We start from the raw sequence: 42,025 nt of genomic DNA, 5'->3' as shown, positions 1-42,025 counted from the left end.
CTGGCCCAGCCGAAACAGCCGACGTCAGCACACATAAACGCTAAGCCTCGTGCCCCAGATTCAATGAGAAAGACACGCACTTACCCCAGATTCAATGAGAATGCCCCAGAATCAATGAGAACGGACACGAACCGCGCCGAGGTCCCCAGCCCAACTATTGTCATGGTTCGCGAGCACGATTACGTCACTGTGACGTATCGCCGTAATGGCGCGCGATGTAACCGATTTCGAGGTTACCGTCAGTTCCGACCAATGGCATTCGTGAATGCCTCATCGTGGTCGACATTCAACTCGCCCAACGGGTGTCGCGGATCCGCTTACACGGGCGGGGACGAACTCGCCGACAGCCACTGACTGCAGCACATTTGGCGTGCATTTCCAGCCTGCCAGGTACTCGGCCACAGCATGTCGAAACCATCCGAGATGCCCCTGGTCCGACCGGTTACGTCGACTCACCTCGATGCTCCATTCCCGCAACCCTGCTCGACGGCGACGGCCAATGCTTCGCCGGCCCGATTGAGCCACGTAACCGGGTCGGCAATGGCCATCTGCACGCCGCCGGCGAGGTCCGCCAGACATACAGCGTCACTGAACCCGCCCCGATTGTGCTGCTGCACCCGGTCGAGGGCTGTTTGGTCAGCCGAGCCGGCAACAAGCATGACCCGGCGACGGGTGGGAGCCGCTAGGCCGAGGATGTGGCCTACTGCTTTGCCTTGGAACGATTGATCATCGAATCGACCTTCGCCACAGACAATGATGTCGGCTCTGTCGATGGCATCCGGAAGACCCACGATATCCCCGAGGGCCGGCGCACCGGCTCGCAGCTCTGCCCCCCAGAGCTGCGCTAGTCCGTAGCCCGTGCCACCGGCTGCCCCCGTTCCGGGCTTGTCGGCTCCACCGCCGAGCAGTTGGACCCATCGGGACAGTCCGCGTTCCAGTTGCACCACCTCGTCCGGCGATGCTCCCTTTTGCGGACCGAATTGTCGCGCCGCTCCGTTGTTTCCCAGCAGCGGTGAGGCCACGTCGTACAGGCACGTCACACCTGCCGGCGGCGGGGCGACGATGCCGCCGGCCACTTGGGAGACCTCTGTCAGGGCCGCTCCGCCTCTCGGCACCGCCTCACCGCGGGCATTCAGGAGACGCGCACCGAGGGCTTCCAGCGCCCCAGCTCCACCGTCCGTGGCCGCTGATCCACCCAGTGGCACAAGGATTCGCCGCACACTCGGGTGATCCAGCGCGTGTCGGAGCAACTCACCCACCCCGTACGTCGAGGCCGTCAGCGCGGAGGCCGACCCTCGCTGCGGGAGGCCACACGCCGAGGCCACCTCCACCACCGCTGTCCCGGACGGTGTGAGCAGCCAGGAGCCCTCGACCATGGTGCCGTCCGGACCTTCGACCGGCGTCGAAAACCACTGCGAGCCAGGGTTCGCAGTTTCGATCACTGCGGCAGAACCTTCCCCGCCGTCGGCGGTCGGGAGGACCTCGAGGATGTCGCGTGGCCGGCGGCGCGACCAGCCGTTGGCTATCTCGACCCCCGCCGCCACCGAATCAATGCTTCCTTTGAAACTGTCAAGGGCGATCAACACCCTCATGGCAGAGGGGTTCACCGCGCCGGCGCACGCTCGACGAGCCCGCGGCCGATGACCCGCAGCGCGAGCGTCTCGTCGGCCCCCTCGAACAGCGCCAGCACCCGCGCGTCGAGGAAGTATCGCGACACCGGGTACTCCTCGGCATAGCCGTAGCCGCCGTGCAGTTGCTGCGCCTCCCGAGTCACCCACTCGGCGGAGCGGCAGGCCACCGACTTGACCATCGAGGCCTCGAGCTGGCCACCGCCTGCCGCCAACAAATCGGCCACATCGTAGGCGTAGGCCTGGCAGGCCGCCGCGTGGCAGGCCATCATGCCCAACTTCCATTGCGTCAGTTGGTAATCGAAGAGAAGGTGGCCGAACACCGCACGCTCGTGGCTGTAGCGGAATGCCGCACCCAGAGCTGCCTTCATCAGTCCGACGCCACGAGCCGCCGTCTGGGTCCGGCCGTTGGCGAACGCGTTCATCTGCAGGTAGAAGCCCCGCCCCAGTCCGTCGTCGCCGCCGATCAGGCAGTCCGCCGGCACCCGTAGGTCATCGAAACTGATCTCGAAACTGTGCATACCCCGGTAGCCGATGGTGGGGATTGCCTGCGCCTCGAGACGTCCGCCGTGTGGGCTGTCCCAGGTCCAGGCGTGACCGGTGAATGCGGGCTTCTCCACCACGAACAGCGACAAGCCTTTGTGCCGCTGTTCGGCAGTCCCCGTACGAGCCATCACGAGCAACAATTCGGCGCGGCCGCTGAATGTCGACCAGGTCTTGACCCCTTTGATCACGTAGTGGTCACCGTCGCGGATGGCGCGCACCGTGAGATTTGCTGCATCAGAACCGTATCCGGGCTCGGTGACCGCCACCGCAACCATCTTCTCGCCGGCTGCCACATCAGGCAGCCACCGTTTGGCCTGGGCGGGGTCTCCACCCTTCATCAACGCGGTGGCCAAAATCTCGGGGCGGGTCACAAACGGGCCCGCCAGTCCCATCGAGGCGCGGGTGATCTCCTCGGTGGCCACCAGCATGGCCAGCAGGTCGTCGTGGCTGTGGGCCGAGTCTCCCCCGGTAGCCGAACCGCCGTACTCCTCGGGGATGCCCATCCCGAAGAACCCCATGGCAGCCAGCTCGCCGATGATCGCATCGGGGATGTCCTGGTCGTGTCGGTGCAGCGCTTCCGCGAAGGGTTCGATCCGATCCCGGGCGAAATCGCGGAACACCGCGCGTGCGGTGTCCAGATCCTCCCCGATCGGCAGGTCACGATATCCCTGCGGTGGTAGCCCGGCGGCAATCGCGGTCAGCAGCCCGACGTCGCGGGCCTCCGCCAGCGCGCGGGCCGGGAACTCCACCCCGCCACCCCACAACGTGTGGCGCCCTGCAGACTTCGACAGCACCTCGCCGGCAACATATCCGGCGAAGCCCAGGGCCAACGCGTCACCGTTCGGCCCGGCGGTGCCGGCGGCGGCACGGCGGGCCAGCGATTCCCCGGCCCCCAGCAGGCACGCCACCAGTGCCACGTCGGCCAGGTCCACCTGGTGGGCGTCGAGCGCCTGCTGATCGACGCGGCCATCGGCGTTCCGGGTGCTGTCCGCCAGCGTGTCGACCGCGGTGCCGAGATGTCGCCTCGCGACCTCCAGCAGTACCTGAGCTGAGTCGATGCACTGAGACATAGGTCTGTCCTCCTCCTGTGATGGTTGATGCCGGCGTTCCTGGCTTGTGCCCCGCGTCACAGCGATGGTACCTTATTTCGAACCAGGTTCGTACATAGGAACAAATTGGAGGGGCGTACATGACCAAGAGCCGTGCCGCGGTTTTGCAGAAGTTCGAGACCGACGTCGAAGTCGCCATGTTCGATGTCCCAGAGCCCCAACCGATGTCGGCGATCGTCGACATCGCCTACGCGGGCATCTGCGGCACCGACCTCCATCTGCAGCGAGGAAAGCTGCCGATTCCGGTTCCCGTGGTGCTCGGCCACGAAGCCACGGGCTATATCAACACCCTCGGCGAGGGACTCACCCATGACGTGCTCGGCCAACCGCTGGCCCCGGGCGACGCGGTGTCGTGGCTGAACAACATCTCCTGCGGGCGTTGCAAGTACTGCCTGGTCGAGATGCAGCCCACGCTGTGCGTGGGTTCGCGCCGCATCTACGGCATCAACCAGTCGGCAGATGTTTTCCCCCACCTTTCCGGCGGCTGGGCCGATCAGATCTATCTCCAGCCCGGCACCGTCCTGGTGAAGCTGCCGTCCGGGGTGGAGCCGCGCGATGTCATCCCACTGGGCTGCGCGGGCCCGACCGCGGTGCACGGTGTTCTGGACGAGGTCACCATCGGGGTCGGCGACACAGTGGTGGTGCAGGGCAGCGGACCGGTCGGCGTCGCCGCGGCGATCTATGCCCGCCTCGTCGGCGCCAAGCGGATCATCATGCTCGGCGGGCCCGCCGCCCGGCTGGAACAGGCCGAAGCGCTGGGACTGGCCGACGACTACTTCGATGTCACCGACGGCAGTGATGCCGCCGAACGCGCCGAGGCCGTCCGCGCGCTGACCCCCGGCGGACTCGGTGCCGACGTGGTGCTCGAGTGTGCGGGTGTGCCCGCGGCGGTGGCCCAGGGCATCGACCTGTGCCGCCCGGGAGCCCAGTACAGCGTGATCGGCCAGTACACCGACAACGGCGCCACGCCGATCAATCCGCACTACATCACGCGAAAGCAGCTGCGGGTACATGGTTCCTGGGGGTTCTCGGCCCGGCACTACATCCGTTACGTGCAGCTCCTGCCTGCGGTCCTGGAACGGTTCGACGTCCGCAGCATCGCCACGGAGTACGCCCTGTCCGACGTCAACCGGGCTATGGCCGATGTCCGGGCCGGCTCCGTCATGAAGGCCGTCATCAACCCGGGACTGGACCGATGAGCAGCGCCCTGTTGTATCCCGAGGTGGACCCGCCCGACCCCGCGGTGCTCGCCTTATTCGACGGCCTGCCCACCGGCTGCGTCTCCGACGCGCGCGGACGCAGCGGGTGCGCCGTGGGATTGGTGCCGCTCTCTGGTGTCGATGACGCGACTCATGTCGTGGGTCCGGCCCACACCGTGCGATCCGAGCCCGGCGACAACGTCGTGGTGCACCGGGCCACCGATCTGGTCCGCCCCGGTGACATTCTGGTCGTCGACGCAGGCGGCGCGCTGGACCGCGCCATCGCAGGCGGACTGCTGCTGCGTTACGCCGCGACCAAGGGCGCGAAGGCGGTGGTGATCGACGGCGTGATCCGCGATCTGCCCGAGTTGCGCGACATCGACCTGCCGGTATACGCCAAAGGGGTTTGCCCGCACGGCCCGTGGAAGGACGGTTCGGGTGAGATTCGTGGCCGGATCACGGTGGGCGGCAGTGTGATTCATCAGGGCGATCTGATTGTCGCCGACCGCGACGGCGTGGTGGTGGTGCCGGTCGCCGACGCCGACCACATTGCGGCCGAGGCCCGCGCCATCGCTGCTCGCGAGGAGTCCTTCACCCACGACATCGACAACGGCCACTGGGTACGCCCCTGGGCCGACAAGCTTCACCTCGTTCCCGCCACTGACGCCGAAAGGATCGACGCATGACCACATCCATCGCCGAGCGGATCAAGACGCCGGCCAACTTCATCGACAACCGACCATCACCGGCCACCACCACCCACGAGTGCCGCAATCCCGCCGACCCTGACGACCTGGTAGGCCTGGTACCGGAAGCCACTGCCGCAGAGATTGATTCGGCCCTCAACGCCGCTGTGGCGGCCACGGTGCAGTGGCAGGCCACGCCCGCACCCGTGCGGGGCGACCTGATTCGTGAGTGGATGGCCCTCATCGCCTCGCACGCCGAGGAGTTGGCGTCGTTGATGACCCGCGAGATGGGCAAGCCGCTGGCCGAGTCGCGCGGCGAGCTGGGCCGTGCCCGCATGGAGGCCGAGTTCGCCGCCGCCGAAGGCACCCGGCTGTCCGGCGCCACCATTCCCAGTCGCACCCCCGGTCAGCTGATCTACACCGAGCTCGAACCGCTGGGTGTGGTGGCCGCGATCACGCCGTGGAACTTCCCCGCCGTGGCGCCGTTGCGCAAACTCGCCCCTGCCCTGGTCACCGGTAACACCGTGGTACTCAAGCCGGCTCTGGAGACGTCACTGACGGCACTGGCCCTGGCCGATCTGGCGCGTGAGGCCGGCATCCCCGCGGGCGTGCTCAATGTCGTGTGCGGTAACGGCGCCACGGTGGGCGACGCGCTGGTCAACGACCGCCGCGTCGACGCCGTGTCGTTCACCGGATCCACCGCCGTCGGCCGGTCCGTGAACCTGGCCGTGGCCGCCCGCCTCGGGCAGGTGCAGCTCGAACTCGGCGGCAAGAACGCCGCATTCGTCGAATCCGCCGACGACCTCGACGCCGTGATCGGCCACATCACCTCTGCCGCGGTGCAGGCGGCCGGTCAGCGGTGCACGTCCATCAGCCGGGTCATCGTCGCCGACGCCATCGCCGACCGGTTCGTCGAGGCCGTCAGCACAGTGTGGGACGGCCTGGTGGTCGGCGATCCCACCGACCCCGCCACCCAGGTGGGCCCGCTGGTGAGCCGCAACCAGTACGAGCGGGTCAGCGGCTACGTCGATCTGGGACTATCCGACGGTGCGGTGCGCACCTCGGCGGTCCGCCCCGTCCCCGACGGCCTCTACTATGCGCCGACGGTCCTGGACCAGGTGACTCCGCAGATGCGGGTGGCCCGCGAGGAGATCTTCGGTCCTGTGCTGACCGTGACCAGAGTCAGCGACGTCGACGAGGCCATCCACGTGGTCAACGACACTGATTTCGGTTTGGCCGCAGTCGTTTTCACGCGCGACATGTCGGTGGCGATGCGCTTCGCGCGTGAGGCCCGTGCCGGAATGGTGCACGTCAACCACGGGACGATCTCGCAACCGCACGTGCCGTTCGGAGGGGTGAAACAATCGGGGGTGGGCGCATTCTCGATCGGCTACACCAGTGCGGCCGCGTTCACCCAGACCAAGACCGTCTACCTCGCCCCGGGCCTGTGACGACGCGACCGGGCGGTCCTCCCAACAAAGGACAAGCCATGTCCCACACGGACACCACCTACGCGCCCGAACCACCGTCGAAGTTCCTGCCGCCGATGCCCTACAAGGACATCCCGGAGGCGCCCAAGCTGAAAAAGGTCATCGGACCGTCGATCATCATGACGGCGCTGGCCGTCAGTTCCGGCGAATACATCCTGTGGCCGTACATCACCTCCAAGGTCGGTCTGGTGATGCTGTGGGCAGCCATCGTGGGCGTCACCGTCCAGTACTTCCTCAACATGGAAATCGAGCGGTGGACGCTGGCCACCGGCGAGACGGCAATCGCCGGATTCGTCCGATTGTGGAAACCGTGGGGCGCCATCATGGCGGTCTGCGCGTTCATCTGTATCGTCTGGCCGGGCTGGGCCACCAGCGGTGCGGCCACCCTGGGTTTCGCCCTCGGTTATGAAGGCCGGACCGCCTCCTGGGTGGCGGTGATAGCGCTCATAGCCATGGCCATCACGTTGACCCTCTCCCCTGTCGTCTACAACACGGTGGAAAAGATCGAGACCTTCAAGGTGGTCGCGGTTGTCGCTTTTCTCATCGTCGCACTCACCACAGCCATCGGACCGCAGGCCTGGGGTGACCTGCACACTGCGGTCAGCGGTATCGGCACCGGCCTCGGCGCCATCCCGGAGGGTCTCAGCCCGGCCGTGGTGCTCGGCGCCATCGCCTTCGCCGGTGCGGGTGCGTTGTCGAATCTGGCGCAGAGCAACTGGATTCGAGACAAGGGCTTCGGCATGGGAGCGCACATCCCGCGTGTGGTCTCGCCGGTCACCGGTGAGGACGTGGCCGCGGCGGCCACCGGCAGCATGGTCCGCCAAGACGAGGAAAACCTGCGCCGCTTCCGTAGCTGGTGGCGAGTAGCCAACGTCGAACAGCTGATCTCGTTCTGGCTGTTGACAATCCTGTCCATCTTCGTTCTGTCGATGGTCGCCTACCAGACGGTGTTCAACCGCGAGGTCCCCGGGTCGGGCGATCTGGTCTTCATCCAGGGCATGGGTGAGGCGCTCAAGGAAACCGTCGGCGGCTGGTTCGGCACCCTGTTCTGGGTGGTTGGGGGCGGCGGGCTGCTGCTGACGGCCCTGGCCAACGTTGACTACCCCTGCCGCATCGTCGCCGACGTGCTGAAAACCGTGTACCTGAAAGACAACCCGCGGTGGTCAGAAAGCAAGATCTACGCGCTGTCGGTGTGGATCCTGGTGACCTGCGGATGCACGATCATCCTGGCGGGCTTCAACCAGCCGCTGGTGCTGTTGGTGGTCTCGGCCGCACTGAGCGGTGTGGTCATGTTCGTCTACACCATCCTGGTCATGGTGCTGAACCGGCGCGCGCTGCCGGTACCCATTCGGCTCGGCGGATTCCGGCTCGGCGTGATGATCTTCGCGGCTTGTTTCTACGGATATTTCTCCCTGCGCCTGGTCACGTACTACGGCGGCCAACTGTTCGGACTCTAGGAGGAACCGACATGATCAAACACCTGCTCGCCAACTTCACCGTCTTCGCCGTCATTTTCGCCGGCCTGCTGGGCATCGCCGGACTGGTCGATCTGCTGTGACGGCACCGCACGTCTTCGTCTCACGCCATCTGGGGGACCCCGCGATGGCCCGCCTGGCCGAAGGCCGGTTGCCGGTGCTGATCGGACCAGGCCCCCAGGCCACCCGGCCGCAGGTTCTCGACGCGGTGTCGGGCGCCGCAGCCGCGGTGACACTGCTGACCGACTCGGTGGATTCGGAGTTCTTCGACTCCGCCGGGCCGCAGCTTCAAGTGGTGGCCAACCTGGCCGTCGGTTTTGACAACGTGGATCTGGACGAGGCGGCCGCGCGCTCGGTGATCGTGACCAACACCCCCGACGTGCTCACCGAGTCCACCGCGGACCTGACGATGGGACTGCTGCTGGCCGTCGAACGCAGGATCGTCGAAGCAGATGCGTTTCTGCGTAGCGGACAACCGTGGCGCTGGGAACCGCGGTGGATGCTGGGCCGTGATCTCGCTGGCCTGCAACTCGGCGTCGTGGGTTACGGCCGCATCGGGCAGGCGGTCGCCCGCAGGGCAACGGCGTTCGGTATGAACGTCGTTGCACTGGAGGGCAAGTCAGCGGCTGCCGCGGGTGTCGCGACGATGGAACTGGATCAGCTGCTGGCTACATCGGATGTGGTCAGTCTGCACTGCCCGCTGACGCCCCAGACGCATCACCTGATCGGCGGCAGCGAACTGCGCGCCATGAAACGGGGTGCGGTGCTGATCAACACCTCTCGGGGTCCGTTGGTCGACGAGGCCGCGCTGGTCACAGCGCTGTCGGAGGGGCGCATCGCCGGCGCTGGGCTGGACGTGTACGAGTACGAGCCGGCCGTGACCGACGGACTGACCGCACTGCCCAACACGGTGCTGACGCCGCACCTCGGCAGTGCCGGTGTGCAGACACGCGACGCCATGGCGTTGCTGGCGGCGGACAACGTGCTGGCCGTGCTGGCCGGTGAGGCGCCGTTGACCCAGGTGACGGCGACATGAGCCGCGCGCCGGGTGACCATCGCGTCGGTCGCGGCGCGACGTTAGTCTCAATCCAGCTCACAGTATTGACGAGAGGCGGAATCGGTGGTCGGTCAGGACGGCACAGTCCGCTCGGTGGATCGGGTCATCTCGTTGTTCGAGCTCCTGGGCGAACGCAAGACCCCGCTGCGCCTGATGGAGATCGCACAGGCCCTCGACATCCCCAAGAGCACCGCACACGGCCTGCTCCAGACGCTGGTGGCCAGAGGGTTGGTGGTCAAAGACGAGACCACTCAGCGCTACCGGATGGGCATGCGTCTGTTTGCGCTGGCTGCAACGGCTTTGGAGGTGGGCGAACTCCGCGAACTGGCCCGTCCCATCATGGAGGAGCTGTCCCGACAGACGCAATCGACCTGCAACCTGGCGGTGCTCGACGGACACGACGTGATGTACCTCGAGAAGGTCGAGGACCCGAGCAGCCCGGTGAGGGTGATCACGCACGTCGGAACCAGGCTGCCCGCGCATGCGACATCACTGGGGAAGGCACTGGTGGCCGGGCTTCCGGCGGCGTATCGCAGCCAGTGGCTGGCCGAGCACGATTTCGTGGCCGTCACGACCGACACCATCACCGATGCTGCGGCTTTCGAAGCTGCCATGGACGAGGCCAACCGCACCGGGTGGGCCACCGATCGCCACGAGTTCCATCCGGCGATCTGGGGTGTCGCGGCCCCGATCCTCAACGCCAAGGGCGAACCGGTCGCTGCACTGAGTCTGACCAATCTCGATCCCAACGCCGACCTGGCCGAACTCGGCGCCCAGGTTCGCACTGCGGCACAAGGAATTTCGGCAGCGCTCCATCCGACCGGCTAGTTCGACGGGACGCTGCCTCCGCACATATTCGATGGAAGAGGCAATGACGTCCCCAGAACCAACGCAACCCCTGTCCGGGCTTGTCGTCCTGGATCTCAGCCACCTGGCCGCGGGACCGTGGTGCACGATGGTGCTCGCCGATCTGGGCGCCGACGTCATCAAGGTGGAACGACCACCGAAGGGCGACATGTCCCGCGATGCCGGGGCGGTGTACGCCGGTGAGCGCAGCGCGGTGTTCTTGGCGCTCAACCGCAACAAGCGCAGCATCGCGCTCGACCTGAAATCCGACGAGGGACGGGCGGCACTGCACCGGCTGGCCGCCCGCGCCGACGTCGTGGTCGAGAACCTGCGCCCGGGCAAGGCCGATGAACTCGGTGCCGGATACGACACCCTCTCGGCGATCAACCCGCGACTGGTGTACGCCTCCATCTCCGCGTTCGGCGAGTCCGGTCCCGGCTTGGAGCTGCCCGGCAACGACCCGATCATCCAGGCGATGTCGGGCGCCATGGCCATCACGGGCGCCGAGAACGGGCCGCCCGCACGCCAGGGAGTCAGTGTCCCGGACTTCGGGGCCGGCATGATGGCCGGTTACGCCATCATGGCGGCCCTGCACGGCCGGGAACGCACCGGCCGGGGCTGCCGGGTCTCGCTGAACCTGCTCGATGTCGAGGTCTTCGCGCTGGGGCCCCGCGCTCAGGAGTACCTGATCAACGGCGAGGAACAACCCCGCCTGGGCAGCGCGCACCCGCAGTTCGCGCCGTACCAGGCCTTCGAGTGCGCCGACGGCAAGTGGTTCTACCTCTCGGTCATCAACGACAAGTTCTGGCGCCTGCTGTGCACCGCACTGGAGCGCGACGATCTGGCCGAGGACAGCCGGTTCGTCACCAATCGTGACCGGGTGGCCAACCGCCCGGAGTTGATCGCCGTCCTCAATCCCCTGTTCGCCGCCGCCGACCGCGACCTGTGGCTCGAGCGGCTACAGCGCGCCGGAGTGCCCGTGGGGCCGGTGAACTCACTGGGCGAGGCACTCACCGACCCCCAGGTGGTGCACAACCAACTGATCAGCACACTTGCGGCCGGCCCCGACGGGCCCGCGGTGCCGACCGTGGGTCTGCCGATGCGATTCGACGGAGAACGGCCGGACGTCCGACGCACCGCGCCCGCACTCGGTCAACACAACGAAGAAATCCTGACCTGGCTGGAGGAGTCGTAGAGATGACCACCCTGGTAACCCCGCAAACCGCCGCCGAACTCGCACTGGCCGCCGCGCGCCGAGGTGCCGAGCCGGTGCTCGACATGTTGCGCGAGCCGGGTGCGGTCCCCCGGTTCACCTACGACACCGGAGGCTATCTGCGCCAGTCGGAGTATCTGCCCGACACCTGGCGGGAGTTCCAGTGGACCGGTTTCCTGGCCGGCCGGTTGTGGTTGCTCGCCGACCATTTCGGCGATGACGAGATACGTTCGGCGGCCTCGACGCTCGCGAACATCGTGGGGCGGACGCTGTCGGAGCGGCCGCCGCGCTTCTCCGCAGCAGGCAGCGACCTGTTCTACGCGGTGTGTCTGGGCGCCCGCCTGACCGGGGACTCGCAGCTGGCCGAACTGGGGCTGCGGGCGGTGCGCCAGTACGCACGCAACTTCGACGAGCATCTCGGGGTTTTCCTGCAGGTTGCCGGCGTCAATCGTGCGGTCATCGACACCGGACTGAACCTGTTGCCGTTCTACTGGGCCTACCCGCAGGATCCTGAGGTCACCGAGTACGCGCTGCGACACACCCGGCGACTACTCGACTGCGGCATCATCCGCGAGGACGGATCAACCTACCAGGCAATAGAATTCGATCTCGAGACGGCGACCGTGCGCAAGCGGTTCAACATGCAGGCGCTCAACGACACCACAACCTGGGCACGCGGTCAGTCCTGGGCCATGCACGGTCATGTCAATGCCTACGAGGCCACCGGCGATCAGCGGTTCCTGGACGTCGCCAGGGCGGCTTCGCGGTGGTACGTCGACCACCTACCCGCAGGACACGTGCCGTTCTATGACTTCGGCGACCCCGCCGCCCCGGACATCCCACAGGACTCCTGCAGCGCCTCCATCGCAGCCAACGCCTTGTTGCGGCTGGCCGAGCTGGATGCCGAGTCTGCGACGTGGGCACGGCAGGCCGGCCAAGACATCGCCGAGGCGCTGTTCACTCGCCATATGACCACGGGTGGGGTGGTGCTGCACAGCAGCTGGGGCCGACTGCCCGAGGACAAGGCCGGCGCCGGCTTCTCCCGCTTCCCGCAGGAGGACGTCATGCCCTACGGGAACTACTGGACGGTGGAAGCAGCGTGGCGGCTGTGCCACCCCGATTGGACCCCGTTGTCACTGGCCCCACTGTCGTCATGACGGCGCCACTGGCTGGTCTGCGGATCCTGGACTTCACCCACTTCGTGGCCGGGCCGTGGTGCACCATGCTGATGGCTGATCTGGGCGCCGACGTCATCAAGGTGGAACCGACGGGACGCGGCGAGATCAGCCGCTCCATGGGCAATGTGTATTCCGAGGAAGACAGTGCCATCTTTCTCGGGTTCAACCGGGGCAAGCGCAGCGTCGAACTCGATCTCAAAACCCCGCGAGGCCGAGAGATCGTCGCCCGGCTGGTGACGAACTGCGATGTCGTGATACACAACTTCCGGCCGGATGCTGCGACGCGGCTCGGCCTCGACGCCGAGACCGTGACGCGGCACAATCCAGCGTTAATCCATTGTGCGGTAAGCGCATTCGGGGAGTCGGGCCCGCTGTCCACTGCGCCGGGAAACGATCCGCTGATCCAGGGCATCAGCGGGGCGATGCTGGCCACCGATCCGGATCGCCCCGTCCGGCTCGGAGTCAGCCTGCCTGACTTCGCCGGCGGCATACTCGCCGGGATCGCGGTGCTCGCCGCCGTCCGGCGGCGCAGGCTTACCGGATCCGGAAGCGTGATCACGCTCAATCTCCTCGATGCGCAACTGTATGCACAGACCGACCTGATCGCCGGGGCGGATCACCACGCCGGCGGCCAGGTACTCCAGTGTCCGGACGGTGCGGTGTGGGTGGACGAGCCGTGCGCGCACAGCGGCCCATACCTGCCTACAGATGGCGTCGAGTCGGTGCTGGCCGTCGCCGCCGCCCGCGGTGTCGCCGCCGTGCGCGTCGCCGGACTGGGCGACGTCCTGCCCGGCCCGACGGGACGACTACTCACCCTGACCAAGAACCGGTCCCGCTCCACCACCCTGGTACGCACCCCATTGCAGTTCGACCCCGCGGTGACCGAACCGGACCGGCATCCGCCGACGTTAGGTGAACACACCCGGGAGGTGTTGTCCGAGTTCGGGTTCAGCGAGTCGGAGATCGCCAGCTTGGGTTAAGGGGTCTTGGCCACACCGGACATGTGCAGACCGACGCGCTTGCCCGACAATTCGTCGACCAACGACTCCAGCACCGGACCGGCGACGGCGCCCAACTGGCGGTTCGCGACCTCGCCATGCCGAATCAACCTCGGACCCACTGCATTATCGAAGAGACCGTCACATAGAGCACAGCGCGTCACTTCTCCAGCTGAGACACCATTGATATGTTCGGCGTCAGGCCGCGCTCAACTCGGGGGCGCGAGCAGCCAAATCCTGCTTGCGCGCATCGCGTTCAGATTCGACCCCAACCGCGCTGACGAGTTCCAGGGTCCGCTCGACCGACGTAGGCATCGAGTCGTCCGGTACGCCGTGGCGACGCCGGTATGCCGCACCGCCGAGGGTGAGCACGGCCGCAACGGTGATACCAGTGACAACCAGTCCGGTCCGAGTCCCTAGTGCCTCGAGGATCAGCCCAAGTACGGGCGGGCCGGCCAGCCCCCAGCCGGTACTGGCCGTTCGCCAAGCCCCCAGCACTCGACCGCGAAGGTGCCGCGGCGGGACGGTCTGAAGCATGGTGGCTGCGGTCGTCGCCGCCGCGGCTTCAGCCGCCGCCATGGGGATCACCACGGCGATCAGGATCAGGACCAGAGGCGAGAGCCCACCGAGCACCTGAAGAAGGGCCGCGGCAGTGAACAGCAATACGACCGTCCGCAACTGCGGCGCCTGCGACCGCCAGCCATGATCGAGCCCGCGATCCCCCCGATCGCCAGCGCGGAGGCCACGACGCCGTACATGGTGCCAGTGGCACCGAGCGGTCCCGTCACAAGGTCAGCCATGCTCAACGAGTAGTTGCGGCCGAACAGGCTGGTGAACGCCCCGATTGCCACGAGAGCGAGCAGCACGCGGTTCTTCGCGAGGTACGACAACCCATCTCGGCGACCTCCATGCTCGGGAACTTCCTCGTCGTCGCCACCAGGCTCGTGGACCAGTTTGAGGAACGGAATGGTGAGCGCGACGAGGAGGAACGACAGCCCGTTGGCCGCGTAGGCGACCGACACCCCCATCGAGGCGACGAGCGCACCCGCGGCCGTGCCGGCCAGTCGGCCGACGTTGCCGACGACCGATCCGATGGCGATCGCCGACGGCACGTCGCGTCGCGGCACGAGGTCGTTGCCGAGCAGGGTGCAGGCGGGACCATCGACGGTCGCCACGAGGCCGGTCATCAGGCCGAGCGCCATCAACAGCGGAACATTCAACATGTCGGTCGCGGCGAGCGCAGCGGTGATGAAGGCGATCACCGCCATCACAACCTGGCCCAACCCGCCGGTCAGGCGCCGTGGCCAGCGATCAACCAGCGCGCCGCCGGAAACACCGAGCAGCAGACCCGGCAGGGCCTGAATCGACAAGGAGAGGCCGGTCACCGCGACGGACCCTGTGAGCTGCAGGATCAGGAGGTTCTGCGCGACCATCTGCATCCAGGCGCCGGCGTTGCTGACAGTGTTGGCGATCACCCACAGCCGCATGCTGGAACTGCGCAAGGCGCGCCACGGGCTTGCTGGTGGGCTATCGGAAAGGGGTGTTGTCGGGACCGAGGGGCGTCGTTTGAAGACGCGCAGAAGCATCAAGAAACTCACTGGTCAAGTAGTCGATTACACAGAAGCGCGACCAGGACGGGCTTGGCAATACGCTTGCCCAGCACCCTTCCCAGTCACACGGTTAGCTTGTGTAAAACAGCGCTTCGCCGGCAGATTCCCATGTCTCCTGCGGCGGCGCACGGCCTTCAAGCACCAGATGGCCAGCCGCACCCGGCCGCGTGCTCGGATACGGCCGCCTCGCCGCGCGCGACGAGCTGTATTGGCTGTTCGCCTACGCCTCTTTCGCCCCGATCAGAGCTTCAGAGATCACGCCGGTCGCCTTCTTCAGGGCGGGAACAGCGCGGGCGATCAGATCTTTGCCCATACGTCCCAAGGGGCCGGAGATGCCGATTGCCATCGGAGTCGGAGCACCCGGCACTGCCATCGCGACAGAACGAACACCGATCTCGAACTCCTCATCATCAATCGCAAAGCCGTCGGCGCGCACGCGCTCGACGTTCGCAAACACCGCAGAAAGGGTCGACGCACTGTTCTTCGTAGGTGCCGGAAGTCCGGACTGCGTCACCAGTTTCAGAATGCGCGCGTCCTCCAATTCGGCCAGCACGGCCTTGCCCACACCGGATGTGTGCAGACCGACGCGCTTGCCGACCTCATTGTTCGTCCGCGCCATATGCCTAGACCGGACCTGCCCGGTGTAGATCACCATGTCACCGTCGAGCACCGCGAGACTCGCCGTCTCCGACAATTCGTCGACCAACGACTCCAACACCGGACCGGCGACGGCGCCCAACTGGCGGTTCGCGACTTCGCCAAGCCGAATCAACCGCGGGCCCAACGCGTAGCGACGATTGGGCAGTTGACGCACGTAGCCAAGGCCGACCAGTGTGCGCAGCAGACGGTGGATCGTCGGCGGCGGCAACGGGGATTCCGCGGACAACTCCGTCAGTGAGCACTCCCCTCCCGCACGTCCGATCAACTCCATCAGTTCGAATGCGCGCCCGACCGACTGCACACCGCCTGATTTCTCCGCCATACATTTACTCCCGGCCGCCGAATGTGCATTCCATTCAACATGGCCAGAATTCATTCCACAATATGGAACTTTCATGGGGCTGGATAACCCTGCGTGTACTTATCGCAGCATGCGAACTAAACTCCACAATGTGGAATTTCATCTCCACCCCCGGATAGGGGGCCACACGTGACGCGATGCCTCGACGATGCGGTGCTGACCGATATCGACCGTCGCCTCGCGGCCGCCGATGCCCAACGGATGGCTCGATACCCCGGCGATGACGGCCGCCGGCAGCCGGTGCACACCGTCTACATCCCGGGCAACCGGTACTCGGCGACGATGCCGGCCGAGTGGGGATCCGCCGCTCTCGCCGCCGCACGCGACGCGGGCGGCCTCGACGCCGTGGCCGCGCTCGTCGGTGCGAGCGACGGATGCGACTGCGCGCCAGAGACTCTCGCATCCCTGGTCGAGAACAAGCTGAGCACCGAGCCGATCGAAGACCTCCGCATCGACTTCGAGGACGGGTACGGCACCTTCGACGATGCGACCGAGGATGCCGATGTCGCGCGAGCGGTCGCCGCACTGCGCAGCGCGCTCGACGCCGGCACTTCGACGCCGTTCGTCGGTACGCGCTTCAAGTGCATGGAAGCAGGCACCCGCGCACGCGGACTGCGCACGCTCGACATGTTCGTCAGCGGGCTCGTCGACTCCGGTGGCCTCCCCGACGGTCTCACCCTCACCCTTCCCAAGGTGACCTCCGTCGACCAGGTCGAGGCCATGGTCGCGGTCGCCGAAGCCCTCGAAGCCGCCAACCGGATACCACAAGGCCGGATCCGCTTCGAGGTGCAGGTCGAGACACCGCAGGCGATCCTGGGCGCCGACGGCCGCGCACCGGTTGCCCAGTTCATCCATGCCGGCCAGGGCCGCGTCAGCTCGCTGCACTACGGGACCTACGACTACTCGGCGTCCCTCGGTATCGCGGCCGCCTACCAGTCGATGGAGCATCCGGCGGCCGATCACGCCAAGAACGTCATGCAACTCGCCGTCGCGGGCACCGGTGTGCACATGTCCGACGGCTCGACCAACATCCTGCCGGTCGGTGACCCCGACAACGTCGCCACGGCGTGGAAATTGCACGCCCGACTGGTCCGCCGCCACCTGGAGCGCGGCATCTACCAGGGCTGGGACATGCACCCCGCCCAGCTCGTCACCCGGTACCTGGCGACCTACGCCTTCTACCGTGGCGCCTTCGCACCCGCAGCCACGCGCCTGCGCAACTACGTCCACCAGCTCGACTCCACCGTGATGGACGAGCCGGCCACCGCGCGCGCGCTCGCCAACGTGATCCATCGTGGCAGCGTGTGCGGCGCCCTGACCGTCGACGAGATCGAGACGGCCACCGATCTTCCCCTGACCACCGTGCGCGACATCGCGCTCGGCCGCCCAACCAGGAGCAACCAGTGACGAAAGCCCCGTACTACACGCCCCGCGGCGGCCTGCCTCCGCAGACCGACCTACTCACCGACCGCGCCATCGTTACCGAGGCCTACACGGTGATCCCGCGCGGTGTCCTCTCCGACATCGTCACCTCGGTGTTCCCCGAGTGGAGCGATACGCGCGCATGGATCCTCAACCGACCGGTCGCCGGGGGTGCGACGACGTACTTCCAGGCGATCGTCGAGGTCAAGCCGGGCGGCGGGGCGCAGCGACCCGAGCCGCAACCCGAGGTGCAGAGTTTCCTGTTCGTCACTTCCGGGGCACTCAGCGTGGACGCAGCGGGCCAGTCGCAGACCCTCACCGAGGGCGGCTTCGCCTACCTTCCGGCGGGCACCGACTGGTCGGCCCACAACAACGGCGACGCCGACGCGACGTTCGTGTGGATCCGCAAGCGCTACGAGGCCATCGAGGGCCACACCGCATCGGTGAAATTCGGCAACGAGCAGGACATTGCACCGTCAGCGATGCCGGGGACCGACGGCAAATGGCGCACGACGCGCATGCTCGACCCCCAGGACCTTGCGTACGACATGCACGTCAACATCGTCACGTTCGAGCCCGGCGCCACCATTCCGTTCGCCGAAACCCACGTGATGGAACACGGCTTGCTGATGCTCGAAGGCAAGGCCGTCTATCACCTCAACGGCGACTGGGTGGAAGTTCAGGAAGGTGACTTCCTGGCGCTGCGCGCGTTCTGCCCGCAGGCGTGCTACGCGGGCGGACCGTCGAACTTCCGCTACCTGCTGTACAAGGACGTCAACCGCCAGATCATGCTCTGAGGCGATTCGGTTGGCCTACACGCGGAATGGCCAGCCGGTGACCTTCTTTACCCGGGGCGCCGCGTAGGTGCGCACCTTCGATGTGGTCAGACCCATCCGAACCAGACCTTCGGCGATGGTGACGGCCGAGCGGACTCCGTCGACGATCGGGACGCCGGTCGCGGCCTTCACCTTCGCCTCAAGTTCGGCCATGCCGCCGCAGCCGAGACAGATCACTTCGGCGCGATCGTGCTCGACCGCCTCTCGCGCCTGGCGCACGATCGCCTCGACCGCCCGATCGGGATCTGATTCGAGTTCGAGCACACCGAGTCCGGACGCCCGTACCGACGCGCACCGTGCGTCGAGTCCCGCGAGCTTGAGACGGTCTTCGATCAGCGGGACGGTGCGGTCGAGCGTGGTGACGACCGAGTACTTGTGTCCGAGATACATCGCCGTCGACGCGGCCGCCTCGGTGATGTCGACCACCGGGACGTCGAGCAACTCCTGCAGACCTTCACGCCCGTGCTCGCCGTAGCCGGCCTGGATCACGGCGTCGTACGGTTCGGGGTACGCGGTGATGGCGTCCATGACAGCGATGGCGGCAAGATAGCTCTCGAAGTTTCCTTCGCACGAGTCCGCACCGAATCGCGGTGTGATGCCGACGATCTCGGTGCCCGAAGATGCGACTCCGCGCGCCGACTCGGCGATCGCGTCGGTCATCGAGGCAGTCGTGTTGACGTTGGCTACGAGGATTCTCACGGCACTCCCCTAGTGCGTGCTGTCCACGGCGATGGGCTCACCGGAGACATCGTTGAACGGTCCGCGACGGTCCGCGACCGCCAGGTACACGATCGCACCGAGCCCCGCCCCGATGAACCACGAGAACTCCGCGACCACCTTGAAGGCCGGGACGAACGCCAGCAGAAGGGCCACCACCGCGGTGACGACGAGGGCGATCACGGCTCGGACGTTGATGCCCTTCGCATAGTGGTATTCGCCCTTCGCATCGGTCGTGAACAGGTCCAGCACGTTGATCTTCGAACGCCGCACCAGCCAGTAGTCGGCCATGATGATGCCGAACAGCGGACCGAGGATGGCACCGAGTCCGCCGAGGAAGTAGTTGATGACGGCAGGGGTGTTGTACAGGTTCCACGGCAGGATCACCAGGCCGATGACGGCCGAGATGAATGCTGCGCGACGGAAGTTCAGGTGCTTCGGGAACAGGTTGTTCAGCGCATAGATCGGGGCGACGAAGTTCGCCATCAGGTTCACGGCGATGGTCAGGATCAGCAGCGCGAGTGCGGCGAGCACCAACAGCAGGGTGCTCGGCACTTCCTGGACGATGTCGGCCGGTGCCTCGATGACGCGTCCGTCGATGCGGAACTGCGCGCCGGCCAGGGTGATGACGATGCCGCCGAACACCAGCATGTTGAGCGGGATGCCCCAGAAGTTGCCTCGCACGATTGCCGGCTTCGATGTCGCGTTACGGGTGAAGTCGCAGAAGTTGAGGACGAACGTGCCGTAGATCGCGACCCACAGGCTGGCGCCGCCGATGATCTTCAGCCACATGTCGAGGCCGGTCAGCGAGTCGGGCGTGCTCCACGCGATGCTCCAGTCGGCGTTGTTGAGCATCCAGATCGCGAGAGCGATCATCGTGATCAGGATGACCGGACCGGCGAACGCCTCGTACTTGCGGATCATCTCCATGCCGTAGCTGACGATGATCACCTGGATCACCCAGAGCGCGACGAACGAGATCCAGCCGAGCGTCGACAATCCCAGGAAGCTGTTCGAGTCCAGGGTCTCGGCGGACGGTGCGAGCGCGATGATCATGATCCGCAGCACCACCGACGCGAGGTAGGTCTGGATGCCGAACCACGCGATCGCGACCGCGCCGCGGATGAGGGCCGGGATCTGCGCACCGCGGATGCCGAACGCGATGCGGCTCATCACCGGGAACGGGACGCCGGTCTTCTCCCCCATGAACCCGGACAGGTTGAGCAGCAGGAAGAGAAAAACTCCACCGAGTGCGAGGGCGAGCAAGATCTGCCACCCGCCGAGGCCGAGCGCGAACAGCCCGATGGCGAACGAATAGTTGCCGAGGCTGTGGACGTCGTTCGCCCACAGGGTGAAGATGTTGTACGCGCCCCACCGTCGACCTTCACGCTTGGTGGGCGCCAGATCGGGGTTGTACAGATCTGGACTGACGCCGGCGAACGGGGTTGCCTCGTGACGACCGGAGTCGCCGATCAGCCCGGTGGACTCTGTGCTCATGGACACGCCTGTCACGGTCGGAGCGCCGACGCTCCGCGTCGCCGCTGGAATTCCACCTTGCGGAAATAGTATTCCGCAAGTTGGGTAAGTAACTCGCATCGGGACACCACCTGTCAACCCTCGGCGCGATTGACTGCGTTCGGCACCACCTCTAGAGTCACCAAAAAGTGGAGCTCCAGTTCCACGATGAGGAATTCTCGCAGCAACGGAGACCATCCATGACCGCCGACACCCGCGAGCAGTCGAACCACTCCGATCTCGACCTGGTGGTCCGCGGCAAACGCACGCTGACGACGGCGGGAATCGTCGCCCGCGAGATCGGTATTCGTGAAGGTCGCATCGTCGCGATTGAGCCCTTGGGCAGCGGCCTCGCCGCCACGGAGATCGTCGAACTCACCGACGAGCAGGTCATGATCCCCGGCCTGGTCGATACGCACGTGCACGTCAATGAGCCGGGCCGCACCGAATGGGAGGGGTTCGACTCCGCCACCCGCGCCGCGGCGGCGGGCGGCGTGACCACGTTGATCGACATGCCGCTCAACTCGATTCCCCCGACGGTGAACGTCGAAGCGCTCAATGCCAAGCGCGCGGCGGCCTCGGGCAAGCTACACATCGACGTCGGTTTCTGGGGCGGCGCGATCCCCGGCAACACCGGGGATTTGCGCGGCCTGCACGACGACGGCGTCTTCGGCTTCAAGTGCTTCCTGCTGCACTCCGGCGTCGACGAATTCCCGCATCTCGACGCCGACGAGATGGAGAAGGACATGCGGGTGCTGGCCGAGTTCGACTCCATGATGATCGTGCACGCCGAGGACTCCCGCGCCATCGATCATGCCCCCACTGCCGAGGGTGACCGATACAGCCGCTTCCTGGCGTCCCGGCCGCGCGGCGCCGAGAACGTGGCGATCGCCGAGGTGATCGAGCGCGCGCGGTGGACCGGTGCCCGCGCGCACATCCTGCATCTGTCGTCGTCGGACGCTCTGCCGATGCTCGCAACCGCCAAGCGCGACGGCGTCAGGATCACGGTCGAGACGTGCCCGCACTATTTGACGCTGCTCGCCGAGGAGATCCCCAACGGCGCGACCGCGTTCAAGTGCTGCCCACCGATCCGTGAGGCGTCGAATCGGGAACTGCTGTGGCAGGGCCTGCTCGACGGCACAATCGACTGCATCGTCTCCGACCATTCACCGTCGACGATCGATCTGAAGGACGTCGAGAACGGCGACTTCGGCGTTGCGTGGGGTGGTGTCGCCTCGCTGCAGCTGGGGCTGTCGTTGATCTGGACCGAGGCCAAGCGCCGTGGCGTGGCACTTACCCGGGTGATCGACTGGATGGCGGCCAAGCCCGCCGAGCTCGCCGGGTTGAACAACAAGGGCAAGATCGCGCTGGGTTACGACGCCGATTTCGCGATTTTCGAGCCCGAGTCTGCGCACGTGGTCGACGTACACAAACTGCATCACAAGAACCCGATCAGCCCGTATGACGGGCGTGCACTCGCCGGCGTCGTGACGGGAACGTGGTTGCGCGGCAAGCGAATCGACTTGAAGACCCCGCAGGGCCGGATGCTGCGGCGCGGCGGCGTGTAGCGTGTGAAATTCGCCGATCAGCGGTGAAGTTCGTACCCTTCCCCCGTGAGCGCCATCGACCCCGACAAGCTGAGAACCTGCCTGCAGGTGCTCTCCGACATTGAGGCGTTGCCGCCCGAACACCCCGACGCCGTCGCCGTGCGCAGGGCAACGGCGAGCATCTTCAAGTCGGTCCGTAAGGCCCGCCGGCACGCCAAACGCGACGCCATCACTGCGGCCGACCGCGCCGTCATCGCCGCCACCGCCACCGGCGCACCGGGCCGCATCGACGACGAGACGGCCGGGCTGCCCTTGGTGTCCACTGCCGATGGAGCCACCGCCGGCACCCTGCAGCGGTCCCGGGCCTGCTACGTCTGCAAGACCCACCACACCGTGGTCGACGCGTTCTACCACCAGCTCTGCCCGACCTGCGCGGCACTCAACAGGGCCAAGCGCGACGCCCGCACCGACCTGACCGGCCGGCGAGCCCTGCTCACCGGCGGCCGAGCCAAGATCGGTATGTACATCGCGTTGCGGCTGCTGCGCGACGGCGCGCACACGACCATCACGACGCGCTTTCCGCACGACGCCGTGCGGCGCTTCGCCGCGATGCCCGACAGCGCCGACTGGCTGCACCGGCTGCGCATCGTGGGCATCGACCTGCGCGATCCCGCGCAGGTGGTGGCGCTGGCCGACACCGTCGCCGCGGAGGGTCCGCTGGACATCCTGATCAACAACGCCGCCCAGACCGTGCGCCGGTCTCCGGGTTCGTACGCAGCCCTCGTCGAGGCCGAGCGCACCGCGCCGACCGAACTCGAACTCGTCGACGTCATCTCGTTCGACCGAGTCAGCGACGCCCACCCCGCGGCTCTCGCCGGGAGCCTGGCTGAGCAGGACGCCCCGCACGCGGTCACCGAGCTCGCGCTCAAGGCACGCAGCGCCTCGCCGGAACGGATCGCGGCGGGCACGGCCATCGACGCGGGCGGGTTGCTGCCCGACACCGCGCCGGTCAACAGCTGGACCCAACGGGTGCATGAGGTCGATGCGATGGAACTTCTCGAAGTCCAGCTGTGCAACCAGACGGCTCCGTTCATCTTGGTCAGCCGACTGCGGCCGGCGATGGCCGCCTCGTCGGCGCGCCGCAAGTACGTCGTCAACGTCTCGGCGATGGAAGGTCAGTTCAGCCGGGCCTACAAGGGGCCCGGACACCCGCACACGAACATGGCCAAGGCCGCGCTGAACATGCTCACGCGGACCAGCGCCGGCGAAATGCTGGAGCAGGACGGCATTTTGATGACCGCGGTGGACACCGGTTGGATCACCGACGAGCGCCCGCATCCGACAAAGCTGCGCCTGGCCGACGAAGGCTTTCACGCCCCACTGGATCTGGTCGACGGAGCCGCGCGTGTGTATGACCCGATCGTGCGCGGGGAGGCCGGCGAGGACCTCTACGGCTGTTTCCTGAAGGACTATTCGCCGGGCAACTGGTAGTGGGTTCCGCCCGCACCGCCGCGGTGATCTGGGTGCTCGGCGCGACCGTCTATCTGGTGTGCGAGGCCGTCGCGGCGGCGGGCTTTCCCGGCTACAGCTACCTCGCCGACTACATCAGCGATCTGGGTGTCAGCGACGTGATGAACGTCGGCGCGTTCGTGGTGCACGGAATCCTGTTCGGGCTCGCAGCGGTGGTGTCGGCCCGCGGTTGCGCGGCGATGGCGGCGAGGGTGTTCGTGGTTGCCGCCGTGGCGAATACGGTGGGCAACGTCCTAGTGGGCACGTTTCACAGCGGGGCGCCCGACGCGCGCTGGCACGTCGTGGGAGCGGGGTTGGCCATCGTGGGCGGCAACGTCGCGGTAATCGCGGCGGGGTTCGCCGGCCGCGCGCTGCGGGCGCCTTCCTGGGCGATCCGGACGAGCTTCGCGCTCGGAACCTTCGGCCTGGTGTGCCTGACCACCCTGATCATCGACGGCGCCACCGGTTCTCGCGTGTTACCGGCCGGCCTCGTGGAGCGGGGATCGGTGTATCCGATCATCGCCTGGGAAGTGCTCGCCGGCGTCACGCTCCTGCGTCGGCGGTAGACGGTGGCGCCTCCGGCGGTGCAGGCCCACCACGACACGCATGCAGATACGCCGGGTAGTCCCAGGTCCGCAGGAACTCCTCGGCAGCGCGCACTCCGCGTTGAATGAGCGCGTCGCGTTCCTCGGCGCTGATGCCGAAATCGAGGGGGCCGACGTTCTCGGTGGGTACGAAGATCGTCCGCTGGACCGTGCACCTGTCGTCGATGTAGGCGGCGTCCTGATCGCTGATCAACGTCTCCAAGGCCGCGAACGCCAACGACAGCGGACCGTAGATCTCGTGGGTCGGCGCGCGCCCGGCCGGCGCCGAGAGTCGGATCCCGAACGTCGGCCAGCGCGGCTGGTCGTCGGAGCTGTCGAACAATTGGACCGGGAAGTTCGACAACAGACCACCGTCGACCCACGTGGCCCCGCCGACCTCGACCGGCTGAAACGCGAACGGCACCGCCGAGGACGCACGCACCGCCCGCGCGACTGGGAAGTCGTCAGGATCCAGACCGTGGTTGGGCAGATCCCAGGGAATGCGGACCAACCGACGTCGTGACAGATCGCTGGCCGTGACCACCAACGACCACGCATTGCGCTCCGACTCTTCGCCGGTACGCAGATCACCGAACGTGCGAACGCCCAACCCTCCGAGTAGCTCGGTCAGCAGGTTCTCCAGATAGTCGCCCCGGTACAGCCCGTTGTTGGCGGCCAGCGACAACGCCGGGCCCACCACCGGTATCCGCGTGAGCAGAGTCGGGTCGGCGAACTTGGAGTAGTCGATCTCCTGCGCGAGCGCGTCGAGACGCGACAACGGCTCCCCTGCGGCTTGAAGTCCCGCGATCAACGAGGCCACTACCGAACCCGCGCTCGAACCGGCGACCCTGGGGAACTCGTATTCTGCGGCGGCGAGTACATGCACGGCTCCGACCAGGCCGATGCCGCGGACACCCCCGCCTTCACACACCAGATCTGCGCGGTTCATGTGCGCCTCCTTCCGCACCTGATCCCAGGCTAGGCCGCATCAGCGGCGACCGTGTCATCTCTGATCGCCTGCGGTCGGTACTTGTGGGGACCGCCGAGCTCCGGTGATGCGCAACTGGTTGCCGCCCAGCCGGATCCGGCCGTCCGACCTACAGCCCCGCTTCGAGACCCTCACCTACGGCGAGACCTGGGCGCGGGTCCGGGCGCCGGCGCAGGCGCTGATCGACGATCCTTTCCGCCCCGCGGACTGGGTCGCGACGCTGGGTTTCACCAGCGTCGACTGCGCCATCGTCGACATGTTCACCCGCCCGATGCTGAGCCTGGCGCTGACCGGCAACTCGTTCTACGAGCTCGACGAGGGCGGCAGCCGACAGCGTGCCGACTTCGACGTCCTGCCAGTCGAATTCATCGCCGACGCCATCTCCACCATCGGTGCGGAGGTGCTCGACGGTTTCGAGACCTATTACGTCATGAGCCCTGCCGGGGCGGCAACGGCCTCGCTGCTGCCGCTGATCCACAACTACCAGCGGCCGGAACACCCGATCGGTGATCGTCAAATACCTGACCGATCTGGAGTTGCTCGGGCTGATCTAGTTTCCCTGGCGAGCTGACCGTCCTACCGTGAAACCCATGCCCGAAACCATCGATGTCGCCCATCCACCGGAAGCGCTGCTCAAGGTCGTCAACCCCACGCTGCGGTTCGCGCTGCGTACACCCCTGGGTGGCGCGCTCAAACAGTTCATGCTCGTCAGCTTCACCGGACGCAAGACTGGCCGCCGCTTCACCGTGCCCGTCAGTGCCCACCATCTCGACGGTGACTTCTACGTCATTCTCGAGGCGGGCTGGAAGCACAACTTCCGCGACGGAGCCACCGCCGAGGTCACCCACAACGGCAAGACGACACGGATGCACGGTCAGCTCATCACCGACCCCGCGGCCGTCGCAGACATCGTGCACCGCGTCGCAGCGTCCTACGGCGTCAAGAAGGCCCAACAGAGCATGGGCCTGAAGTTCGGCGGCGACACTGTCCCCACAAGAGAGGAGTTCCAGTCGGCAGCAACGCGTCTCGGCATCGCCGCCATCCGGCTCACCCCGGCGACGTAGCGCAGAAAATCGTGTTGGCCACACCGCACCTTCTTCTCTCTGGCCGTCAAGCCAGGAGGCCGGAACCTGTCCACACAGTCGTCAGCAGGCGTCCGGCGCCGAGTCGTAGGTGTTGATGGCCTCAACCTTGCTTGCCGACGCACTCTGCGGATCGAACTCGTAGCCGAGCCACTCCCGGGCGAGCCGGCGGGCCAGCTCCAGTCCGATCACGCGCTGGCCGAAGCAGAGCACCTGCGCATTGTTGGACAGTACCGAACGCTCGACGGAGAAGCCGTCGTGCGCGGTGACCGCCCGGATGCCCGGCACCTTGTTGGCACTGATCGCCACGCCCAGTCCTGTGCCACACACCAGCAGCGCACGATCGGCCTTGCCCTCGGCCACCACGCGCGCCGCCGCGACCGCGACATGGGGATACGCGGTGTTCTCGTCCGTGCCGACGCCGACGTCTATCACGTCGGCGACCCGGTGGTCGGCCTGCAGATCACCTTTGAGGGCTTCCTTGTACTCGTATCCGGCGTCGTCGGAGCCGACGACGATGCGCAGTCCTTGACCAGAACCTGAGGCCATATCGGTCACTTCCTTTTCGCGATGAGGCTGTCGGCGACGGTGCTCGCGCACATCGCCAGTGAGGTGGCGCCGGCGTCGGGAGTGCCGATGCTGCGCTCGGCGAGCGGCCGTGCCCGGCCGACCTTGGGCCGCAGATCCGCCGTGGCTTTCGCGGCGTCGGTGGCGACGTCGGCTGCTGCCCGCCACGCGTCCTGCAGTTCCTGCCCGTCGGTCACCCGGCGCTGCAGCTCGTCCACGAACGGCAGCAGCGCGTCGAGCATCGTCTTGTCTCCCGGGGCGGCGCCCCCGAGGCTGACCAACGCGTCGTACCCGTCCCGCATTCCGGCGGCCACGGTCACCGGGTCGGGTCGGCCGGTGTCACCGAGCCGGGTGCCGAGCGCGGACAGCAGAGCGCCCCACAGCACGCCGGACGTCCCGCCTGCCTTGGCCGCCCATTCTTTGCCCGCCTCGGTGAGCACCGAGCCCTGTCCACCGCCTGCGGCCACCGCCTTGTCCGCGGCCTGTGACGCCGCCGCCGAGCCCTTGACCATGCCGCGGCCGTGGTCACCGTCCCCGGCCACGGCGTCGATGCGGCCCAGCTCATCCTCCGCGTCGGCCAGCATCGCCGCCATCGCGCTCAGAGCGCGGGCCACCACCTGGGCCCCGCGGCGTCCGTCGTCGTCGGAGCGCTCGGCCAGGTCCGGGGTCTGTGCTGCGGACTGCAGTTCGGCCTCGGTGCGGAGTTCGCCTGCGGCGCCGGTGATCTCGCCGGCCGCCGCACCTTTGCGGTATGCCGGTGTGTCGGCAGGCGAGGTCCAGTACCGCTCGAGTTCGTCGTCGAGCCACATCAGGGTCAGCGAGCAGCCCGCCATGTCCAGGCTGGTGACCAGCTCGCCGACCTCGGGTTCGACGATTTCGTAGCCACGGTCGCGCAGCAGCCGGGCGACCGTGCCCCACACGACGAAGAGCTCTTCGTACTTGGTGCGTCCGAGCCCGTTGAGGATCACCGCGATTCGCTTCGATTCGGTGTCCGGATGGTCGGCGAGGACCCCGTCAACCAGCGTCTCGGCCAGCGAAGCCGCGGTGGGCATGGGCTCGTCGGCGACGCCCGGCTCACCGTGGATGCCGAGCCCGACGCCCATCTTGCCCTCGGGGACGGTGAACAGCGGATGGTCCGCCCCGGGCATCGTGCAGCCGTCGAACGCCACCCCGAGCGTGCGGGTCGCGGCGTTGGCCGCCTCGGCGACCCGGACCACGCCCGCGAGATCGAGCCCGTCCTCGGCTGCTGCGCCGGCACACTTGAACACCGTGAAATCGCCTGCGATGCCGCGTCTTTTCGACTCTTCACCTTTGGGGGCGCTGGCGATGTCGTCGGTGACGGCGAAGTAGTGCGCGTCGATGCCCTCGCTGCGCAGTTGAGTGACGGCGAGGCCGAAGTTCATCACGTCGCCCGCATAGTTGCCGGTGGTGAGCAGCACGCCGGCGTCACCGTGCGCCGCCCGGGCCACAGAGGCGGCCTCCTCCGCCGATGGCGAGGTGAAGATGTTGCCGACCACCGCGCCGTCGGCGAACCCGAAACCGACCGTCCCGCAGAAGGCGGGATAGTGGCCGGAACCGCCGCCGATGACGACGGCCACCTTGCCCGGTCGGGTGCGGTGCGCGCGGACCACACCGCCGGGCACCCCGACGACATAGCGCGCGTTGGCGTCTAGGAAGCCGTTCAGCATGTCCTCGGTGAAGCGGGCAGGGTCGTTGTAGAGCTTGGTCATCGCAGCCGCTGTCCGGTGTCGGTGTCGAACAAATACACCCGCTCGGCGGGAGCGGTCACCGACACCTCCTGCTCGGGTTCGTAGTCCTGCTCGGCGGGGGTCTGCACGACGATGCCCTCCTCGATACCGGCCACCGTGCTGGTGGCCAGGCCGAATTCCAGCAGGTGCTCGAAGTACGCGACGGTCGCCGCGACACCACCGGAGCTTACGGTGCCCCGGGCGGCGAGCCCGCAGTCCTGCGGCCGGATTCCCACCGTGACCCGCGTCCCGTCGGCCACGTCCGTGGCCGTGGTGTCCAGGGCGCCCGCCCCCGAGCCGACCTCGACCCGCACCCGGTCCCCGTCGCGGCAGACGACTCCGGACAGGACATTGATCTGCGGTTCACCGACGAACTCGGCGACGAACAAATTCGCCGGGTCGTCGAACACCTCGTCGGGGGTGCCGAACTGCTGGACCACGCCACCGTCCATGACGGCCAGCCGGTCGGCCAGCGAGAGGGCTTCGACCTGGTCGTGGGTGACCACGATGGTGGTGTAGCCGAATTCGCGCTGCAGCACCTTCAATTCGCGTCGGACACGGTTGCGTGCGGACGCATCCAGGTGGCTCAGGGGTTCGTCGAGCAGCAGCACCGGCGGATTGCGCACGAGCGCCCGGGCCAACGCGACGCGCTGCTTCTGACCGCTGGACAGCCCCGCCGGCCGCAGGTCCATGAGGTCGTTCATCTCGAGTCGATCGGTGATCGAGGCCACCATTTTCTCCGCACCTTTGACCTTGCGAGCCTTCAGGCCGTACAGCAGGTTGTCGCGGACCGACATCGGCGGGTACAGCGCGTAGCTCTCGAAGCCGACGCCGATGCCGCGTTTGGCCGCGGGCAGCTGGGAGATCTCGCGGTCACCGATCTTGATGGATCCGCTGGTGACGGTTTCCAGCCCCGCGATCATGCGCAGCGTGGTCGTCTTGCCGCAGCCGGACGGGCCCAGCAGCGCGACCAGTTCGCCCGGCTCGATGTCGAGGTTGATGCCCTTGACGGCGGTGACTGTGTCCCTCCCGCGCGACGCATACGTCTTGACGAGGTCGCGCAGTGTCAGGCTCTGTGCGCTTTGCCGGGTGGTCTTGTCGATCGTGACGCTCACTGAACCGCCTCCAGGGTCTCGTCGCTCAGCCGGCTGGTGTCCCCGTCGCCCGGCCCGAACACGTGCACGTCGGATTCGGCGATCCGCAACGTCACGGTGTCTCCTTCGCCGACACCGTGCCGGCCCGAGGTCAGCGCGATCAGCTGGGAGCCGCCGACGTCGACGGTCAGCTCGATGTTGCGGCCCAACCGCTCGGCCAGCATCACCCGGCCACGTAGCGAACCCTCCCGGCTGGTGACGTGAAGATCGCAGGGCCGCAAGCCGACCCGGACGCGGTCACCGCGATCGCAGCGCGCGTCAGCCGGAATCGGAACGTCCAGCGACCCGTCCCCCAGCCGGATACGGCCGTCGTCGACCACCCCGTCGAGCAGGTTGATCTCGGGTTGCCCCAGCGAGCGGGCCACGAAGGTGTCCGCGGGCCGTCGCCAGATCTCGTCGGGGGTGCCGATCTGCATGAGGCGGCCCTCGCGCATCACCGCGATCCGGTCACCCAGCGCGAGCGCCTCCTGGTAGTCGTGGGTGACGTAGACCGTCGTCGTATTCGACATGGCGCCGAGCTGCTTGAGTTCGGCGCGCATCGACGCGCGCAGCTTGGCGTCGAGGTGGCTCAGCGGCTCGTCGAGGAGGTAGACATCGGCCGGGCGCACCAGCACGCGGCCCAATGCGACCCGCTGGCGCTGGCCGTTCGACAGCTCCCTGGGCAGCCGGTTCTTGAGCTGGTTGATGCCGAGCGTGGTGGTGACCTGATCGATCCGCTCAGCCTGATCGGCCGCAGAATACTTGCCGGTGCGCCCGGATTTCAGCGGAGAGGCCAGGTTCTCTGCCACAGTCTTCTGCGGATAGAGCGCATAACTCTCGAAGGCCATCGCGACGTTGCGGTGGTAGGGCTCCACCTGTGTCATGTCGGCTCCGCCGATCGACACCGCGCCGGAGTCGACGTCCACCAGGCCGGCGATCGACTTCAGCGTGGTTGTCTTCCCGGCTCCGCTGGGACCGAGGATGACGAAGAACTCGCCGTCGGCGATGTCGAGCGACAGACCCTCGACCGCAACCGTTTTCCCGTACGTCTTGCGGATGTTCGCAACCGATACCGTGGCCATCAGGCCTTCACCGCCCCAAATGACAGGCCCCGCACCAGATACCGCTGAATGGTCAGCGCGAGGATGAGTGGTGGCAGCGCGGCGATCAGCGCCGCGGCCGCCGTGAGGTTGTAGTACGCCTGCCCGCCGCCGCCGAGGAACTTCGTGATGGCGACGGTCACCGTGCCGGCATTGCTGTCGGCCAGGATGAGCGGGAAGACGTAGTTGTTCCAGGCGAAGATGAACGCCAGCAGCGCCGCCGCGGCGATGCCTGGCCGCACGATCGGCAGCGCGACCATCAGGAACGCGCGCCGCCGGGTGTAGCCGTCCAGCAGCGCCGCCTGTTCGAGATCTTCAGGCAGATCCTGGAAGTAGGACCGCAGGATCCACACCACCAGCGGCATGGTCACCAGCTGCAGCACCCAGATCATGCCGACCTTGGTGTCGAACAGCCCGATCTGGTTGTAGATCACGAACAACGGCACGATGACCATCAGTTCGGGTGCGAAGCGGAAGGACAACATGGTGAACATCAGGTCGTTGGAGCCCTTGTACTGCCAGCGTCCGGCCGCGTACGCGGCCGGAATGCCGATCACCAGCGACACGAGGACGGCGCCGCCGCAATTGAGCAGGCTGGTCAGCAGCGAGGCCTTGAAGTCGACGCTGGTCATCTGGGTGCCCTTGTCGGACAGCACCGTTGCGAAGTTAGACCAGGTCGGGCTGAACGAGAAGTAGGTGGTGGTCTGTTGCTCGGCGTTCTTCAGGGCCAGCATCAGCATCCAGAAGATCGGGAACAGCGAGAACAGGAACCAGAGCACCAGTCCGATGTCGGCCGCCACGGCTGAAATCGACCACCGCTTCTGGCCGGGAAGGAGCTCGGCGCGGGACAGTTTGAGTGCCATGATCTTACGACTCCGCTCCGGCAGCGCGCCGCTGCGCCTTTCCGAGCACGCTCACCAGGTAGCGCGCGGTGATGAACACGATGACCCACAGCAGCAGCATGTAGGTGCTGCCCCGCGAGTAGTCCAGGTTGATGATCGAGTCCTCGAAGGCGCCGATCTGCAGCGTGCGGGTGGCTACGCCGGGTCCGCCTGCGGTCAGGACGTAGATGTGGTCGAACACCTTGAGGTTGTCCATGAACCGGAAGATCACCGCGACAAGAATGTAGGGCCACAGCATGGGCAGCATCAGCTTGCGGAACATGTAGAACCACGAAGCTCCGTCGACTTCGGACGCCTCGAACGGCTCTCGGGGCAGCGACCGGATACCGGCCAGCACCAGGATCGCGACGAACGGCGTGAAGATCCAGATGTCGACCAGGATCACTGAGAACAGTGCGTTGGACGCCGACAGCCAGTCGAAGGTGTTCCCCAGTCCCAGAACATGATTGAGAACGCCGAACTGCGGGTTGAACATGAGCTTCCAGATCACGCCGGCGATGACCGGGGCGATCATCAGCGGCAGGATGAGCACCTTCTCGAAGATCTTGCCGATGATCGAGGACCGGTTGAGCAGCAGCGCCAGGCCGACGCCCAGCACCGTCTCGATGAAAGTGGCCAGGAGCGCGAAGGTGACGGTGACCTGAACGCTCTTCCAGAACACCTGGTCGCCGAGCACGGAAGCGAAGTTCTCGAACCAGACGAAGTGCGGATCCGGGTTTACCGCAGCGTAGTTGAGGAAGGCGTAGTACGCGCCGACCGCGAAGGGATACAGGATGCCGATCACGATCACCACGGCGGGGACCGACAGCAGGTAAGGGCGCAGCTTGCGCCGCCATGCCGGAACCTGCGGCCGGTCTGCCCGACTGGACGTGGGTGGCTGATCCGACGAGGTCGACGGAGCTTTGGAAGTCTGAGTTGTCATGAGTGCCGCGGCTCCTAGAGATTGACCTTGGACGTGTTGGTCTTGGCGAGGCTGCGCAGGCGCGTCGCCGCGTCATCTCCGCCGTAGATGTCCTGCAGCGCCACCGCCCAGTTCTGGGTGGTGTCGAAGAACTTCTTCTGCGGCGTGAACTGGATCTTCGACTCTCCGATGACGGTCTCGAACGCCTCGAGGTAGCCGAACTGGTCGGCCGCGACCCGCTTGAACGTGGTGTCGAACACCGACTTGCGCACCGGATCGGCGTACGTGCCGCCTTCGACGGCCTTGTTCATCGACTCCTTGCCGGTCGCCCACTGGATGAACAACCACGCAGGCAATTTGTTGCGCGAGTTGGCGCTCATCGCCCAACTCCACGTCCACAGGTTGGTCTTGTAGTTGCCATCCGGCCCGGCTGGTCCGGCGTACCAGGCCAGGTTGCCGGCCTCCTTGCTCGCCCCCGGCTTGTTCTTGGGGTAGGTGGCGCTGTCGGCGTCGAAGACCATCATCGCGGTGCCGTCACCCAAATCGCCGGTGGCATTGGGGTAGTCGTAGGTCGTCCAGGAGGTCGGCCCAGCCTTGTGCTGCATCTCGATCCACTTCTTCGTGAAATCGATGGCTTTGTCGCTGTCCATCTCCGCCACCAACTCGGAGCCGTTCCAGGTGTAGTCCACCGCGCCTTCGCGGGTGTACTGCGTCATGAACCCGGGGTGGATGGTGGCCCACGACTTGGATCCGCGGGTGGCGATGCCGTAGCGGTTGGCCGAGCGGTCTGTCAGATCGACGGCCAGCTGGATGAAATCGTCGAGGTTGTCGGGAAGTCTCGTGATGCCCTTCTCGTCGAAGATGCGCTTGTTGTAGGCGACCACGTTGTTCTCGAAGCCCCACGGGATCGCCCACTGCCCGCCGGTGCCCAGCGGGTGGCCCAGCGTGAAGTCCCAGCGGGTGGACGTGCGCAAGCCGTCGAAGATGTCCTCGAAGTCGTACTCCGCGCTGGTCGCCGCGCTGTTGCGCAGCCATGGGTCGAGATCCTCGATCCACCCCGGAGGGCCGTACTGCCAGATGAAGTAGGCCCCCAGCATGAAGGCGTCGTGCTTGCCGGAGCCGCCGGCCAGCTCGGTGTTGAGTTTGGTGAAGTAGTCCGCCTCCGGAACCAGGTCCACATTGACATTGATGCCGGTGAGCTCGGTGAACTCCTTGAGCAGCGGCTGGTAGGACAGCTGGTAGGGGTGCGGGGTCTGCAGGATGTTGATCGTGGATCCGGCGGCCTTGCGCCAGTCGAACCCGCCGGTGACGGCGTCGGCGCCGTTGGGCGCACTTGCCTTGCCCCCGACGCCGCACGAGCTCAGCACCGGCACGCTGGCCGCTGCCGCCCCGGCCACGCCGAGCGCCGCGAGCATCTGCCTGCGCGAGAACTGAGGTCCGCGCGCAGAGTTGGGGAAGCGACTCATCAAATGTCCTTCGTTCACGCCGGGATGAGGGAGACCTTGACCGATTCCTTGCCGCTGGCCACCAGGTCCAGCCCCTTCTGGAATTCGGCGAGCGGAAGCTGATGGGTGCAGATCTCGTCCATGGGCAGGACGCCGGATTCGATCATCTTGATCGCGGCCGGCCAGCAGTACGGTCCCAGGTGTGCCCCCAGGACGTCGAGCTCCTTGTCGTCGCTGATGATGCTCCAGTCCACCGATACGTCACTGCCGAACACCCCGTACTCGACGTAGCGGCCGAGTTTGCGTAACAGGTTGAGCCCCTGCGGGACTGCCGAGGGATGCCCGGTCCCCTCCAGGTACACGTCGGCACCGTAACCGCCGGTGAGCTCCTTGACGATGGCGACGGCATCCTGCTCGGCGACGTTGATCGTGATGTCGGCGCCGCACGCCTTGGCCAGCTCGAGCTTCTCGGCCGCCATGTCCAGGGCGATCACGTGCATCGGGTTCTTGGCGCGAGCGCCGGCCACCATCCCGAGACCGATCGGGCCGCATCCGGCCACCACAACCGTGTCCTCGAACAGGATCTGTGCCCGTTCGACGGCGTGCAACGAGCACGACAGCGGTTCGGCGAAGGCTGCATGCTGCGGTGCGATGTCACCGGAAACCTTGTGCACCAGCGCTTCTACCGGATACACCATGTAGCTGGCCATCGCCCCGGGGGTCCGCCGTTTGAAGCCGTAGAGGTCGTGCGGCTGGCACATGTGGTACTGGCCACGCTTACAGAACCGACACTTCCAGCAGGGCACGATCTGCTCGGAGACCACTCGGTCGCCGACGGCGATTCCCCACCGCTGCGCGGCCTCGTCGTCGAGTTCGACGACCCGGCCCGCGAACTCGTGGCCCGGGATCACCATCGTCTCGGCCCACGCAGGCCGGTTCTCGTCGCCCCAGAACTTCGCCGCGCCGTGGTAGCACTTCAGGTCGCTGGCACAGATGCCGACCGCCTCGACCTTGATCAAGGCCTCGCCGGGCCCGCGCCGCGGTACGGCGACCTCTTCGAGTCGGTAGTCGTGGGGCCCGTGACAGACAACTGCCTGCATTTTCTCCGGGATCTGAGCGGCCATCGCTGGTTCCTCCATCTGTGTTCGCAGTCACAGTAGCGGAGCCCGTGCACATCTGTCCAGAACGTCTGTTCAGGAAAATTCTTTTCAGAGCAGTTGTTCGATGTCATACTCTGTGCCATGCCCCGGCCGGCTCAGTCCACCCCCTCCGCTGCGAAAACAGATGGCGTGGCGGCCGACGGCGAAGGCAGTCACTTCTCCCCCTCGTTGCTCTACACCGCCGCGCGGCTGTACTACGAGGACGACGCGACCCAGGCCGAGATCGCGACGCAACTCGGAACCAGCCGGGCGACGGTCAGCCGATTGCTCGCCGAGGCCAAACGTCAGGGCATCGTGCGGATCGAGGTCGTCGCACCGGCCGACGCCCAGCCCAAGGAGCTGGCCGACCGGCTGGCGCGCGCACTCAACCTGAACACCGTGTACCTGTCGCCCCCGATGCCGGCGCCCGGACCGGGCCGTAGCGTGGTCGACGTGATGGGGCGGGTGCTGGCACCCGCGACGGCCCGCGCTCTCAGTGAAGCGGGCCTGCTGCCCGGGGATGTCCTGCTGGTCTCTTCGGGACGGACGGTCTACGAACTGGCCCAGTACGAACTCACCCCGCTACCCGGGGTCGTGGTGGCACCGACGGTCGGCGGCAACGACCAGCCCTACGAGTGGTACCAGACCAACGAGATCACCCGGCTCGTCGCCAATCGGGTCGGCGGACGCGCGAATTACCTTTTCGCACCGGCGCTTCCGGGCCCGGCCCTGTACCAGTCACTTCTTGAGGACCCCAGCATCCAACGTGTCCTGCACCAGTGGCCACGTGCCCGTTGCGCGCTCATGGGTGTCGGCGCCCCTCCTCTGACCCGCTCCGACATCCCGCAGTTCGTACCCACCGACTCGACCTCGCTTCGCTCCGCGGTGGGCGATGTGTGCTCCCGCTTCTACGACCGCAACGGCGACCCGGTCGCGTTCGAAGGTATGGAGCGGTTGATCGCACTGGAACTGGAAGCGCTGCAGCATATTCCGGTGACGATCGCGGTGGCTGTGGGCAAGGACAAGGTCGATTCGATCACCGCGGGGGCGCGCGGCGGCTACTTCAACCGGCTCGTCACCGATCCCGCCACCGCAGAGGCACTGCTCAACGAGATCAACTCGACCGAGGAGGGTTCGTGACGACTGCGGCCGCTGCCAGGTATGCCGGCGTGCAACGACTGGATGGCAAGCGCGCGTTGGTTACCGGCGCGAGCAAAGGCATCGGCGCCGACATCGCCCGCGCGTTCGCCTCGGCCGGTGCGCACCTGGTGCTCAGCGGGCGCGATCAGGACGAACTCAACCGCGCAGGTCAGGCGCTGCACGACGAGTTCGGTATCCGAACGTTCGCGGCCGCTGTCGATCTGGCCGATCGGGACGGTCCGGCGACCCTCGCCCGGATGGCCGCAGACGCGTTCGGCGGCCTGGACATCCTGGTCAACAACGCCGGCATCTCGCACCCCGAAGCGGTCGTCGACACCCACCCGGATCTGTTCGACGCCACGATCGCGGTCAACTTGCGAGCACCTGCACTGCTCGCGGCGCGGGTGGGAGCGCACATGGTCGAGCAGGGCACCGGGGGCGCGATCGTCACCGTGGCTTCGGCGGCTGCGCTCGCCCCGCTCCCCGACCACTACGCCTACTGCGCATCCAAGGCGGGACTGGTGATGGCGACCAAGGTCCTCGCGCGCGAGCTGGGCCCGCACGGGATCCGCGCCAACTCGGTGTGCCCGACGGTGGTGCTCACCGAGATGGGGCAACGGGTGTGGGGCGAACCCGCCAAGGCAGCCCCGATGCTCAACCGGATCCCTCTGGGCCGCTTCGCCGTTCCCCACGAGGTTTCCGACGCGGTGGTGTTCCTGTCGTCAGACGCCGCCAGCATGATCAACGGTGTCGAGATCGCCATCGACGGCGGCTACACGATGGGTTGACCGGTCAGATCGACTCGACGTCGGCAAGGCGATGCATCTGATCACGGGTGCTGGGATACAACTGCGCCCACGTCCGGTAGAGCTGGTCATACATCGCCCGGTTGCGCGGATCGGGTGTGATTTCCCGGGCGATAGTGGCCCAGTCCGTATCGGGCGGTACCAGGCCGACGCCGACGGCGGCCAGCAGCGCGCCGCCGTAGCTCGCCCCGATCGCCTGTTCGGGCACCAGCTGTGAGCGACCGGTCACGTCGCTGACCGCCTGCGCCCAGACCGGACTTTTCAGCCCGCCGCCGACGGCGACGGTGCGGGTGCCTGAATGCGCGTCGTCGAAGCGTTCCAAAATCTGCCGGATCCCGAAGGCGATCCCTTCGTAGGCCGCCCGGAACAGGTGCCCCCTGCCGTGACGCAGGGTCAGGCCGGCCAGCAGGCCGCGAGCCTGCGGGTCGAACACCGGGGTCCGCTCACCGGCCAGGTAGGGAAGCATGAGCAGCCCTTCACTGCCCGGCGGCACAGCCAGCGCCTCGGCGGTCAGCTCGTCGAAGGAGACCCCACCGGTCAGGGCCTGAAGCCAACTGATCAGGGTTCCTGCCGTGGAGGTGCCTGCGGCCAGCGCCAGGCTGCGCGGCTCCACGCCCGCGGTCGTCCACAGCGTCGGGTCGCTGTGGTACTCGTCGATCATCTGCACCAGGAACATGGTGGAGCCGTACATCAGCATCTGGTCACCTGGCCGGCGGACACCGACCGAATAGGCCTCGGAGTAGGCGTCCACGCTGCCCGCGACCACCGGCAGCCCGGCCGGTAACCCGGTCTCGCGTGCGGCGGTCGCCGACACCTCACCGACGATCTCGCTGGGCCAGACCAGCCGCGGAAGCGGCAAATGTCCGCAGATGCGTCCGGCCCACTCGTGGTTCCAGTCGAAATCGCGGGTGGCGTAGAGCGGGTCGCACTGGCTGGCGGTGTGATGGTCCATCACGTATTCACCGGTCAGCTTGGCGGCGATGTAGGAATTGGAGCCATACCAACCCGTCGCCGTCTCGAACACCTGTGGCTCGTGGCTGCGCACCCACTCGATCTTGGGCCCGACCGCCTGGCTCGACAGCAGGGTTCCCGCCCGATCGAGGATGGCCTGTTCGCCCAGTTCCTGTGTCAGCGCGGCGATCTCGGCGTGGGCTCGGGTGTCGATGCCGTACAGTATGGCCGGCCGCAGCGGACGTAAGTCCGCGTCGCACAGCAGCAGGCAGGGGCCTACACCGCTGACACACATCGCGGCCAGCCTCGCACCGACGGGCACCTGTGCCGCCAGCGCGGCGCTGATGGCGCACACTTCCCGCCACCACACCGCTTCGGCATCCACCTCGGCCCAGCCCGGGCGGGGCAGATCCATCCCGTGCGGGACGGACTTGGACGCGATGACCGTGCCCTTAGTGTCGACCAGAACGCCCTTCGTGCTTCCCGTCCCCATGTCGATTCCGAGCAGCAAGTCCACTACTGCACCCTACGGTGCGAGCGTGGCGATTCCCCGGCAGGTGGCGGGCCGGTGGCGAGGATTCCCGGCTTCGGCTTTGCTCGGGCGGATCACCGCTGATCTACACTCACGCCGTGGACGTCACAGGAACAAGTGCAATTGTCACCGGTGGAGCATCGGGTATCGGCGCCGCGACTTCCCGGCTGCTGGCATCGAAAGGAGCCCGCGTCGTCGTAGCTGATCTGCAGGCAGAACGTGGGCAGGAGCTGGCACACGAGATCGGCGGCGTGTTTGTCAGCGTCGACGTCACCGACACCGCTCAGATCGAAGACGCGGTGAACACCGCGGTCGACCTCGGTCCGCTACGCGTGCTCGTCAACTCGGCGGGAATCGGATGGGCGCAGAGGACCATCGGTAAGGATGGCGAGTTCGCGTCGGCGCACAACCTCGACGCCTACAAGAAGGTGCTGGCCATCAACCTGGTCGGCACGTTCGACTGCATTCGGCTGGCGGCGACGGCGATGAGCCGGCTCGATCTCACCGAGTCCGGCGAACGCGGCGCCATCGTCAACATGACCAGTGTGGCGGCATTCGACGGGCAGATCGGCCAAGCCGCTTACTCGTCGTCCAAGGGCGGCGTCGTCGGGCTGACCCTGCCGGTGGCCCGCGACCTCGCCGCCGTCGGAATTCGGGTGAACACCGTGGCCCCGGGCCTGATCGACACGCCCATCTACGGCGAAGGGCCGGAGTCAGAGGCGTTCAAAGCCAAACTCGGCGAATCGGTTCTCTACCCGCGCCGGCTGGGCAAACCCGAGGAACTCGCCTCGATGGTCGTCGAGCTGATCACCAACTCGTACATGAACGCCGAAGTGGTCCGGGTCGACGGCGGAATCCGTATGCCACCCAAGTGATCCACTGACCGGCGGTGACAACCGGAAAATCCGGGATAACCTGCCAACACCGGCCAATGATGTTCTCCGGCAACGAATCGACATCGCCGCCTCGACGAATCCGGGGCCTGGCTCGAGGAACCGCAGCGCCGTTGAACGTGTCGTGAGATGGGACACGCCAGGTGTAACACCCCCGACGCGGGTGCCGATGAAGATTACCGGTGGCCGGCGGTCACAGCATCGTGAGCACTGTCGAATCGGGCGCGCGAGAACGCTCCGCACGGAGTCCGCTTCTGAGATAGTTCTGTGCAGGGGTAGGGGGAATCTATGACAGTTTGCCTGCGGACCTTGGGGCGCCTCGTCGGCGCGATGGCCCTGGCTGTGGCCGCGTTACCGATCATGATTCCCGTGGCGGGCTCGCAACCGTGCCCCGACATCGGTGTCGTGTTCGCCCGGGGCACCGCCGAGCCGCCGGGGGTCGGTGGCGTCGGCCAGAGATTCGTCGACGCACTCCGAGCGCAGGTGGTTCCCCGGACGGTGGGCGTCCACGGCGTGAACTATCCGGCGAGCAGCAACTTCACCGGTGGCTCCGTCTTCACGATGAACGTCGCCGAAGGCGTGCGCGACGAGGCCGACCATCTGCGCGGCGTGGTCTCGGCATGCCCGAACACCCACATGATTCTGGGTGGATATTCACAGGGCGCCGTTGTGACGGCGCTGACCACTTCAGGTGTGCTGCCCGCAGGCGTGCCCGCCGGAGCCGCTCCCCTTCCGATACCTGCCGACGTCGCCGACAATGTCGCCGCGGTGGTGCTGTTCGGCATGCCGGCGGGCTGGTCGGCAGTCAAGTACGGTGCCCTCGACATCGATGTCGGGCCCGCATATGCCTCCAGAGCCCTCGAGTTGTGCGCACCCGGCGACACCGTCTGCTCGGGTGCCCCGCCGTCCGGTTCCAGCGCGCCGCACCAGCAGTACGCGGTCGACGGTATGGCGGACCAGGCGGCGACGTTCGCCGTCGGTCAGTTGGCGAACCATACCCTCAATGAGCCCTTCCCCCAACTGGCACAGTGACGAACACCTAGTACCCCGCCGGGATGGCGCGACGCTGATGCCCCTCCCCGCTGTGCACAGACTCCGTCGAAACGCCAGGCAGATTCGGGTAGCGCACTACTTGCGACGACAGTGGCTTGAGCGCGGATGCTGGTCCTGGAGAGGACGGGAGAACACGCTATGCGACGGCTCGTAATCTGCTGCGACGGCACCTGGAAGCGTTCAGACGACCCGCTGGTGTCCAATATCGAGAAGATCGCCCGCGCGGTACGGACTCAAGCCACCGATGGCACAAACCAGTTGGTCTTCTCCTCCAATGGAGTGGGCACCAATGGATTCGCTGATCGTATCGTTGGCGGCGCGTTCGGGGTGGGCTTGGACAATGCCATCATCGGCGCCTACCGGTTCTTGGCTTTGAACTATCGGCCGGGCGATCAGATCTTCGTCTTCGGTTTCAGCCGTGGCGCATACACCGCGCGAAGCCTGGTCGGGATGATCGCCCGAATCGGTCTGCTGAACCCGCCGGGCGTCGTGCAAAACCGCCTGTTGAATGCAATGGAGATCTACCGTCGACGGCCTCGCGACGGCACCACCACCACCGAGATCGAGGAGTTCCGTGCCTCGACCTACCGCGGCTCCGACGAACCCGGCTTTCGCTTTCTCGGTGTCTTCGACACTGTCGGCGCGCTCGGAGCGCCGGGCCTCACGAGAAAGAAGTACAAGTTTCATGACGTCGACCTCACCGAGAAGGTCGAGTTCGCCCGCCAGGCGTTGGCGATAGATGAGCGGCGCCTGACTTTCAGCCCCTGTCTGTGGAAACCGAACCGCATAACGGACATTAAGCAAGTGTGGTTCGAAGGGGTCCACTCCGACATCGGTGGCGGCTACCCGGCGACTGCCCCGGCCGATCTCACACTGCGCTGGATGGTGCACGAAGCCTCAGAACGTGGCCTTGAGTTCGATTATGAGCTGTTTCATCCGCTGCAGACTGCACCGCTGTCGCCGAACAATTCCATGAGCCCGGCGTATCAGCTGATCAACATCGTCAAACAGTGCTGGCGCACCGTGCAGCCAAAGAACCGCTCTGAAGTGAGATTCCGTGGCAGCCGCCGGCTTCTCGCAGTCGAGGGTGACGATGACACCACGGAGACGCTTCGGATTGCGGAACCGGCCTACGAACGTTGGTACGACGACACCGAGAGTCGGCACAGGCGTGCCCCCAACATCGGATGGTGGTCTGATTCTGCCCATGACTTGACCGGCCGCGTGGAGGTGATCCCGCCGCTTGGCTACCGTGCGAGCGGTCCCGTCGCGAACAGCCAGTCACGTCGCGCTGCCCTCGAGGGTCGGTTATGACCGTCCTGGACGTCCCCGTGAGGTGAGCCCCCTGTAGTGGTCCAGTCGTTGTGGGACTCTGTTGCCCGAGTGCTCGGGCAGGAAGAATCAATGACGACATGGCAACGAACAAGCGCCGGCGGCACACTCCGGATCAGATCATCCG

Annotated in this window: 37 protein-coding genes and 2 pseudogenes; 21 read left to right on the top strand and 18 right to left on the bottom strand. The window is 66.5% G+C overall.

The genetic code is table 11. From position 1 onward, the window contains the following. Positions 1–452 precede the first annotated feature (452 nt). Positions 453–1,583 carry a glycerate kinase family protein gene (locus ACTWP6_RS24710; RefSeq protein WP_443189051.1) on the bottom strand — a complete coding sequence of 377 codons (1,131 nt, stop codon included), beginning with the start codon at positions 1,581–1,583 and terminating at the stop codon, positions 453–455. Positions 1,584–1,603: 20 nt separating this feature from the next. Further along, positions 1,604–3,244, bottom strand: coding sequence for an acyl-CoA dehydrogenase family protein (locus tag ACTWP6_RS24705; RefSeq protein WP_260753088.1), 1,641 nt, complete (start codon positions 3,242–3,244; stop codon positions 1,604–1,606). Between the two features lie 119 nt (positions 3,245–3,363). Between ACTWP6_RS24705 and ACTWP6_RS24700 the strand changes: the two genes are divergently transcribed. From ACTWP6_RS24700 to ACTWP6_RS24660, 9 genes are all read left to right on the top strand, one after another. Further along, positions 3,364–4,482: a zinc-binding dehydrogenase gene (locus tag ACTWP6_RS24700; protein WP_260753093.1), complete on the top strand. Its 1,119-nt coding sequence runs from the start codon at positions 3,364–3,366 to the stop codon at positions 4,480–4,482. Beyond that, positions 4,479–5,168 carry a hypothetical protein gene (locus tag ACTWP6_RS24695; RefSeq protein ID WP_443189050.1) on the top strand — a complete coding sequence of 230 codons (690 nt, stop codon included), beginning with the start codon at positions 4,479–4,481 and terminating at the stop codon, positions 5,166–5,168. Before ACTWP6_RS24700 ends, ACTWP6_RS24695 begins: the two co-directional genes overlap by 4 nt. Then, a complete protein-coding gene (locus ACTWP6_RS24690; protein ID WP_443189049.1) occupies positions 5,165–6,619 on the top strand; it encodes an aldehyde dehydrogenase family protein in 1,455 nt (484 codons plus the stop codon). Before ACTWP6_RS24695 ends, ACTWP6_RS24690 begins: the two co-directional genes overlap by 4 nt. 38 nt (positions 6,620–6,657) lie before the next feature. Next, on the top strand, positions 6,658–8,115 hold the full coding sequence (locus tag ACTWP6_RS24685) for an Nramp family divalent metal transporter (RefSeq protein ID WP_443189048.1): 1,458 nt from the start codon (positions 6,658–6,660) through the stop codon (positions 8,113–8,115). Between the two features lie 97 nt (positions 8,116–8,212). Continuing rightward, on the top strand, positions 8,213–9,169 hold the full coding sequence (locus tag ACTWP6_RS24680) for a 2-hydroxyacid dehydrogenase (RefSeq protein WP_443189047.1): 957 nt from the start codon (positions 8,213–8,215) through the stop codon (positions 9,167–9,169). Positions 9,170–9,283: 114 nt separating this feature from the next. Continuing rightward, on the top strand, positions 9,284–10,018 hold the full coding sequence (locus ACTWP6_RS24675) for an IclR family transcriptional regulator (RefSeq protein ID WP_260753103.1): 735 nt from the start codon (positions 9,284–9,286) through the stop codon (positions 10,016–10,018). A 43-nt stretch (positions 10,019–10,061) separates the two neighbouring features. Further along, positions 10,062–11,231: a CaiB/BaiF CoA transferase family protein gene (locus ACTWP6_RS24670; protein ID WP_260753104.1), complete on the top strand. Its 1,170-nt coding sequence runs from the start codon at positions 10,062–10,064 to the stop codon at positions 11,229–11,231. Between the two features lie 2 nt (positions 11,232–11,233). After that, on the top strand, positions 11,234–12,406 hold the full coding sequence (locus ACTWP6_RS24665) for a hypothetical protein (RefSeq protein WP_443189046.1): 1,173 nt from the start codon (positions 11,234–11,236) through the stop codon (positions 12,404–12,406). After that, positions 12,403–13,407 (top strand): CaiB/BaiF CoA transferase family protein, encoded by a 1,005-nt coding sequence (locus ACTWP6_RS24660; RefSeq protein ID WP_443189045.1) that lies wholly within the window; start codon positions 12,403–12,405, stop codon positions 13,405–13,407. Before ACTWP6_RS24665 ends, ACTWP6_RS24660 begins: the two co-directional genes overlap by 4 nt. Before the next feature lie 5 nt (positions 13,408–13,412). Here the strand turns inward: ACTWP6_RS24660 and ACTWP6_RS24655 are convergent. From ACTWP6_RS24655 to ACTWP6_RS24640, 4 genes and pseudogenes are all read right to left on the bottom strand, one after another. Beyond that, positions 13,413–13,550 (bottom strand): annotated as a pseudogene (locus ACTWP6_RS24655) (IclR family transcriptional regulator); the annotation flags it as partial. A 73-nt stretch (positions 13,551–13,623) separates the two neighbouring features. After that, positions 13,624–14,058 (bottom strand): hypothetical protein, encoded by a 435-nt coding sequence (locus ACTWP6_RS24650; protein ID WP_443189044.1) that lies wholly within the window; start codon positions 14,056–14,058, stop codon positions 13,624–13,626. Then, positions 14,028–15,011, bottom strand: a complete 984-nt coding sequence (locus ACTWP6_RS24645) for an MFS transporter (protein WP_443189043.1) — start codon at positions 15,009–15,011, stop codon at positions 14,028–14,030. The genes ACTWP6_RS24650 and ACTWP6_RS24645 overlap by 31 nt, the downstream gene beginning before the upstream one ends. 244 nt (positions 15,012–15,255) lie before the next feature. Continuing rightward, entirely contained in the window at positions 15,256–16,017 is a 762-nt protein-coding gene (locus tag ACTWP6_RS24640; RefSeq protein WP_443189042.1) for an IclR family transcriptional regulator, read from the bottom strand. 168 nt (positions 16,018–16,185) lie between these two features. On the opposite strand from ACTWP6_RS24640, the gene ACTWP6_RS24635 reads away from it, so the two are divergent. Next, positions 16,186–17,463: a DUF6986 family protein gene (locus tag ACTWP6_RS24635; RefSeq protein WP_443189041.1), complete on the top strand. Its 1,278-nt coding sequence runs from the start codon at positions 16,186–16,188 to the stop codon at positions 17,461–17,463. Next, positions 17,460–18,275, top strand: a complete 816-nt coding sequence (locus ACTWP6_RS24630; protein WP_443189040.1) for a bifunctional allantoicase/(S)-ureidoglycine aminohydrolase — start codon at positions 17,460–17,462, stop codon at positions 18,273–18,275. Before ACTWP6_RS24635 ends, ACTWP6_RS24630 begins: the two co-directional genes overlap by 4 nt. Before the next feature lie 15 nt (positions 18,276–18,290). Here the strand turns inward: ACTWP6_RS24630 and ACTWP6_RS24625 are convergent, their stop codons facing one another. Next, a complete protein-coding gene (locus tag ACTWP6_RS24625) occupies positions 18,291–19,013 on the bottom strand; it encodes an aspartate/glutamate racemase family protein (protein ID WP_260753119.1) in 723 nt (240 codons plus the stop codon). Positions 19,014–19,022: 9 nt separating this feature from the next. Continuing rightward, positions 19,023–20,528 carry an NCS1 family nucleobase:cation symporter-1 gene (locus ACTWP6_RS24620; protein WP_443189039.1) on the bottom strand — a complete coding sequence of 502 codons (1,506 nt, stop codon included), beginning with the start codon at positions 20,526–20,528 and terminating at the stop codon, positions 19,023–19,025. A gap of 218 nt (positions 20,529–20,746) precedes the next feature. Between ACTWP6_RS24620 and allB the strand changes: the two genes are divergently transcribed. The 3 genes from allB to ACTWP6_RS24605 are packed head-to-tail and all read left to right on the top strand — an operon-like array spanning position 20,747 to position 24,168. Beyond that, positions 20,747–22,114, top strand: coding sequence for an allantoinase AllB (gene allB / locus ACTWP6_RS24615; RefSeq protein WP_260753122.1), 1,368 nt, complete (start codon positions 20,747–20,749; stop codon positions 22,112–22,114). A gap of 45 nt (positions 22,115–22,159) precedes the next feature. Further along, on the top strand, positions 22,160–23,584 hold the full coding sequence (locus ACTWP6_RS24610) for an SDR family NAD(P)-dependent oxidoreductase (RefSeq protein ID WP_443189038.1): 1,425 nt from the start codon (positions 22,160–22,162) through the stop codon (positions 23,582–23,584). Further along, complete coding sequence (locus ACTWP6_RS24605) at positions 23,584–24,168, top strand: DUF998 domain-containing protein (protein ID WP_443189037.1); 585 nt, start codon at positions 23,584–23,586, stop codon at positions 24,166–24,168. The genes ACTWP6_RS24610 and ACTWP6_RS24605 overlap by 1 nt, the downstream gene beginning before the upstream one ends. Here ACTWP6_RS24605 and ACTWP6_RS24600 read toward each other — a convergent pair. Then, positions 24,146–25,135: a patatin-like phospholipase family protein gene (locus tag ACTWP6_RS24600; protein ID WP_443189036.1), complete on the bottom strand. Its 990-nt coding sequence runs from the start codon at positions 25,133–25,135 to the stop codon at positions 24,146–24,148. The genes ACTWP6_RS24605 and ACTWP6_RS24600 overlap by 23 nt on opposite strands. A 292-nt stretch (positions 25,136–25,427) precedes the next feature. Between ACTWP6_RS24600 and ACTWP6_RS24595 the strand changes: the two are divergent. Both ACTWP6_RS24595 and ACTWP6_RS24590 read left to right on the top strand, forming a co-directional pair. Beyond that, a pseudogene (locus tag ACTWP6_RS24595) lies at positions 25,428–25,679 on the top strand (hypothetical protein); the annotation flags it as partial. A gap of 85 nt (positions 25,680–25,764) precedes the next feature. Beyond that, a complete protein-coding gene (locus tag ACTWP6_RS24590; RefSeq protein ID WP_443189035.1) occupies positions 25,765–26,238 on the top strand; it encodes a nitroreductase/quinone reductase family protein in 474 nt (157 codons plus the stop codon). A gap of 81 nt (positions 26,239–26,319) precedes the next feature. Here ACTWP6_RS24590 and ACTWP6_RS24585 read toward each other — a convergent pair whose 3' ends face one another. The 8 genes from ACTWP6_RS24585 to eltD form a co-directional block, all read right to left on the bottom strand. Then, positions 26,320–26,805, bottom strand: a complete 486-nt coding sequence (locus ACTWP6_RS24585; RefSeq protein WP_443189034.1) for a ribose-5-phosphate isomerase — start codon at positions 26,803–26,805, stop codon at positions 26,320–26,322. Between the two features lie 5 nt (positions 26,806–26,810). Continuing rightward, complete coding sequence (gene derK / locus ACTWP6_RS24580) at positions 26,811–28,553, bottom strand: D-erythrulose 4-kinase (RefSeq protein ID WP_443189033.1); 1,743 nt, start codon at positions 28,551–28,553, stop codon at positions 26,811–26,813. Continuing rightward, on the bottom strand, positions 28,550–29,686 hold the full coding sequence (locus tag ACTWP6_RS24575; protein ID WP_443189032.1) for an ABC transporter ATP-binding protein: 1,137 nt from the start codon (positions 29,684–29,686) through the stop codon (positions 28,550–28,552). The genes derK and ACTWP6_RS24575 overlap by 4 nt, the downstream gene beginning before the upstream one ends. Continuing rightward, positions 29,683–30,786 (bottom strand): ABC transporter ATP-binding protein, encoded by a 1,104-nt coding sequence (locus ACTWP6_RS24570; RefSeq protein ID WP_260753134.1) that lies wholly within the window; start codon positions 30,784–30,786, stop codon positions 29,683–29,685. Before ACTWP6_RS24570 ends, ACTWP6_RS24575 begins: the two co-directional genes overlap by 4 nt. Next, positions 30,786–31,667, bottom strand: a complete 882-nt coding sequence (locus ACTWP6_RS24565) for a carbohydrate ABC transporter permease (protein ID WP_260753135.1) — start codon at positions 31,665–31,667, stop codon at positions 30,786–30,788. The genes ACTWP6_RS24570 and ACTWP6_RS24565 overlap by 1 nt, the downstream gene beginning before the upstream one ends. Positions 31,668–31,671: 4 nt before the next feature. Next, entirely contained in the window at positions 31,672–32,628 is a 957-nt protein-coding gene (locus ACTWP6_RS24560; protein WP_260753137.1) for a carbohydrate ABC transporter permease, read from the bottom strand. A 14-nt stretch (positions 32,629–32,642) separates the two neighbouring features. After that, on the bottom strand, positions 32,643–34,022 hold the full coding sequence (locus ACTWP6_RS24555; RefSeq protein WP_260758141.1) for an extracellular solute-binding protein: 1,380 nt from the start codon (positions 34,020–34,022) through the stop codon (positions 32,643–32,645). 65 nt (positions 34,023–34,087) lie between these two features. After that, a complete protein-coding gene (eltD, locus tag ACTWP6_RS24550; RefSeq protein WP_443189031.1) occupies positions 34,088–35,176 on the bottom strand; it encodes an erythritol/L-threitol dehyrogenase in 1,089 nt (362 codons plus the stop codon). Between the two features lie 117 nt (positions 35,177–35,293). Between eltD and ACTWP6_RS24545 the strand changes: the two genes are divergently transcribed. Beyond that, positions 35,294–36,331, top strand: coding sequence for a sugar-binding transcriptional regulator (locus ACTWP6_RS24545; RefSeq protein WP_443189030.1), 1,038 nt, complete (start codon positions 35,294–35,296; stop codon positions 36,329–36,331). Further along, the gene (locus ACTWP6_RS24540) at positions 36,328–37,119 is read left to right on the top strand and encodes an SDR family NAD(P)-dependent oxidoreductase (RefSeq protein ID WP_443189029.1); all 792 of its coding nucleotides are present in this window, start codon (positions 36,328–36,330) and stop codon (positions 37,117–37,119) included. The genes ACTWP6_RS24545 and ACTWP6_RS24540 overlap by 4 nt, the downstream gene beginning before the upstream one ends. 4 nt (positions 37,120–37,123) lie before the next feature. Here ACTWP6_RS24540 and ACTWP6_RS24535 read toward each other — a convergent pair whose 3' ends face one another. Continuing rightward, positions 37,124–38,605: an FGGY-family carbohydrate kinase gene (locus ACTWP6_RS24535; RefSeq protein WP_443189028.1), complete on the bottom strand. Its 1,482-nt coding sequence runs from the start codon at positions 38,603–38,605 to the stop codon at positions 37,124–37,126. A gap of 113 nt (positions 38,606–38,718) precedes the next feature. Here ACTWP6_RS24535 and ACTWP6_RS24530 point away from each other — a divergent pair, with 113 nt between their 5' ends. The 3 genes from ACTWP6_RS24530 to ACTWP6_RS24520 all read left to right on the top strand — a co-directional run bounded on the left by ACTWP6_RS24530 (position 38,719) and on the right by ACTWP6_RS24520 (position 41,880). Beyond that, a complete protein-coding gene (locus ACTWP6_RS24530; protein WP_260753144.1) occupies positions 38,719–39,495 on the top strand; it encodes an SDR family NAD(P)-dependent oxidoreductase in 777 nt (258 codons plus the stop codon). A 306-nt stretch (positions 39,496–39,801) separates the two neighbouring features. Further along, complete coding sequence (locus ACTWP6_RS24525) at positions 39,802–40,545, top strand: cutinase family protein (RefSeq protein ID WP_443189027.1); 744 nt, start codon at positions 39,802–39,804, stop codon at positions 40,543–40,545. A 126-nt stretch (positions 40,546–40,671) separates the two neighbouring features. Further along, positions 40,672–41,880, top strand: coding sequence for a DUF2235 domain-containing protein (locus ACTWP6_RS24520; RefSeq protein WP_443189026.1), 1,209 nt, complete (start codon positions 40,672–40,674; stop codon positions 41,878–41,880). Positions 41,881–42,025: the final 145 nt, after the last annotated feature.

The organism is Mycobacterium sp. 4D054 (genome assembly GCF_052245755.1).
In the GTDB taxonomy this organism is placed as follows: domain Bacteria; phylum Actinomycetota; class Actinomycetes; order Mycobacteriales; family Mycobacteriaceae; genus Mycobacterium.
This window is presented reverse-complemented; position numbering and strand designations above follow the sequence as displayed.

Bases quoted from the DNA above. Each gene is read 5' to 3' on its own strand.
- ACTWP6_RS24600 (WP_443189036.1), bottom strand. From the start codon at position 25,135: ATGAACCGCGCAGATCTGGTGTGTGAAGGCGGGGGTGTCCGCGGCATC.
- ACTWP6_RS24620 (WP_443189039.1), bottom strand. From the start codon at position 20,528: ATGAGCACAGAGTCCACCGGGCTGATCGGCGACTCCGGTCGTCACGAG.
- derK (WP_443189033.1), bottom strand. From the start codon at position 28,553: ATGACCAAGCTCTACAACGACCCTGCCCGCTTCACCGAGGACATGCTG.
- ACTWP6_RS24545 (WP_443189030.1), top strand. From the start codon at position 35,294: ATGCCCCGGCCGGCTCAGTCCACCCCCTCCGCTGCGAAAACAGATGGC.
- ACTWP6_RS24565 (WP_260753135.1), bottom strand. From the start codon at position 31,667: ATGGCACTCAAACTGTCCCGCGCCGAGCTCCTTCCCGGCCAGAAGCGG.
- ACTWP6_RS24645 (WP_443189043.1), bottom strand. From the start codon at position 15,011: ATGCTTCTGCGCGTCTTCAAACGACGCCCCTCGGTCCCGACAACACCC.
- ACTWP6_RS24585 (WP_443189034.1), bottom strand. From the start codon at position 26,805: ATGGCCTCAGGTTCTGGTCAAGGACTGCGCATCGTCGTCGGCTCCGAC.
- ACTWP6_RS24525 (WP_443189027.1), top strand. From the start codon at position 39,802: ATGACAGTTTGCCTGCGGACCTTGGGGCGCCTCGTCGGCGCGATGGCC.
- eltD (WP_443189031.1), bottom strand. From the start codon at position 35,176: ATGGCCGCTCAGATCCCGGAGAAAATGCAGGCAGTTGTCTGTCACGGG.
- ACTWP6_RS24705 (WP_260753088.1), bottom strand. From the start codon at position 3,244: ATGTCTCAGTGCATCGACTCAGCTCAGGTACTGCTGGAGGTCGCGAGG.
- ACTWP6_RS24590 (WP_443189035.1), top strand. From the start codon at position 25,765: ATGCCCGAAACCATCGATGTCGCCCATCCACCGGAAGCGCTGCTCAAG.
- ACTWP6_RS24690 (WP_443189049.1), top strand. From the start codon at position 5,165: ATGACCACATCCATCGCCGAGCGGATCAAGACGCCGGCCAACTTCATC.
- ACTWP6_RS24660 (WP_443189045.1), top strand. From the start codon at position 12,403: ATGACGGCGCCACTGGCTGGTCTGCGGATCCTGGACTTCACCCACTTC.
- ACTWP6_RS24700 (WP_260753093.1), top strand. From the start codon at position 3,364: ATGACCAAGAGCCGTGCCGCGGTTTTGCAGAAGTTCGAGACCGACGTC.
- ACTWP6_RS24685 (WP_443189048.1), top strand. From the start codon at position 6,658: ATGTCCCACACGGACACCACCTACGCGCCCGAACCACCGTCGAAGTTC.
- ACTWP6_RS24560 (WP_260753137.1), bottom strand. From the start codon at position 32,628: ATGACAACTCAGACTTCCAAAGCTCCGTCGACCTCGTCGGATCAGCCA.
- ACTWP6_RS24520 (WP_443189026.1), top strand. From the start codon at position 40,672: ATGCTGGTCCTGGAGAGGACGGGAGAACACGCTATGCGACGGCTCGTA.
- ACTWP6_RS24665 (WP_443189046.1), top strand. From the start codon at position 11,234: ATGACCACCCTGGTAACCCCGCAAACCGCCGCCGAACTCGCACTGGCC.
- ACTWP6_RS24555 (WP_260758141.1), bottom strand. From the start codon at position 34,022: ATGCTCGCGGCGCTCGGCGTGGCCGGGGCGGCAGCGGCCAGCGTGCCG.
- ACTWP6_RS24570 (WP_260753134.1), bottom strand. From the start codon at position 30,786: ATGGCCACGGTATCGGTTGCGAACATCCGCAAGACGTACGGGAAAACG.
- allB (WP_260753122.1), top strand. From the start codon at position 20,747: ATGACCGCCGACACCCGCGAGCAGTCGAACCACTCCGATCTCGACCTG.
- ACTWP6_RS24670 (WP_260753104.1), top strand. From the start codon at position 10,062: ATGACGTCCCCAGAACCAACGCAACCCCTGTCCGGGCTTGTCGTCCTG.
- ACTWP6_RS24695 (WP_443189050.1), top strand. From the start codon at position 4,479: ATGAGCAGCGCCCTGTTGTATCCCGAGGTGGACCCGCCCGACCCCGCG.
- ACTWP6_RS24640 (WP_443189042.1), bottom strand. From the start codon at position 16,017: ATGGCGGAGAAATCAGGCGGTGTGCAGTCGGTCGGGCGCGCATTCGAA.